Annotated in this window: 49 protein-coding genes and 2 pseudogenes (2 of these 51 only partly in view); 14 read left to right on the forward strand and 37 right to left on the reverse strand. The window is 42.9% G+C overall.

Features of this window, described 5'->3' with window-relative positions:
- The 7 genes from DDV21_RS08230 to yycF form a co-directional block, all read right to left on the reverse strand.
- Window positions 1–152 carry the 5' portion of a Cof-type HAD-IIB family hydrolase gene (locus DDV21_RS08230; RefSeq protein WP_116878193.1) on the reverse strand. 670 nt of this gene lie to the left of the window's left edge, so 152 of the gene's 822 nt are visible here — the first part of the coding sequence; its start codon is at window positions 150–152; the stop codon falls past the left edge of the window.
- Window positions 153–155: 3 nt separating this feature from the next.
- Window positions 156–953 (reverse strand): HAD family hydrolase, encoded by a 798-nt coding sequence (locus DDV21_RS08235; protein WP_116878192.1) that lies wholly within the window; start codon window positions 951–953, stop codon window positions 156–158.
- A 155-nt stretch (window positions 954–1,108) separates the two neighbouring features.
- Entirely contained in the window at window positions 1,109–4,648 is a 3,540-nt protein-coding gene (smc, locus tag DDV21_RS08240) for a chromosome segregation protein SMC (RefSeq protein ID WP_116878191.1), read from the reverse strand.
- Window positions 4,649–4,655: 7 nt separating this feature from the next.
- Window positions 4,656–5,342, reverse strand: a complete 687-nt coding sequence (rnc, locus tag DDV21_RS08245; protein ID WP_116878190.1) for a ribonuclease III — start codon at window positions 5,340–5,342, stop codon at window positions 4,656–4,658.
- Between the two features lie 623 nt (window positions 5,343–5,965).
- Window positions 5,966–6,775 carry an MBL fold metallo-hydrolase gene (locus DDV21_RS08250; protein ID WP_116879123.1) on the reverse strand — a complete coding sequence of 270 codons (810 nt, stop codon included), beginning with the start codon at window positions 6,773–6,775 and terminating at the stop codon, window positions 5,966–5,968.
- Window positions 6,776–6,777: 2 nt separating this feature from the next.
- A complete protein-coding gene (gene vicK / locus DDV21_RS08255) occupies window positions 6,778–8,136 on the reverse strand; it encodes a cell wall metabolism sensor histidine kinase VicK (RefSeq protein ID WP_116879124.1) in 1,359 nt (452 codons plus the stop codon).
- Window positions 8,129–8,839, reverse strand: a complete 711-nt coding sequence (gene yycF, locus DDV21_RS08260; protein WP_116879125.1) for a response regulator YycF — start codon at window positions 8,837–8,839, stop codon at window positions 8,129–8,131. The genes vicK and yycF overlap by 8 nt, the downstream gene beginning before the upstream one ends.
- Window positions 8,840–9,219: 380 nt before the next feature.
- Here yycF and DDV21_RS08265 point away from each other — a divergent pair, with 380 nt between their 5' ends.
- From DDV21_RS08265 to DDV21_RS08280, 4 genes are all read left to right on the forward strand, one after another.
- Entirely contained in the window at window positions 9,220–9,984 is a 765-nt protein-coding gene (locus DDV21_RS08265) for an amino acid ABC transporter ATP-binding protein (RefSeq protein ID WP_116879126.1), read from the forward strand.
- Between the two features lie 10 nt (window positions 9,985–9,994).
- Complete coding sequence (locus DDV21_RS08270) at window positions 9,995–10,816, forward strand: transporter substrate-binding domain-containing protein (protein ID WP_116879127.1); 822 nt, start codon at window positions 9,995–9,997, stop codon at window positions 10,814–10,816.
- A gap of 559 nt (window positions 10,817–11,375) precedes the next feature.
- Window positions 11,376–12,080, forward strand: coding sequence for an amino acid ABC transporter permease (locus DDV21_RS08275; RefSeq protein WP_116878996.1), 705 nt, complete (start codon window positions 11,376–11,378; stop codon window positions 12,078–12,080).
- A 192-nt stretch (window positions 12,081–12,272) separates the two neighbouring features.
- Entirely contained in the window at window positions 12,273–12,923 is a 651-nt protein-coding gene (locus DDV21_RS08280; protein WP_116878997.1) for an amino acid ABC transporter permease, read from the forward strand.
- Between the two features lie 171 nt (window positions 12,924–13,094).
- Here the strand turns inward: DDV21_RS08280 and DDV21_RS08285 are convergent, their stop codons facing one another.
- The 8 genes from DDV21_RS08285 to ccpA all read right to left on the reverse strand — a co-directional run bounded on the left by DDV21_RS08285 (window position 13,095) and on the right by ccpA (window position 24,408).
- A complete protein-coding gene (locus DDV21_RS08285) occupies window positions 13,095–13,691 on the reverse strand; it encodes a PepSY domain-containing protein (protein WP_116878998.1) in 597 nt (198 codons plus the stop codon).
- Between the two features lie 417 nt (window positions 13,692–14,108).
- Window positions 14,109–14,795, reverse strand: a complete 687-nt coding sequence (locus DDV21_RS08290; RefSeq protein WP_116878999.1) for a response regulator transcription factor — start codon at window positions 14,793–14,795, stop codon at window positions 14,109–14,111.
- A gap of 140 nt (window positions 14,796–14,935) precedes the next feature.
- Entirely contained in the window at window positions 14,936–15,808 is an 873-nt protein-coding gene (locus DDV21_RS08295) for a DUF3114 domain-containing protein (RefSeq protein WP_116879000.1), read from the reverse strand.
- A 654-nt stretch (window positions 15,809–16,462) separates the two neighbouring features.
- Window positions 16,463–18,412, reverse strand: a complete 1,950-nt coding sequence (thrS, locus tag DDV21_RS08300) for a threonine--tRNA ligase (protein WP_116879007.1) — start codon at window positions 18,410–18,412, stop codon at window positions 16,463–16,465.
- A gap of 573 nt (window positions 18,413–18,985) precedes the next feature.
- Window positions 18,986–20,326, reverse strand: a complete 1,341-nt coding sequence (locus DDV21_RS08305; protein WP_116879001.1) for a glycosyltransferase family 4 protein — start codon at window positions 20,324–20,326, stop codon at window positions 18,986–18,988.
- Window position 20,327: 1 nt separating this feature from the next.
- Window positions 20,328–21,326, reverse strand: coding sequence for an LTA glycolipid anchor biosynthesis glycosyltransferase, IagA/BgsA family (locus DDV21_RS08310; protein ID WP_116879002.1), 999 nt, complete (start codon window positions 21,324–21,326; stop codon window positions 20,328–20,330).
- Window positions 21,327–21,665: 339 nt separating this feature from the next.
- Window positions 21,666–23,132, reverse strand: a complete 1,467-nt coding sequence (locus DDV21_RS08315; protein WP_116879003.1) for an alpha-amylase — start codon at window positions 23,130–23,132, stop codon at window positions 21,666–21,668.
- 274 nt (window positions 23,133–23,406) lie between these two features.
- The gene (gene ccpA / locus DDV21_RS08320) at window positions 23,407–24,408 is read right to left on the reverse strand and encodes a catabolite control protein A (protein WP_116879004.1); all 1,002 of its coding nucleotides are present in this window, start codon (window positions 24,406–24,408) and stop codon (window positions 23,407–23,409) included.
- A gap of 221 nt (window positions 24,409–24,629) precedes the next feature.
- On the opposite strand from ccpA, the gene DDV21_RS08325 reads away from it, so the two are divergent.
- The gene (locus tag DDV21_RS08325; RefSeq protein ID WP_116879005.1) at window positions 24,630–25,715 is read left to right on the forward strand and encodes a M24 family metallopeptidase; all 1,086 of its coding nucleotides are present in this window, start codon (window positions 24,630–24,632) and stop codon (window positions 25,713–25,715) included.
- A 193-nt stretch (window positions 25,716–25,908) separates the two neighbouring features.
- Here the strand turns inward: DDV21_RS08325 and DDV21_RS08330 are convergent, their stop codons facing one another.
- Entirely contained in the window at window positions 25,909–26,658 is a 750-nt protein-coding gene (locus DDV21_RS08330; protein WP_116879006.1) for a ChbG/HpnK family deacetylase, read from the reverse strand.
- A gap of 359 nt (window positions 26,659–27,017) precedes the next feature.
- Between DDV21_RS08330 and DDV21_RS08335 the strand changes: the two are divergent.
- A pseudogene (locus DDV21_RS08335) lies at window positions 27,018–28,270 on the forward strand (IS110 family RNA-guided transposase).
- Window positions 28,271–28,392: 122 nt separating this feature from the next.
- Here the strand turns inward: DDV21_RS08335 and DDV21_RS08340 are convergent.
- Together DDV21_RS08340 and DDV21_RS08345 are read right to left on the reverse strand one after the other, a co-directional pair.
- Entirely contained in the window at window positions 28,393–29,799 is a 1,407-nt protein-coding gene (locus tag DDV21_RS08340) for a PTS transporter subunit EIIC (RefSeq protein ID WP_116879149.1), read from the reverse strand.
- A 29-nt stretch (window positions 29,800–29,828) separates the two neighbouring features.
- A complete protein-coding gene (locus DDV21_RS08345) occupies window positions 29,829–30,668 on the reverse strand; it encodes a PRD domain-containing protein (protein WP_116879150.1) in 840 nt (279 codons plus the stop codon).
- 315 nt (window positions 30,669–30,983) lie between these two features.
- Between DDV21_RS08345 and DDV21_RS08350 the strand changes: the two genes are divergently transcribed.
- The 4 genes from DDV21_RS08350 to gloA all read left to right on the forward strand — a co-directional run bounded on the left by DDV21_RS08350 (window position 30,984) and on the right by gloA (window position 34,597).
- A complete protein-coding gene (locus DDV21_RS08350) occupies window positions 30,984–31,934 on the forward strand; it encodes an IS30 family transposase (protein ID WP_117287770.1) in 951 nt (316 codons plus the stop codon).
- 191 nt (window positions 31,935–32,125) lie between these two features.
- Window positions 32,126–32,854, forward strand: a complete 729-nt coding sequence (locus DDV21_RS08355; RefSeq protein WP_116877947.1) for a DUF554 domain-containing protein — start codon at window positions 32,126–32,128, stop codon at window positions 32,852–32,854.
- A gap of 69 nt (window positions 32,855–32,923) precedes the next feature.
- Window positions 32,924–33,601: an NAD(P)H-dependent oxidoreductase gene (locus DDV21_RS08360; protein ID WP_116877948.1), complete on the forward strand. Its 678-nt coding sequence runs from the start codon at window positions 32,924–32,926 to the stop codon at window positions 33,599–33,601.
- Window positions 33,602–34,204: 603 nt separating this feature from the next.
- Window positions 34,205–34,597 carry a lactoylglutathione lyase gene (gene gloA / locus DDV21_RS08365; RefSeq protein ID WP_116877949.1) on the forward strand — a complete coding sequence of 131 codons (393 nt, stop codon included), beginning with the start codon at window positions 34,205–34,207 and terminating at the stop codon, window positions 34,595–34,597.
- A gap of 62 nt (window positions 34,598–34,659) precedes the next feature.
- Here the strand turns inward: gloA and DDV21_RS08370 are convergent, their stop codons facing one another.
- Together DDV21_RS08370 and DDV21_RS08375 are read right to left on the reverse strand one after the other, a co-directional pair.
- Window positions 34,660–36,129: a glycoside hydrolase family 1 protein gene (locus DDV21_RS08370; protein WP_116877950.1), complete on the reverse strand. Its 1,470-nt coding sequence runs from the start codon at window positions 36,127–36,129 to the stop codon at window positions 34,660–34,662.
- Window positions 36,126–37,997, reverse strand: coding sequence for a glucose PTS transporter subunit IIA (locus DDV21_RS08375; RefSeq protein ID WP_116877951.1), 1,872 nt, complete (start codon window positions 37,995–37,997; stop codon window positions 36,126–36,128). Before DDV21_RS08375 ends, DDV21_RS08370 begins: the two co-directional genes overlap by 4 nt.
- A gap of 160 nt (window positions 37,998–38,157) precedes the next feature.
- Between DDV21_RS08375 and DDV21_RS08380 the strand changes: the two genes are divergently transcribed.
- Window positions 38,158–38,910, forward strand: coding sequence for a MurR/RpiR family transcriptional regulator (locus DDV21_RS08380; protein WP_116877952.1), 753 nt, complete (start codon window positions 38,158–38,160; stop codon window positions 38,908–38,910).
- A gap of 519 nt (window positions 38,911–39,429) precedes the next feature.
- Here DDV21_RS08380 and DDV21_RS08385 read toward each other — a convergent pair.
- The 5 genes and pseudogenes from DDV21_RS08385 to DDV21_RS08405 form a co-directional block, all read right to left on the reverse strand.
- Complete coding sequence (locus tag DDV21_RS08385; RefSeq protein ID WP_241964659.1) at window positions 39,430–41,160, reverse strand: hypothetical protein; 1,731 nt, start codon at window positions 41,158–41,160, stop codon at window positions 39,430–39,432.
- Window positions 41,161–41,704: 544 nt separating this feature from the next.
- Window positions 41,705–42,196 (reverse strand): annotated as a pseudogene (msrA, locus tag DDV21_RS08390) (peptide-methionine (S)-S-oxide reductase MsrA); the annotation flags it as partial.
- Window positions 42,197–42,216: 20 nt separating this feature from the next.
- Window positions 42,217–43,566, reverse strand: coding sequence for a dihydrolipoyl dehydrogenase family protein (locus DDV21_RS08395; RefSeq protein WP_116877954.1), 1,350 nt, complete (start codon window positions 43,564–43,566; stop codon window positions 42,217–42,219).
- Window positions 43,567–43,687: 121 nt separating this feature from the next.
- The gene (msrB, locus tag DDV21_RS08400; protein ID WP_116877955.1) at window positions 43,688–44,128 is read right to left on the reverse strand and encodes a peptide-methionine (R)-S-oxide reductase MsrB; all 441 of its coding nucleotides are present in this window, start codon (window positions 44,126–44,128) and stop codon (window positions 43,688–43,690) included.
- A 10-nt stretch (window positions 44,129–44,138) separates the two neighbouring features.
- Window positions 44,139–44,597 (reverse strand): ferritin-like domain-containing protein, encoded by a 459-nt coding sequence (locus DDV21_RS08405; RefSeq protein ID WP_241964660.1) that lies wholly within the window; start codon window positions 44,595–44,597, stop codon window positions 44,139–44,141.
- A gap of 122 nt (window positions 44,598–44,719) precedes the next feature.
- Here DDV21_RS08405 and DDV21_RS08410 point away from each other — a divergent pair, with 122 nt between their 5' ends.
- The 3 genes from DDV21_RS08410 to DDV21_RS08420 all read left to right on the forward strand — a co-directional run bounded on the left by DDV21_RS08410 (window position 44,720) and on the right by DDV21_RS08420 (window position 47,695).
- Complete coding sequence (locus DDV21_RS08410) at window positions 44,720–45,160, forward strand: MarR family winged helix-turn-helix transcriptional regulator (protein ID WP_116877956.1); 441 nt, start codon at window positions 44,720–44,722, stop codon at window positions 45,158–45,160.
- Window positions 45,161–45,313: 153 nt separating this feature from the next.
- Window positions 45,314–46,309, forward strand: a complete 996-nt coding sequence (locus DDV21_RS08415; protein WP_116877957.1) for a PLP-dependent cysteine synthase family protein — start codon at window positions 45,314–45,316, stop codon at window positions 46,307–46,309.
- Entirely contained in the window at window positions 46,310–47,695 is a 1,386-nt protein-coding gene (locus tag DDV21_RS08420) for a lanthionine synthetase LanC family protein (RefSeq protein WP_116877958.1), read from the forward strand.
- Window positions 47,696–47,928: 233 nt separating this feature from the next.
- Here DDV21_RS08420 and smpB read toward each other — a convergent pair whose 3' ends face one another.
- From smpB to ybeY, 12 genes are all read right to left on the reverse strand, one after another.
- Window positions 47,929–48,390 (reverse strand): SsrA-binding protein SmpB, encoded by a 462-nt coding sequence (smpB, locus tag DDV21_RS08425; protein ID WP_116877959.1) that lies wholly within the window; start codon window positions 48,388–48,390, stop codon window positions 47,929–47,931.
- Window positions 48,390–50,711 (reverse strand): ribonuclease R, encoded by a 2,322-nt coding sequence (rnr, locus tag DDV21_RS08430; RefSeq protein WP_116877960.1) that lies wholly within the window; start codon window positions 50,709–50,711, stop codon window positions 48,390–48,392. Before rnr ends, smpB begins: the two co-directional genes overlap by 1 nt.
- A gap of 307 nt (window positions 50,712–51,018) precedes the next feature.
- Window positions 51,019–51,255, reverse strand: a complete 237-nt coding sequence (gene secG / locus DDV21_RS08435; protein WP_116877961.1) for a preprotein translocase subunit SecG — start codon at window positions 51,253–51,255, stop codon at window positions 51,019–51,021.
- 45 nt (window positions 51,256–51,300) lie between these two features.
- Complete coding sequence (gene rpmG, locus DDV21_RS08440) at window positions 51,301–51,447, reverse strand: 50S ribosomal protein L33 (protein WP_116877962.1); 147 nt, start codon at window positions 51,445–51,447, stop codon at window positions 51,301–51,303.
- Window positions 51,444–52,646, reverse strand: coding sequence for a multidrug efflux MFS transporter (locus DDV21_RS08445; protein ID WP_259293367.1), 1,203 nt, complete (start codon window positions 52,644–52,646; stop codon window positions 51,444–51,446). The genes rpmG and DDV21_RS08445 overlap by 4 nt, the downstream gene beginning before the upstream one ends.
- 232 nt (window positions 52,647–52,878) lie before the next feature.
- Entirely contained in the window at window positions 52,879–53,478 is a 600-nt protein-coding gene (coaE, locus tag DDV21_RS08450) for a dephospho-CoA kinase (protein ID WP_116878029.1), read from the reverse strand.
- Window positions 53,475–54,296, reverse strand: a complete 822-nt coding sequence (mutM, locus tag DDV21_RS08455; protein ID WP_116877964.1) for a DNA-formamidopyrimidine glycosylase — start codon at window positions 54,294–54,296, stop codon at window positions 53,475–53,477. Before mutM ends, coaE begins: the two co-directional genes overlap by 4 nt.
- Window positions 54,297–54,308: 12 nt before the next feature.
- On the reverse strand, window positions 54,309–54,833 hold the full coding sequence (locus DDV21_RS08460) for a mycothiol transferase (protein ID WP_116877965.1): 525 nt from the start codon (window positions 54,831–54,833) through the stop codon (window positions 54,309–54,311).
- Window positions 54,834–55,063: 230 nt separating this feature from the next.
- Complete coding sequence (locus tag DDV21_RS08465; RefSeq protein ID WP_116877966.1) at window positions 55,064–55,849, reverse strand: alpha/beta fold hydrolase; 786 nt, start codon at window positions 55,847–55,849, stop codon at window positions 55,064–55,066.
- A 92-nt stretch (window positions 55,850–55,941) separates the two neighbouring features.
- A complete protein-coding gene (gene era, locus DDV21_RS08470; RefSeq protein ID WP_116877967.1) occupies window positions 55,942–56,841 on the reverse strand; it encodes a GTPase Era in 900 nt (299 codons plus the stop codon).
- Window positions 56,842–57,003: 162 nt separating this feature from the next.
- Window positions 57,004–57,411, reverse strand: coding sequence for a diacylglycerol kinase family protein (locus tag DDV21_RS08475; protein WP_116877968.1), 408 nt, complete (start codon window positions 57,409–57,411; stop codon window positions 57,004–57,006).
- Window positions 57,395–57,671 carry the 3' portion of an rRNA maturation RNase YbeY gene (ybeY, locus tag DDV21_RS08480; protein WP_116877969.1) on the reverse strand. Its footprint extends 218 nt past the window's final position, so 277 of the gene's 495 nt are visible here — the last part of the coding sequence; its start codon lies off the right edge, out of view — the gene reads right to left on this strand; it ends in the stop codon at window positions 57,395–57,397. The genes DDV21_RS08475 and ybeY overlap by 17 nt, the downstream gene beginning before the upstream one ends.

Consider the following 57,671-nt stretch of genomic DNA (forward strand, 5'->3'; position numbering starts at 1 on the left):
ATAGCTTTTAAGGGACGGCCGGTAGTAATAACCACTTTGACGCCTTTAGCCTGAGCAGCCTTTAAAGCGGCTTTGTTTTCATCTGAAACCCGTTTCTTTTTATTGTAAAGAGTCCCATCTAAATCAAGAGCCAATAATTTTATTTCTGTCATTATTTATGTAACCATTCTTTCCATATAAGCTAAGACGGCGCCATCAGCACAAGAACCGATAACGCGGTCTGCAAGAGCTTTAATTTCAGGCTGTGCATTGCCTGTTGCAACAGCAGTTCCCGCAAAAGACAGCATCTCAAAATCATTCAAATTATCGCCGAAAGCCAGAACTTCCGAAGATTTTATCCCATATTTGCTGCAGAGCTGCTCAAGCCCAATTTGCTTATTGATATTTTTTAGAATAATATCGACTGAATTAAAGCCAGTAGTCACAGCACGGGCATAGTCCACCCGCTCATTGAACCAGGATTCACCCTGCTTAAGTGTCTGTTCTGAAAAATTAGCCGTTAACTTTAAAATAGTGTCTGAAACAGCTGCAAAATCGGAGACATACTGAATATTATCATAGTACTGACTGATAAAAGAGTAATAGGTGCTGCTGGCCTTAGTATGCAGATAAGCTCCCTGACGGCCCGAAAGAAGAAAATCGTAAGCTGACATATAGGGACTCGCTGACAAAAGTGCCGCTATATCCTGATATTGCTCAGGACTGATACTGGCCTCAAAAATGAGCTCTCCGTCTGCTTTTACCAAACTGCCGTTATCAGCAATAAAAGCGATTCTGTCTCTGTAGGCCGCAAACAGCTTTTCTAAAGTTAAAAGCGACCGGCCGCTGGCAGCAACAAACAGTATGTCCCGCTCCTTAAATTTATGCAGCAGATTATCTAATCTCTGCTGATCATAGGTTCCATCAGGAGCTAAAAAGGTTCCATCAAGGTCTGTCGCAACTAATTTTATCATATTAACCTCATTATATAACTTTATTGTAGCAAAAAACAATCTGCTTTGCTGTATCCAACAGTATTATTAATATATAAGCAAAGGAAAAGAGACGGGAGCCCCGTCTTCTCATTACCACTTTGCTCTGCACATCGGACAAGCTCCTTTCAGTCCGTCTAATTAAGCAGTTCTTCCGCTTCTTTGAGTTTGACAGAAACAATTTTTGACACACCTGATTCCTGCATAGTGACCCCATAAATACTGTCAGCTGCAGCCATTGTCCCTTTACGGTGAGTCACCACGATAAACTGGCTGGATTTGTCAAAACGGTTGAGATAATCTCCGAATCGTTTAACATTTGCCTCATCAAGGGCAGCCTCCACTTCATCAAGTATAACAAAAGGAATCGTTCTGACGCGAATAATCGCAAATAATAGCGCTAAGGCAGACAAAGCTTTTTCGCCACCGCTCATCAAATTGAGCGATTGAATTTTCTTACCTGGCGGCTGTACGGAAATCTCGATACCAGCTGTTAAAAGATCGCCTTCGGTTAAGAAGAGATCGCTGGAACCGCCGCCAAACATTTGCTTAAAGGTTTCTTTGAAGCTGTCACGGATAGCTGCAAAAGTGACTTTAAAACGGTTTTTAACTTCATCATCCATCTCATGAATGGTTTCAAGCAGCAGATTTTTAGCCCGAACCAAATCGTCCTTTTGGCTGTTTAGAAAAAGAAGACGCTCGTTAACTTCATCATATTGCTCGATCGCATCGACATTAATCGGCCCCAAAGCTTTGATCTGACGCCGCAGCGTCTGCAGCTTTTGCCTTGCTAGTTTACTGTCTTCAATGGTTTGGGCCCTAGTTTTAGCTTCATCCAAGGTCATCTGGTAATCCTCTGCCAGACTGCGGGCAGAAATCCTCAGTCTTTCTGAAATCTGTTCAATCTCCGCTTCATATTGAGCTTGCTTGCGGATAAAAACTTCGTTTTGCTGGTTAGCCTCCTGAACAGCCAGTGATAGTTCCTCAAGCTGAGCTTCGCAATCCTCCAGTTCAATACGGAGCTGGACTAAACGTTTTTCATCCTCTTCTTTCCTTGCTTTGGCTTCTGACAGCTGTGTCTGCAGTTTCGGCAGCTCTTGATCAGCTGAAAGACTAAGCCGGTCTCTTAAAAGGACTTCCAGCTCTTTAATATTCGTTTCTGTCTCCGTCAGATTGTTTTTTAAACGGTTTTTATTAGCTTCTTCGAATTTCTTTTCGCTGAGCAGCTCACGCTCATCAAGCCTTGCCTTGGCTAATTCCTGAGCCAGATTATCCGCTTTTTGACTGAGGACACCCTTATTCTCCTTGATTTGCTCAATTTCAGCTGTCAATGCTTCTTTTTTCTCAGCTAAACCAGCTAAAAGCTGCTCAAATTTTTCCTTTTCTTCGTTTAAGTGCTCTTTTGCCTGATCAGCACTGCCGGCTTTCAGCCCCTGATAAACTTCCTGCAAGTCGCCGAGCCGCTCTGACAGCCGATTATATTCCAGTTCAGCCCTTTGTTCAGCTAAACGGGCTGTTTCTCCTTCCGTTTTTATTTCTTCCAGAGACGCTTTCTTTTCTGTCAGAACCTGTTTCAGTCTGCCAACCAGCTGTTCCTGTTTATGCTGATTGATCTTTTCGGCATCGATCTCAGCTGTCAAATGTTCCAGTTCAGGCTTAACAAAGCTTGTGCTGTTTTGACGACTGCTGCCGCCAGAAAAAGAACCACCCGGGCGGATTTCTGTCCCGTCAAGTGTCACCAGACGAACCTGATATCTGAGGAGGCGGGCAGCGCGATTAGCATTGTCAACGGTATCAAAGAGGGCAGTTAGACCTAAAAGGTTTTTAAATATCTTTTCTAAATCAGGCGAAAAAACTGCCAGTTCGCTGGCTGCACCCAGAAAGCCTTGACAAGATGCCAGCTTAGAGAGATTCTGCGATGACAGCTCTCTGGGTTTAATCGTCGTCAAAGGCAGAAAAGTAGCTCGTCCCTGTCTGTTCTTTTTCAGGTAAGCGATAGCCCGCTTTGCGGCAGCTTCATCAGCTACAATAATATGCTGGCTGCTCGCCCCCAGAACAATTTCAAATGCGGTCTGGTAATCATGCGGAAAGCTTAAATGTTCACTGACTGCGCCAATAATACCACCGAGCTTTGCTGAGTTTTGCAGCACTGCTCTGACCCCAGCATAAAAGTTACTATGATTTTTTATTATAGCCGACAAGCTGTCCCGTCTAGCTTCCTTTGCCCTAAGCGAATCGGCCAGAGCAAACATTTTTGCGCGTTCATCTTCATACTTCTTTTCATCTGTTTGAAGCTGCTGAGAAAGATTTTGATATTGGTCCAGCAGTTCTTTCAGTACGTTCTTAGCCTTTGCAACATTGGCCGAGGCATTTTCAGTCTCCTGACCGGCTGTTTCCAGTTCCTGCTGAAGCTGTTCAATTTCCTCAGCCTGCGATTCTGACAGCTGTTTCTGATTGTCTATCTCTGTCAAAACAGCCGTTAAATTATTGGAAGCATCAGCTTCTTTCTGCATTATTTGCACAAAGTTTTCACGCAGCTTTTCCAACATCTGATCCGGATCGGATGAAATGCGTTCTGATTCGGCTTCCAGTTCCTTTATTTCAGCAGACAGACGGGTCAGCTTCTCCGATAATTGCCGCAGGTATTCTTCTTTATCCGCTAAATCACTTTTTAAAGAAGCAGCCTCTGCATTAAGGGCAGTCAAACGCTGATCTGCTTCCTGTTGGCGCTCTTGTTTTTGGCTGGATTCCAAATTAATCAAATCAATTCGCCGTTCAGTGTCAGCAAGCAGCCGCGTAAGTTCGACCAGACCAGTCTGTTTCTGGTTCATTTCTTCCGAAATGGTATGCCGGCGTTTTTTCAACGTTTGATTCTTAGTTTCTAAATTCTGACGCTCCTTATAATAGACCGATAATTGTTTCTTGACCTCTTCAAGTTCTTGGGTACTGCGGTCCAGCTTCAATTTATCATTATCAATATCTTCTACCAGGATATCCAACTGGAGCTGTTTACGCTGCTCTTCCAGCGCTAAAAATTCTTTTGCCGTCTGTGCTTGTTTTTCGAGCGGCTTTATCTGAGTTTCTAATTCATAAATAATATCTGCCAAACGATCTAAATTATCTTGAGTCTGACCGAGTTTACTCTGAGTTTCTTTTTTACGGGTTTTATATTTTAAAACACCGGCAGCCTCCTCAAAGATAGCACGCCGTTCCTCAGGTTTACTGTTAAAAATAGCTTCAACACGTCCTTGAGAAATAATAGAAAAAGAATCCCGCCCCAGTCCGGTATCCATGAATAAATCATGGACATCACGCAGACGTACCTTACGCCCGTCAATCAGATAATCACTGTCACCGCTGCGGTAAATATGGCGCTCAACACGGATTTCGTCTTTGGCCTCTTTAATAAAACCATCACTGTTATCCAAAACAACCGTAACTTGAGCATAATTAAGCGCCTTACGATTCTCAGTTCCGGCAAAGATGACATCGGGCATCTTGCCGCCGCGCAAGCTTTTGGCACTGGATTCTCCCAGTGCCCAGCGCAGACTTTCAGTAATATTGCTCTTGCCAGAACCATTAGGACCGACAACAGCTGTCACTCCTTTATCAAAGGTAATCTTCGTTTTATCCGCAAAGGATTTGAAGCCCTGCATTTCAATTTCTTTTAAAAACATTTCTTCCTCACTGGAATTGATCTAAAGCTTTTTTGGCAGCTGTCTGCTCAGCTAATTTTTTCGACCTGCCGGTTCCGCGGCTGAGTTCTCTTTCATTGACAAAAACAGCTACTTCAAATACTTTGTCATGTGCCGGTCCGGACTCAGCAACAACTCGGTAATCAATAAAAACATCCCCTTGAGTCTGAAGCAGCTCCTGCAGCCCCGTTTTATAATCCTTAACACGTTCAAAATTGCCTTTTTCAACTTGGGGAATCATCACCTGATCTAAAAATACTTTAACAGTCTCCAATCCCTGATCCAAAAAAAGCGCCCCTAAAAATGCTTCAAAAAGGTCTCCTAAAATAGTATCACGGCTGCGGCCGCCAGACTTTTCTTCTCCTTTCCCCAGTTTGACAAACTGGTCAAAACCGCATTGGCGTGAAAAACCAGCCAAACTTTCTTCACGCACAATCACTGATCGCCGCTTAGACAGTTCCCCTTCAGCTTTTTGCGGGTACCTTTTAAATAAATACTGAGAAATCAACAGCTGCAGAACCGCGTCTCCTAAAAATTCCAAACGTTCATTGTGTGAAATGTTTAGGAGACGATGTTCATTTGCATATGACGTATGCGTAAAAGCCGTATCCAATAAACTCGCATCGCTAAAGCGAATCTTAAAATCAGTTAACAATTTATGTTCTAAATTCTTCATAACCCCTCCAACAAGATACAAAGGCCGTGTAAAAATCCGTATGAAAATAGGGGATGGCAAGTGATGCCTAAGCATCACGATGACAGCCATCTTTTTCACTAGGATTTTAGGCCGTGTTCAATTCCACAAGATACAAAGGCCGTTAAGAACGCAAAGAGAAAATAGGCGTCCGACCGCTGAGTCACTAAAGACTCAAGGGAGGGCGATCTTTTTCTCATAGCGTTTAGGCCGTGTTCAGTTCCAACAAGATACAAAGGCCGTTAAGAACGCAAAGAGAAAATAGGCGTCCGACCGCTGAGTCACTAAAGACTCAAGGGAGGGCGATCTTTTTCTCATAGCGTTTAGGCCGTGTTCAGTTCCAACAAGATACAAAGGCCGTGTAAAAATCCGTATGAAAAGGCGGCAAGTCCGAAATCTGTGATTTCGCAGCCGCACCCCTGTCAGGACGGCAAAGCTTTCAGACGTCTACGGCTGGCGGCAAGCAAGAGAGTGAGACAGACTCTCTAGTTCTGACAGATTTCCCTCAATCTTCATTTTTTAGACTGGCGCTGCCTTACCTGCTGAATAATCTCTCATTCACACTTCACACAGTTTGCTAACTCAAAAAGCTGTCGGTTTATTACCTAAATTTTGGTCAAAGGAGTTGCTGTATCAGGCGATGTATCAAAAACTTTAAAATCAGTTCCAGCTCCTAAATCTGCGGCTAAAAGACTGGTCTCCATCGTCATATGTGCAAGCTCTTTAATATTGTTTTCTTTACTAAGATGGCCTAAGTAGATCTTTCGTGTCCGATTGCCGATTGACCGAATCATAGCCTGCGCACCGTCATCATTGGACAGATGGCCTCTGTCCGACAGAATACGCTGCTTGAGCCGCCAAGGATACGAACCGGACCGAAGAATCTCAATATCATGATTCGATTCAATCAAGTAAGCATCTGCGTTTTCAATCAAGCCTGCTAAACGGTCACTGACATACCCGGTATCTGTCAGCATGACAAAACTTTTATTATCTTTCATAAACCGATAAAACTGCGGCTCGGCTGCATCATGACTGACACCGAAACTTTCAATGTCAAGGTCGCCAAAAGTCATCATGCTGCCGCGTTTAAAAATATGCTTTTGTTCTTGGCTGACCGAACCAATCATATGATGTTCGTCTATTACCTGCCACGTTTTTTCATTGGCGTAGAGGTCCAAATGATATTTACGCGCTAAAACACCGACTCCTTTTATATGATCTGAGTGCTCATGTGTAATTAAAATAGCATCAAGATCTTCCGGTTTGCGGTTGATTTCAGCTAAAAGACTGGTAATCTTCTTACCAGTCAGGCCAGCATCAACCAAGATCTTTTTTTGGTCAGTTTCAAGATAAAAACTGTTACCGCTGGAACCTGATGCTAAAACACTGTACTTAAATCCGCTTTCTGACATAATCAGTCGCTGTCTTCCTCCCACTCTTCATAAATACTAGTACTAGCAGACTTTTCATAAGGCAAAACAATGGTAAAGGTCGAACCTTTCCCGTATTCACTCTTGGCCCATATAAAGCCTTGATGCTGCTTAATGATTTCCTTAGCAATAGCCAGACCCAGCCCTGTTCCTCCTTGAGCCCTGCTTCTAGCCTTATCGACGCGGTAAAAACGGTCAAAAATTAAGGGCAGATCTTTTTTAGGGATACCCAGCCCTTCATCAGCAACTGCGATAATCAGCTGGGTGTCTGTTGTTTTCATACTGATTGTAATATTGGCCCCGTCCGGAGAATATTTTATAGCATTGTTGATAATATTATCCAGCACCTGAGTCATTTTATCTGTATCAATTTCAATCCAAACAGGTACATTGGGATAATCACGGACAATCTCATAATACTTCCCGCCAAAGCTCTCTTGATTTTTAATATGGTCAAAACGATCCAGCACCGATGTCATAAAGGCCGTGAAATTAATCATTTCGATATCCAACTGAGTAACTTGATTATCAATTCTGGACAAATTCAGCAAATCAGAAATCATCCGCATCATCCGGTTGGTCTCATCCAAAGAAACTTTGATGAAACTGGGAGCGATATCCTCTTTGAGTGCCCCCTCATCCAAAGCCTCCAGATAGGATTTTACAGATGTTAAAGGCGTCCGCAGCTCATGACTGACATTTGAAACAAACAAGCGCCGTTCGCGTTCTTCTTTTTCCTGCTCTGTGGTATCGTGCAAAACAGCTACCAGACCTGAGATAAAGCCGCTTTCTCTCCGATTGAGGGCAAAGCGGATACGCAAAGTAATAAATTCATCAAATTCATTGCGCTGATCCAAAACAAGCTCTGGCGTTTTTGCTACTAAATCGCTGTAGCTGTAGGGACTGTCTTGACCTAAAATATCCACAATATTCAGCTGTAATGCCTCTTCACGCTTTAAATTCAGCTGTTTTTGTGCCATCTCGTTGATCATAGTAATCTGCCCGGTTCGGTCAGTAGCCAGCACTCCGTCAGTCATATAAGCAAGAATACTTGCCAGCCGGTTTTTTTCCTGAGCCAGATTTTCATGGGTGAGCTGAAAAACTTTAGACAGATCATTGAGGTGTTCGGCCAGTTCCCGCATATCGGCATCACCTGTGACTTTGATATCCCCCGTGTAATTGCCAGTAATTAAATTCCTGACTTTATCACTGAGCATACGTATATTCTTAGAAAAACGAAAGTCGCGAATAGCCAGATGGATAAAGTAAAAGGCCACAAAAACAAGCAGGATTAGAATAGCAAGTTCAAAAGTGTTTAGATTGCCTATAATATCATTATTCATAAGATTTCATATAATATCCGACACCGCGTCTGGTCAAAATATATTCCGGCCGACTGGGAGTATCCTCAATTTTCTCACGTAAACGTCTGACAGTGACATCAACGGTTCTGACATCACCAAAATAATCATAGCCCCAGACAGTTTCAAGCAAATGCTCCCTTGTCATCACTTGACCGATATGTGTTGCCAAATGGTGCAGCAGTTCAAATTCACGGTGAGTCAGTTCAACCTCTGAGCCGCGTTTCAAAGCAACAAAAGCATCCGGCAAAATCTGCAGCTCGCCGATAGTGATTTCCGGTGTTTCAGCTGACGCATTCTCCTCTGCGACTGCAGTTTCAATATTTTCTGTCCGACGCAAATGGGCTTTGACCCGTGCCAACAGTTCACGATTTGAAAAAGGTTTTGTTACATAATCATCTGCTCCGATTTCAAGACCGATTACCTTATCAAATTCACTGTCTTTTGCAGAAAGCATAATAATAGGAATATGACTGGTTTTCCGTACTTCCTTGGCAACTTCAAGTCCATCTAGTTCAGGCAACATTAAATCGAGAATAATTAAATCTGGATGTTCTTCTTCGTATTTTATCAGTGCTTCACGGCCGTCAAAGGCTGTCACTGTATCATAACCTTCTTTAGCTAAATTAAATTTGATAATATCAGAGATTGGTTTCTCGTCATCTACGATAAGAATTTTCTTCATTTTTTCACCTCTTCAGGTTTATTTTGCCATCCCAAACAAATAGTGCCTGATGATGGCCTGAGTATATTTTTCAGTAAAAACTATACACTTTTTAATTATAGCAAAAAAACCTATTATTTTAAAACATTCGGCATATCAAACCAGTTCAGAGAACCAGACAGAGACTTACCGAAATCCCAGGATGGCTGTCAAACGGAAAATAATGACAACTGATAAATCCCTCATGATTTTAGCGTGACCTCTTTCTGAATTCAGCTTTATTATTGCATAAAAACCAAAATATTTTTATTCAAATCTTCTGATAATTGACACGAAAGCCTATCTGTGGTAAACTATTTCTATATGTGAGAAAAGCTAACAAGAACAAAAAGGAGAATGCTATGGCTCTTATTGAATATAAAAATGTTGAAAAATATTACGGAGAATATCATGCTCTGCGCAATATCAATCTGACCATTGAAGCAGGACAGGTTGTTGTTCTGCTCGGGCCCTCTGGCTCAGGCAAATCAACGCTCATTCGAACGATGAACGCTCTGGAATCTATTGACAGCGGGAGACTGATTGTTAACGGACATGAGCTTGGCAGCGCTTCTGCTAAGGATTTGGTACAGCTCCGTAAAGAAGTCGGTATGGTTTTTCAGCATTTTAATCTCTACCCTCACAAGACGGTGTTAGAAAATGTTACTTTAGCTTTAACTAAAGTTTTAGGGAAATCCCAAAAAGAGGCTGATGCCATTGCTGAACAATATTTGACTTATGTTAACATGTGGGATCGCAAAGATTCCTTCCCAGGAATGCTTTCCGGAGGCCAAAAACAGCGGATTGCCATCGCCCGCGGCTTAGCTATGAATCCGGAACTGCTGCTTTTTGATGAGCCGACTTCAGCTCTTGACCCTGAAACAATCGGTGATGTGCTTGCAGTCATGCAGAATCTGGCTAAGGAAGGAATGAACATGATTGTTGTGACACATGAAATGGGCTTTGCTAGAGAGGTTGCCGATCGTATTATCTTTATGGCTGATGGCGAAATTTTAGTCGACACAACCGATGTTCAGAATTTCTTTGACAATCCTACGGAACCGCGTGCTAAACAGTTCTTAAGCAAAATTATCAACCATACCAGTGAACGCGTATCAGTCAAATAGGAGGAATGTTATGAAATTAAAACCATTTCTGACAAGTCTAGCTGCTGTTTTTCTGATTCTTACTTTCTTATTCACAGGTCAGAAAAGGGTTGCTGCCGCTGATTCGGAACAGATTCAAAAGATTAAAGATGCCGGTGTTCTGAAAGTAGGTGTCAAACAGGATGTCCCCAACTTCGGTTATTACAGTGCTGATACTGGGAAATATGAAGGTATGGAAATCGATATCGCCCAAAGAATCGCTGCAGATCTGGGAGTTAAAGTCGAATACGTGGCTGTGACCACTCAAACCCGAGAGCCGCTCATGGATAACGGCCAGATTGATATTTTGATTGCTACCTACACGATTACTGAAGAACGCCAAGCGAATTACAGTATTTCCAACCCATATTACTATGATGAAATCGGTTTTCTGGTCAGAAAATCCAGCCATATTAAAACGATAGCTGATTTAGACGGCATGACCATCGGCGTGTCGCAAGGGGCTACAACAAAAGCAAATTTGGAAGCTTACGCTAAAGAGCATGATTTATCCTTTAAATATGTTCAGCTGGGAAGCTTCCCCGAATTAGCCATCTCGCTTTACGCAACCCGTATTGATGCCTTTTCTGTAGACAAGTCCATTCTCACAGGTTATGTCAGCAAGAAAACTGAAATTCTTAAAGAAGGATTCAATACACAAGAATACGGCATTGCCACTAAGAAGTCTAATACTGATATTACAGACTACATTAATAATCTGCTCAGCCAGTGGAGTAAAGACGGCAGCCTTCAGCAAATCTACGATAAATATGACTTGACACCTGCTGCTGCAGAATCAGTAACAACTAAATAATTAATAAACTACAGACTTTACCAAAAAGATACCGATCCTCTCCTCTTAAACCGTATTGTAAAGCTTGATCAGCTGTAAAGTTAAAATGTTGTAAGTACAGATTTGTGGAAATCGATGAGTTGATCAGTCAGTTTGGCAATATTCTGTATCTTGTGGAATTGAACACGGCCTAAACGCTGTGAGAAAAAGTCCGCCCTCCCTTGAGTCTTTAGTGACTCAGCGGTCGGACGCCTATTTTCTCTTTGCGTTCTTAACGGCCTTTGTATCTTGTAGAATTGAACACGGCCTAAAATCCTAGTGAAAAAGAGACGCACTCGTAGGAAGTCGCAGGCTGACTACGAGTGTGGCTGCTCTGTGCAGTATATCTGCTAGTGTGATGCAAGCATATTGCTAAACAGCCTTAGCCGTAGACGTCTGAATGCTTTGCAGTCAAGACAGCTTGCCGCAGCATTCTAGCCGTCTTGACATGGATGCGTCTGCGAAATCACAGATTTCGGACTTACCGCCATTTTCATACGGATTTTTAGACGGCCTTTGTATCTTGTTAAAGGAGAATCTCGTGATTATATTAGTAACAACAAGCAGTCCTTTCGCTTTGTCGCGCTGGGGTGAGTTCTTCGCTAACTTTGGAGAATTTATAAAAGGTTTTTTCTATACACTGGGAATGTCTGCTGCCGCTCTGCTTTTGGCTTTAGCTTTAGGAATCGTTTTCGGTGCCATGAGTTCAGCGAAAAATAAAGTGTTTAAAGCAATTGCCCGTGTTTATGTTGAAGTTTTCCAAAACACGCCGCTTTTAGTTCAGTTTGTGTTTGTCTATTACGGCCTTGCCATCATCAGTAACGGCGCGATAATGATTTCAACGTTTTTTACGGCTGTTCTCTGCGTTGGCATTTACCACGGCGCTTACATTGCCGAAGTTATTCGTTCCGGTATTGAAGCTGTCCCTCGAGGGCAGACCGAAGCAGCGCTTTCCCAAGGTTTTACATACAGTCAGACTATGAGTTTGATTATCTTGCCACAGGCTGTTCGAACTATTCTGCCGCCGATGACCAACCAAGTCGTTAACTTAATCAAAAACACATCAACTGTCGCTATTATTTCCGGTGCTGACATTATGTTTGTTTCTAAAGCTTGGGCTTACGACACGACTAATTATGTCCCTGCTTTTGCCGGTGCTGCCTTTCTGTATTTTATTATGTGCTTTCCTTTGGCAACTTGGGCACGACGGATGGAAGAAGAAAATAAAAAATCCTATTCGCTGTAATTGGTTAAAAAAATCAGAAACAAACTTACTCTATCCTATCTCAGAACCGTATAAGCGGTTCAAACTAAGACAGGAATCCTTAGTCAGCTGGCTCCTATCAGTCACGGTTAAAATAAATGAATCTATTTTTCTGAGATTTCGTTTCCAGCTGTTTTAGTGTAAGTCCCATCCCTATCATAAGGAGAACTATTTATGTCATCAGTTTTAACACAGACCAACTTAAACTTTATTCTCCAAGGTTTAGGATTGACTCTTTATATTTCCTTTATTTCTATTGTTCTCTCGACTGTTATTGGAACGCTTCTAGCAGTTATACGCAATGGAAAAAACAGGCTGCTGCGTCTTATTTCCAGCGTTTATATTGAGTTTGTCCGCAATGTTCCTAACCTTCTTTGGATCTTTATCATCTTCTTGGTTTTTCAAATGAAATCAACCCCTGCCGGTATCACGGCTTTTACAGTCTTCACTTCAGTAGCATTGGCCGAAATTATCCGAGGCGGGCTAAATGGAGTTGATGGCGGTCAGACCGAAGCCGGACTATCACAGGGCATGACTAATTTCCAAGTGTTCATTTATATTGTTTTCCCTCAGGCTTTTCGCAAAATGCTGCCGGCAATCATCTCTCAGTTTGTAACGGTTATCAAGGATACTTCTCTGCTTTATTCTGTTATTGCTATTCAGGAGCTTTTCGGCAAAAGTCAAATCTTGATGGGACGCTATTTTGAAGCCAGTCAAGTATTTACGCTTTATGCTTTAATAGCAGGTATCTACTTTATCATTAACTTTACCATCTCGGCCTTTTCCAGACGCTTAGCTAAAAGGTGGGAACAAGCTGCAGAATAATCATCATCTGTTTAATTAATGGTTAGAAAAAGCGAATTATATATATAAAAAGTCATAAAACCAGCGAGAGTGAAACTCTTTCGCTGGTTTTTTTAATCAAAGATACTAATACTCTATTGTCGCTTGACGCAACGCAACAGCATGTGTTCAGCAAGCAGAATCAAGGCAAGCTCAGTCAATAAGAGTGTCCTGACTGCGTTCAAGAATATCACCGCTTACAGAATCAATAGCATAGTCATACTCCAATCCGGCAGCCGGATCGTCGAAGTCGACTTCATAATAGCTCACACCATGTTCAAAATCTTTTTCAACCTTGAGGTTGATAACAGCTGATTCATCCAGTCCTGCATCTGCAAGTGCAATAGCCTTAGCTTGTTCAGCAGTTATTTCCTGATCTGTATCGCCTGAAGTCGTTTCAGAACTTGGTGCAGAGCTTGAACTTGTGCTGGCTGAACTTGAAGTTGAGGTTTGTTTTTTTTCTAAATCATAACCCAGCACACTCCCATCTGTAGCGTCAATCGTATAATCATATTCACTGTCTGCTGTATAAAATTCAATTTCATAAGTAGCTTTAAAATTGTCTCTATCTTTCTTTGTAGAGCTAAAAGTAACATCGGAAGCAGTCAGTCCTGCATGCTTTAAAGCAATTGCCTGTGCCTGCTGTTCAGAAAGTTTATAACGAGGCCATGCGTAGGCGAAAACAACACCGCCAATCACAGCAATTAATACCAGAAGAGGAAGACCAATTTTCAGTACCCGCTTTTTCATGAGAACCCCCCTTTCATTAAGATACAAAGGCCGTGAAGAACGCAAAGAGAAAATAGGCGTCCAACCGCTGAGTTACTAAAGACTCAAGGGAGGGCGGTCTTTTTCTCACAGCGTTTAGGCCGTGTTCAATTCCACCAAGATACAAAAGGCCGTGAAGGAATCTAAAGGAAACTAAGAACAGCAAAAATTATCTGTGAGCTGAAGCAGCATTCTTTAAAAAATTTAGTGAAATTTTAAGATTCCTAACAGCCCGTCAACTGCGACAAAACTGATTATAAAATGAGTTCTTTCCTTCACTATTAGTATAACAAAAACCAAGCCTGAAAGCTTGGTTTTTCGACGAAGAAAGTGTGGCAAAAGTGTGGCATATTTCTATTTAATTGAGCAAAAGATAATTGGACAGTCTTTGTAATCTTCCTAATCTAAATCTGCCTTAATCAGTTTGAAACCATATCCCCAAACCGTTTCAATAAGGATATTCCCTCCGGCTTCTCTCAGCTTTTTACGTAAACGTTTAATAGCATCATCTGCTGCACGGGTTTCAACGGCATCTGCATAGCCCCAAATTTCAGTTAAAAGAGCAGTTCGTGCTACGGCTTCTTCCTTATGCTCTAAAAGATATTTCAACAATTTAAATTCAAGCTGGGTCAGCTTAATCATCTTTCCCTGATAAAAAGCGGATCGGTCTTTGAGAGACAGGGTCAGTCCACCGTACACAAGCGGATCTGACTGTCTAGATAGTTGATATTGACGGGATAAAATGGCTTTAACCCGCAACGTTAATTTAAGCGGTGAAAAAGGTTTAGTAAAGTAATCATCTGCACCAGCAGCAAAAGCCGCAATAAAATCATTATCACTGTCACGCGCTGTCAGCAAAATAATCGGCAAATCCCACTGTTGGCGGATAGTCTTTATAAGATTAAAACCTGCGGCATCAGACATCGCGACATCTAAAATAAGAAGATCAGCTTCGGCTTCCGTAAGGCGCTCAATAAGCTGTTTCCCAGTGGTAAACGTTTCTACTTCCATCCCTTCCTCACGCAGAAAAGAGGCCAGAAGCTCCCGAACATTTTTTTCATCATCTGCCACATAAATTTTAGTCATTGCTGCCTCTTTTCATTTTTTTCTTTTACTTAAAAATAGTTATTTATAATTTTTGCACTTGGAATACCTTGTTTGAAATAAAAGTTCAGAATGCACCTGTTTTTTTTTAAATTTTTGCTTAAGGTATAAGGCTTAAAAACTTATTTTTTAAGCTTTAAACTTTTTACAAAGGTTCGTCTAAAAGAAGCCACTTCTTGCTTGAGGGATCTCCCGTTTCTGGCATAATAGCCTTTTTTATTAAGGTAACTCATATTCCAAAGACGGTGCCCGCGTCTGTAAATCATTTTGGGAGCATAAAAAGGATTGCCGGCATTAGCAAGGGCCTGCCGGCGAAACAAAGGGTCATGGATTTTAACCGGCATAATATCCAATTCTCTGTGCCGCCGGTTATTGCGATTAGCATAATTAAAACTAGCGCCATTAATCAGGCCATTAAGCTTTCTTCCTCGAGGGTCCAGTTCATTAGCAAAGCAATCTTGGCTGTCAAGGATAAATTCTGTATGGAATCCCATAACAATCTTAATATTAATGGGAAATGAAATGTCATTGCCGCTTTGCGGCAGTTTGTTATGCAGACGGGAAGATTCTCCCAAATTGAAGTCAAAGCGACGGCGCCAAAAACGTTTCCTCTTCTTTGTCCGCAGATAATGCAGAAGTGATTCTCTATCTGTATCCCCAGGAAAACATCTGCGCACCCATTCAGCCTGATAGGCGGAAATCACATAGCGAAACTGATGAATTTGATGAGCAAGTTTATCTGCAGTACTCAGTGTCTCTTTAGGAAAAGCCAGCTGAACTGCAAGAGCTAATTCATGCCAAAACTTGTGATCAGGCACCAAACTGTCTGAAAAACTTTCCAGAAGCTTTTGGATTTCTCCTGCTTCTCCGCTGAGTTCTGCAGGCATAGCAGCTAACTGCATCAGCTTCTCCAGTAAAGAACGGGCAGATTTTTCGGTCAAACCGACACTGCTCTTCTGCCAAAAATCTAAGAACTCTTGATCACCAATTAACATATCCCCTCCCCTAAACAAGATACAAAGGACGTGAAGAACACAAAGAGAAAATAGGCGGTAAGTCCGAAATCTTCGATTTCGCAGACGCCCCCCTGCCAGGACGACTAGAAGGGTGCAGTCGGCTGTCAAGACGACAAAGCCTTCAGACGGCTACGGCTGGCGGTAAGTCCGAAATCTGTGATTTCGCAGACGCCCCCCTGCCAGGACGACTAGAAGGGTGCAGTCGGCTGTCAAGACGACAAAGCCTTCAGACGGCTACGGCTGGCGGTAAGTCCGAAATCTGTGATTTCGCAGACGCACCCCTGACAGGACATCTAGGGAGCGAGGCAGAACCCCAGACCATAACGTTCAACATCTCGCCCCGCAAAGCCTAGCAGACATTTAAAGCTTTGAAAAAGCGACTAAAATGACACTAGGCTACTGCGTCTCGTGCATAATACTGACAAAATTAAGGGCTAGTTTTTAAATCAGCCTTCAGACGGCTAGAAAGCTGCGTCTGACAAAAAGTTGAACAGAACCGCCGTGCATAAGTTTCCCCTCTTCAGATCAACACTCATCCACCGGATGATGTCAGTCCACACGTCTTTCAGTTTGTTATTATACCAAAAACTGCAGAAAATACTGAAACAGTGCTTATTCCCTGCAGTTTGTTCTTTAATTATCTTCAAGGGGACGGGAGTAACGCGCAATATCCTCTAAAATAGTGTTTGTAAATTCAGCGACTGTCTCAGTATGTGTCTGTTTGCTGCCATAGCGGCGAACATTAACGGACTGTTCAGCCATCTCTCTGTCACCAACAATCAGCTGGTAAGGAATCTTTCTGGTTTGACTCTGACGGATTTTATACTGCATTTTTTCATTGCGATCATCAACATCTGCCCGTACACCGCAGTCTCGCAGTCCCTTAGCCACTTCCCAGGCATAGTCAGCATGAACTTCATTTGAAATCGGAATAACCGTAACCTGATGCGGAGCCAGCCAAGTGGGAAAGGCACCTTTATAGGTTTCAATGAGAATGGCCGTGAAGCGTTCCATCGTAGAAATAACGCCGCGGTGAATCATTACAGGACGGTGTTCTTCACCATCGGCTCCGATATAGCTGAGTTCAAAGCGTTCAGGCAGCAGGAAGTCCAGCTGAATCGTTGACAGTGTTTCTTCATTGCCCAGTGCTGTCTTCACCTGAATATCAAGCTTAGGACCGTAAAAAGCCGCTTCTCCTTCTGCTTCATAATAATCAAGCTCCATATCATCCATAGCTGCTTTGAGCATGATTTGGGCATTTTCCCACATTTCATCATTATCATAATATTTATGCTTATCGTTAGGGTCACGGTAGGATAAGCGGAAACGATAATCGGTCAGATTAAAGTCTTCATAGACATCAATAATCAGCTGCAGAGTCCGCTTAAATTCTTCGCGAATCTGCTCTGGTGTGACAAAAATATGGCCGTCATTAAGGGTCATCTCACGAACACGCTGCAAGCCGGATAAAGCCCCCGACTTTTCATAGCGGTGCATCATTCCCAGCTCAGCGATACGGATTGGCAGTTCACGGTAAGAATGAACCTGATTTTTATACACTTGAATATGATGGGGACAGTTCATCGGGCGCAGCACAAACTCCTCGCCGTCTCCCATATCCATGGTTGGGAACATATCTTCTTGATAGTGTTCCCAGTGACCGGACTGCTTGTAAAGTTCTACCGAAGCCAGAGGCGGTGTATAAACATGCTGATAGCCTGATGCCAGTTCTTTATCAATAATATAGCGCTCCAAAATACGCCGGACTGTCGCACCGTCAGGCAGCCAGAACGGCAAGCCCTGACCGACCTCTTGGCTAATCATAAACAGATCAAGCTCTTTGCCCAACTTACGGTGATCACGTTCTTTAGCTTCTTCGAGACGTTTCAGATAAGCTTTTAAATCTTTTTTATCAAACCAAGCTGTTCCGTATACCCGCTGCATCATTGCGTTATCACTGTTCCCCCGCCAATAGGCACCGGCAACATTTAAGAGACTGAACACCTGGATTCGGCCAGTTGACGGTACATGCGGGCCGCGGCATAAATCAACGTATTCCCCTTGGCGGTAAATCGTTAGACCGCCAGCATCTTCCGAATGTTCTTCAATGAGTTCTAATTTATAAGGATCATTTTTAAAGATTGCCCGCGCCTGTTCTTTAGTAACTTCTTCCCGTTCACTTGGGAAATTTTCTTTAACAATCTTGCGCATCTCTGCTTCGATACGCGGCAGATCCTCATCTCTGATTTGACCTGACTGATTATCAGTGTCATAGTAGAAGCCATCCTCAATCGCCGGCCCTACACCTAAATGGATATCTGGGAAAAGGCGTTTTGCCGCCTGAGCAAAGAGATGGGCAGCTGAGTGACGCAGGATTGGCAGAGCATCTTTATGGTCAGGTGTGATAATTTCAATACTGCCGTCTTCTGTAATAGCACGTGTTGTATCGATAAGCTTTCCATTAAATTTACCAGCCAGAGCTTTCTTGGCCAGCGAATTACTGATAGACTGTGCAACAGCAAAGGTGGTAATCCCAGTTTCAAATTCACGGACAGCACCATCAGGAAAAGTTATTTTAATCATATTGAGAATCCAAAAACCGTTCTGCTGCTCAAAAGACAGCGGAAGTGGATAGGTAAAACCGCCACAGCAAAAACAAGACAGACAGCTCTGCTGCAAATTTTGGAGGCAGGCAGAAAACCTTAATAGTTGCTTTTGCTCGGATATTATTCCTTTCTTTAAATATTGACTGACACACAAAGGCTCGTATTCTTCTTTAAGAGCTGCTCCACAAGCTTCCTTTCCCTTACACCGTTTCAGAGTAAACAGACCGCAGCCAAACACTGAGACAGATCTCTGGCAGCAGCTTCTTGTAAAATAAAAAACAACGCCCGCAAAAGGACGTCGCAACGTGGTTCCACCTTTGTTTATCTGGCTTTCTGTCTGCGGCTCGCGAGCTGCAGACAGAAAACAGACCTCATTTCGGCTCTAAGGTGGCCACCCTTTTATGTTTGCATAAAATCCGGGGAAGGAGTATCAAGCAATTCTCTTTGCACTTCTCTCACCATCAAGCGCTCGCTGCTATAATAAAGAGGGGAAACTGCCTAACATGTCTTCGTTTGTTATTATAGCACGTTTTACAAATTTTTCAAGCTTCTAATCTAAAAACTCTCGGATAGAGCTGACCAATTTCCCGGGAGCTTTGACAACCTTGACAGATGTTTTGGCGATCACCTTAACAGCCTTGCTCGGTAAACTTATAGCACGCTTAGCCAAACGGATTGTCCGTCTGGTCTGAGTTTTTTGTTCGCTCTTTACCGTTAAAGAGAACTTCTCCTGTTTTTTAGCCTCTTCTGAGATAAGGACATCCAGATAAAAAGCATAAACGGATCGGGCAAAATTCTTAGCTGATAGCTCATACATTTTAACTTCATAAGCTTCTTCAGTCATTTTCGGTGTGCTGACAATCGCATCAATAACCGCATCAGCCAGGTCCTCCTTATAATAAAGGGTGCCAAACATTTTATCTGTAATCAAATCGTCCAGATAAGGATTGCCGTGGGCAATTACAGGCCGGCCACTGGCTAAACTTTCTGCATAAGTCAAACCTTGTGTTTCGCTGGTTGAAGCACTGATAAAAAAGTCTGCAGCTTTATAGTACAGTGCAACCTGTTCATGGGGAATCATACCCGTAAACAGCACAGACTGACTGATCTGAAGCCCTTCTGCCAAAGTCTCCAGTTCCTCTAAATAAGGACCGTCTCCTACAATGACCAGTTTTACTTTGGGATTGACTGCCAAAATAGCGGGGAACTGCTGCAGAACCGCCTGAATATTTTTTTCATAGGAAACACGTGACAAACTGAGAAGCATCGTCTCTTCTTCAGAAATCCCTAATTCTTCCCGCAGTTCAGCAATCTCGCGATCAGTAATATCAGGCCGTCTGTACTCTTCAACGTTAATGCCTGTAGGGATAATCCGCTTAGGAATCTTAACACTGTAGCTTTCTAACAGATTATAAACAATTCGTGAAGGGCAGATGACACCATCTAAATCACTGAGATAACCGCGAACAATGTATTTGACCATACCGGGTTTGACCAGTCTTCCTTTCGCGATATAACCAACATAGTCTTCGTATTGGGTATGGTAAGTATGGACAACAGGAATATGCAGAGCCGCAGCTACCAGTTTTCCAAGCAGCCCCAGACTAAACTCTGTCTGGGTGTGGATCACATCTAATTGGTAAGCTTTAGCAATCTTATAAGAAGAAATTAATCCTCTATAGACAACACGGCGGTCTGTAAATGAAATAAAAGGAACACTGGGCAGACGGATAATGGTAGGATCCTCATAACGCTTGACATTACGGTCGGTGGAGGTAAAAATATAAACCTCGTGTCCTTCTTTTTCCAACTCTTCCTTTAGTGTCCGGATACTGGTTGCCACACCTGAAACCTGCGGAAAATACGTATCCGTAAAAAGACCTACTCGCATCTTATAACTCCATTACTTTTTCATAAACCTCAACAAGCTGCCGGCCGATTCTGTCCATACCGCGGCTTTCAGCAACAGCGTAACCTTTTTCTTGTTTATGGCTGCCGCCGTTTAAAACTAAACGCAGAGCAGCTACAAAACCGGGAATATCGCTGGCAAACTCTGCGCCGCTGCTATCCAGCCAGCCTTGATAAACCGGGATATCACGCAAAACCAGCTGCTGCTTGCTGGCCAAAGCCTCAAGCACAACAATTCCTTCTGTTTCTTCACGGCTGGGGAAAAAGAAGGCATCGCTCCCACTCATAGCTCCCTCAAAAACATCTCCTTTGATATATCCGGCAAAAGTGACATTAGCAGGATGATTTTTAGTGACAATCTGCCGAACTCGATGCGGGATAACCAATTTATTCGTCTCACCGAACCAAATGAAACGGACGTCCGGCATCGCTTCGGCTACCTGCACAAACTCATCAATTCCTTTACGTATAAAATAAAGTCCGGCACACATGACAACCTTTTGCTTATCCGACAGTCCAAAATAATTTCTAAATGCCTGCTCCTTGCTTTTATCACCTGCATAGCGTGATAAATCAATCCCATTAGAAACGGCATAGATAGGACGTCTAATCCCATAACCTTCAATCAATGTCTTGGAATATTCTGTAGGGGTGATAATCGCATCTGCCTTGCGGTAAAAATGGCAGAGATAAGATCTAAATAAGGGAGCAAGCATATTAGAGCCAATAAAAGAATCACGAAAATCTTCCTCTGTTGAATGACCGTGCATGATAACTTTTTTACCCGCTTTTTTGGCCTTACTCATCAGGCGCCAGCTTTTAAATCCATAAGTATTAATATGAACCAGATCATAATCATCATCAGGATTAGTTGTATAAGCCTGACCCACCAAATCAAGAGCCCGCTTTTGATGCTTAATCGCGCGGCCGATCCCTGATTTGCGCAAATAGTTTTCTGCTTCCAGATATAGTAAAACCTTCATAGTCCTTATTATATCTCATTTTTCGTAAATTTTCAGCAAGAAGCAAAAAAATCAGCCCAAAGACTGATTCCAACAACAAGATACAAAGGCCGTGAAAAAATCCGTATGAAAAGACGGTAAGCCAGAAATCTGTGATTTCGTCGGCGCACCCCTGCCAGGACGACTAGAATGCTGCAGCAGGCTATCTAGACTGCAAAGCATTCAGACGTCTACGGCTAGGGCTGTTTAGCAATATGCTTGCATCATGTTAGCTGGCATACTCACAGAGCAGCCACACTCGTATGTCAGCCTGCGGCTTCCTACGATTGCGTCTTTTTTCACTAGGATTTTAGGCCGTGTTCAGTTCACCAGACTGTCTCTGTCCACCCAGGCTGAAACAGAGCCGGCTTCAACAGGAAATTCGGCCCAGCCATCCTGACCGATGGTCACTTCATCTGTACTGTTGCCTAAATAATCAATGAAGACCTTCCCTTGATTTAGAGTTCCCATATTGATTTTTTTCCAGCCTTTATCACCATTGCTGAGCAGCACAGCCAACCCATCCGGATGCTCTTCATTTCCCAGACAAGTCCAAGCAATACAATTGGGATGGTCAAAATAGTCATTCTGCTCCCCATAAACATAATGCTGTCTCAGAAACGTTAATTTATCCAAGAGCTCCCTGAAATCCTGCTGGGCAAAATCACCTGAGATACCATAATAATCGCCGTAAAAAATGCAGGGCAGGCCTTGCTGCCGCAAAAGTATCAAAGCATAAGCCAAAGGCTTAAACCATTCTTCTACTGTTGACTCAAGAGCCTGTCCTCTCTGAGAATCATGGTTATCAACAAAGGTCACAGCTAAATCAGGACTTGCCTGCATAAGACTGCCGTCCAAAACAGCAGAAAGGTTAAACTGACTGCCCTTTTGGCCTGCATCATAAAAATTCATATGCAGCACAACATCAACCAAACTGAAGGACTGATCGATTTGCTCAAGATAATCCTGTGTCATAGCCGCATCATTTTTCCAGTATTCCCCAAAAACATAAAAATCAGGGTTTATATCCGAACGAATATAGCGGATAAACTCTGCCATAAATTCTGAATCAATATGCTTGACGGCATCTAAGCGAAAGCCGGCTGCCTGACTGGTGTCTAAAAACCACTTAGCCCAGTCTTTCAGATGGCTGACCACTTCCGGATGTTTGAAATCAAGATCATCATACATCAGATAGTCAAAATTGCCGTTCTCATTGTCAATCCGTTCCTGATCCGCCCAGCCTTTATTATCCCCCAAAATCAGATAAATACCTGATTCATCATGTTTAGCATCATAGTCAACACCTGTAAAATGGTACCAGTGCCATTTAAAATCGTTATAGGTATCGCGGCGTCCGGGGAAAGTAAACGCCGTCCAAGCCTCGATTTCAAAAGGCTCTGACAGAGGGGACTGACGGTTGGCAGGATCCATCCTAAGAACAGAGAAGCTTTCTTTACTATCTCCGCTGGCCTTATGGTTGAGTACAACATCTGCCAGCGGCATTATACCAGCTTCTTTCAGAGACTGAATGAGAGACAGATAGTCTTCTTTACTGCCATATTTCGTCAGAACGGTACCGTTCTGATCGAATTCACCTAAATCAAATAAATCATAAACACCGTAACCGACATCATTAGGACCTGTCCCTTTAAAAGCCGGCGGCAGCCATACTTTCGTCAGTCCAAGTTTTTGGAAAATTGGGATTTCTTCCTGCAAGCGGCGCCAATGATGTCCGTCAGCAGGCAGATACCACTCAAAGGCCTGCAGCATTGTTTCATTTGCCATTTCTTTCTGCTTCTTTCATTTGTATTGGGACTTTATTGTATCATACTTTCCCAGCTAATGCTTTATTGAGATAATGCTGGGCAAGAAGAGGGCAGACATGCTAAGATTTCCAGCACTCAAAATCCTGTGGCTTACTGTGCTCATTGAACGTTAAAAAGAGGACAAGACAGTGATGGCTTTATGACTTTTTGACAGTTACTGACAGACGGTATACTGCTTTGCTGCAGCAAAAAGAGAGCGGCATATTGTGCCGCTCTCTCCTTCCAGTATGCTGTTATCGAGTTGTTCCGCGTTCAGTTATACCGTGGTTAAGCAGAATCTCTTTTTCCTCCAACTCTTCCTTATTCATGATTTTTGTCAGCATCCGCATACTGACAGCACCTAAGTCATAAACCGGCTGGCTGATTGAGCTGAGGTTAGGGCGAGTATACTGGGTGATTGGCGAATCATTGCTGGTCATAATTTCAAAATCTTCGGGAACTTTTCGGCCTGCAGCAAATAATCCATTCAGCAGACCTGCAGCCAATTCATCCTCAGCCACTACTGCAGCCGTAGCTCCAGAATTGATAACACGCTGAGCCAAATCATAGCCTTCTTTATAGCTGTATTTAGCTTCAAAGACCAGACCTTCTTTAAAGTCCAGCTGATTTTTCTTAAGCCCTTCTCTATAGCCAGCCAAACGGATTTTCCCATTGATATCATCAATCAAAGGTCCGGAAACAAAAGCAATGTTGCTGTGCCTCTTAGCCAAGATATCGACAAGATCAGTTGTGGCCTGTTTGTAATCAATATTGACACTAGGCAGCTGGTGTTCCAAGTCAACAGTTCCCGCAAGGACTATCGGTGTCCGTGAACGAGAAAATTCTGCCCGGATTTTTTCTGTTAAATGATGCCCCATAAAAATAATACCATCTACCTGCTTGGCAAAAAGTGTATTGACAACATTGACTTCCTTATCATCATCTTCATCGCTGGAAGCTAAAACGATGTTATATTTATACATTGCAGCGATATCATCAATTCCCTTAGCGAGAATAGAGAAGTAGCTATTAGAGATATTAGGAATGACAACACCGACAGTGGTTGTCTTCTTGCTGGCCAAACCTCGTGCAACAGCATTGGGGCGGTAATCCAGACGGTCAATAACTTCAAGAACTTTTTTCCGCGTATTCTCTTTAACGTTCTTGTTTCCGTTAACAACCCGGCTGACTGTTGCCATCGACACACCGGCTTCTCTGGCAACATCATAAATTGTAATTGTGTCATCTGTGTTCATTAGGCATCTTCCTTTCTATCTGAAAATTACGCTTTCAGTGTTATTTTAACACCTTTTGGAAACACTTTCAAGCACTAATAATTATTTTTTGAAAAAGTTTTCAAAAATCTCCCTAAACAAACTTGATTTTTCCTTTATTTTTTGGAAAAATAGATAAAAAGACATCTCCTTGCAGATAGTATGTCTCTTTTCGTTTATCCTATCAGAAGAAGGTTGTTTTAATGACAAAATTAGATCAAATCCGTTCTTATCTCAATGACAAAAAGGCTGATATTGCCGTTCTGTCTGATCCTGTAACCGTTAATTATTTAACAGGTTTTTACTGCGACCCGCATGAACGGCAAATGTTTCTTTTTGTGTACAGTGATCGTGAACCAGTGCTTTTCGTTCCTGCACTTGAAGTAGCACGCGCAAGTCAAGTTTTAGACTTTACTGTTTTTGGTTATGCTGACTTTGAAAATCCTTGGCAAACAATCAAATCTGGTCTGCCTTCAACTGATAGCGCGAAAGTTTTTGCTGAATTCGATAACCTCAATGTTACAAAATTCCAAGGACTGCAGACTGCTTTTGACGGACATTTTGAGAATTTAACACCATATATCCAAAAAATGCGGCTCATCAAATCACAAGATGAGATTGAAAAAATGCTGGTAGCCGGTCAGTTTGCGGACAAAGCGGTTCAAATAGGCTTTGAGCACATTTCACTGGAAGCTACAGAAACAGATATCATTGCTCAGATTGAATTTGAAATGAAAAAACAGGGCATCAGCAAAATGAGTTTTGACACAATGGTTTTGACCGGAAACAACGCTGCTAACCCGCATGGTATCCCTGGAAGAAATAAAATTGAAAACGATGCGCTTTTGCTTTTTGATTTGGGGGTTGAAACACTGGGTTATACCAGTGACATGACACGTACGGTTGCTGTCGGTAATCCTAGTCAATTTAAGAAAGATATTTACAAGCTTTGCTTAGAAGCCCAGCTGACCGCTCAGGATTTTATCAGACCTGGGGTTACTGCTGCTGAGGTTGATGCCGCAGCCCGCAACGTGATTGAAAAGGCCGGATACGGAGAATATTTTAACCACCGTCTGGGACACGGACTGGGAATGGAGGTTCACGAATTCCCATCGATCATGGAAGGAAATGATTTGGTTCTTGAAGAAGGCATGTGCTTCTCTGTTGAACCTGGCATTTACATTCCTGGAAAAGTCGGTGTCCGTATTGAAGACTGCGGGCATGTCACCAAAACAGGTTTTGAGGTCTTTACACAAACACCAAAAGAGCTGCTGTATTTTGAAGGGTAGGCAGGAAAACTGACTGTACACTCTTAATAAAACATCTGTAAAAATGGTTTAAAAGCTTAAAATTAGGTATAACAGTAACTTAGGCAGGGAAAATCCCTGCCTAAGTTACTGTTTAAGCCAAGTGATCGGCAAGCCTTAGACCCATTTTTCAGAAATAAGACAGCCCATCACTTCTTAAATATTATTGATACTTTTATAAATCACGGTAATCAATCAGTTCAACATCTTGTCTGCTGAGCCATTGTTTGACGTCAGGGTTTGTTAGCATAGCAACCTCCTTCGTTCGGGGAATCGTTAAACTGGAGTGAGTCAGAATATCGTCATCCAGATACCCTGGATGAAAAACGGCTAACTGTACTACTTTCTCATCAGCCTTTGCCACCATACGTTTTAGCATATCAAAAGGATTGTAATCTGGCGCCATTGATTCCATATTAAACTGAACTTGCGACTGACCGACAGTAAGAGGAGCACCGCCCATAGAAAAACCGGAATATTTCAAATGGTATTTGCCGGCCACATATTCTAACCCCCTAAAAAAATTTTCTGAAGCTACAGCATGTCCTTCAAAGTAGTCCGGCTGCCGGCCGAAAAGTTCCAGAAAACAATGGTACTGCGCTTCAATTTCCAAGACAGCTTCTTCAAAGACAACAAAGTCTTCCTTAGCAGAACGGTATACTTTCGATGATTTAAAGTCACCATTCTCATCAACCAAACTTGGAATAAGTTCGGGATTCGTTAGGGGCTTACCGGCACAAATATTGGTATGCTGGCCAAGCGCAATATCACAGTCCTTAATCAAATCGACACCGTGCTGGGTGGCTGGCATATTCACCATGACTCCCAAACTGCAGATAAGACCGTCTTTGATGGTTTTTTCGATCCCGTAATTAACCGCTTCAGAATAGCCGAGGTCATCTGCACGTAACAGTATTTTTTTCATGATTAATCTCCTCGTAAAATAAGTTTATGGGGATGTTTCAATCCCAAGTGTTGACAATTTTTATAACTTGACTATTGCAAGGTTTTCCAGAACAATAGAGTCATGGAATGGACTCATGGTTGTTTCTTTTTCTCCTTGTTGCTTAGACTTCAATGGAAAGTCTGTTACCCAAGCCTTGTCCCTACTTCCAACACACTAGCTGTTTCCACTAGGCTCACTTCTGTATCTAGTAGGCTACAGGCGGCAGGTGAGCCAGTGCTCAGAATTCTCTTAGGCGAGGCTGTTGGGTCAAGGTGTTTCTGGGGAACCTTACAGTCGTCAAGAAAACGTCCAAATCCAAATGAAAAGAGACCTTCCACATGAAATGTTTTGTCGGTTTAGACGTTAGCTCTACAAAACGTGATACCTGTATCATGCTCAGTGATACCTCAACGCCATTTACTGCTTCTCTGACTAACGACCTAGTTGGTGCTTCTGAAATCAAGAAACAGGTTCTTGAGCTCAATGAAACCCATGCCTTTGAACGCATCGTCATTGCATGGAAGCTACTAGTCTCTACAGTTTTCATCCTGCCATGTTCTTCCGCGAAGATAGCGACTTAAATGCTTTAAACGTTGAAGTCATGGTGGAACAACCCAATAAGATGAAGAAATATCGGGAAGCCTTTGAAGAAAGTAAAAATGATACCATTGATGCCTTCTACATTGCCGATTATTTCCGAGCTGAGCGCTTCTCACCAGCTTTTCTCAAAGAGGAGAAATATGTGGCGCTCCAACATCTAACCAGAACGAGGCTACAACTTATTGAACAGCTAACAAGAACCAAACAGCACTTTATTGAAAACATTTATTATAAGTGCAATACCTTGTCTACTGAAATCAAGAATGAGAGCCTGACGACCAATCTCTGGTCTAGCACTATCATCTCCCTGATGACCGAAGATTACACCCTAGACGAATTAGCCACTGTTCCTCTCAAAGACCTAGCGGACTTTATCCAGAAGCTAGGGAGAGGTCGCTTCAAAGCGCCTGAAAAGTTAGCTAAAGCTATTCAAGCAGCTATCAATGGTTCTTATCGTCTCTCTAAAATCCAACAAGATTCCGTCAATGTCGTTCTTGGTTTACTCGCTCGAGAAATCAGAAATCTTGAACAAATGATCAAGGAGATGGATAAAGCTATTGAAGAGATGGTCGAAGTCATTCCTGAATATCAGTGTTTAACGTCAGTACCTGGTCTTGGTAAGGTGTACGCTGCTGGCATTATCGCTGAAATTGGACAGATTGAGCGCTTTAAAGACCACCCTCAAGTCGCTAAATATGCGGGATTGAATTGGAAACAGAATCAATCTGGAAACGCTAACTCTCAACATACGGACCTTGTTAAAAGAGGCAATCGTTATCTCCGTTATGACTTAGTTGAAGCCGCCAACTCGGTGAGACGACATGATAGCGAATATCAAGCCTTTTACAAGAAGAAGTATCAAGAAGTACCTAAACACCAACACAAAAGAGCCATCGTCTTAACCGCTAGAAAATTTGTGCGTCTGGTGGATGTGCTACTACGCAACCACCAACTCTATACGCCACCAAGGAGGCCTATGGAAGATAAGTGATTATCGGCACAAGTCCTTGGTTAAGCTAGTGAAAAAAGCGATTTTCACTAGATGTTTTTTGTGCACCCTGTTTTCTAGAAAATCAACTAAACCTTATTCAACTTTTGCTTGACTTTTTACCACTAGACTTTCAAAGCCTCACTCTCTTTTTCAAAACCAATAAGATAAGTCAGCACAGCTGTGGCAAAAAAAGCAATGCCGGATCCGATACAGCCGTTAATAATATTCGCCGTACCGCCACCTACAAAACCAAGAACAGCTAAAAAATTGGTTGCTCCCATTAGGTAATTAGCTACACCTGTCAGACCGGCATATAGTCCGCCAAGACCGCCGCCAATGGCTAAAGCGATAAAGGGACGTTTGTAGCGCATTCCGATACCATATAAGGCCGGTTCTGTTACACCACCTAAAATACCTGATACAAAAGCACCAAAAGCTGTCGCTTTTTGTTCCTTATTACGGATTCTGAGAAAGGCACCGAAAGCCATGCCAAAAGCTGCCCAAGTGGCTGCAAAACCTGCAACTGTGACAAAATTATCATAACCGTTTTGTGCAATACCTGCAATGGCAAAGAGGATCAGCACTTGATGCATACCAGTCATAACTAAAAATTCCCAAAGTGCTGCAACGAGGGCTACCGCAATAAAGCCGCCAATGTCACCAAAACCAATCAGTCCCTGGCCGATAAAGTCACCCATAATATTCCCTAAGGGTGCCAAGGCGGCCAGTTCAACTGGAACGATAACTAACAGTGTCAGAAAAGGGACAAAAATCGTTGACAGAACATCTGGTATGATTTTTTTGAAAAAATGCTCAATATAGCTCATGACCCAGACCGTCAGGATAATAGGTAAAATGGACTGACCGTAATTATGAACCGTTGCAGGAAGAAAGCCATAAACATGGAAGGTCTGACCGTCCATAGCCACAAAATCCGGGACTAAAAGCAAAGCTCCCAGCATAGCTCCCAGCAACTGGCTGACGCCCAGCTTCTTTGCCGCTGTAAAACCTAAGAAAATCGGCAGAAAGTAGAAGAAAGCACTGTAAACAAAACCGCACAGCAAATACATATCGCTTTTAGCTGAAACTAAATGAAGCAAATCAGGTCCAATAACGACCTGAACTGTTTTAAACATAGCCGCACCAATCATAGCAGGAATCAGCGGTGTCATTGACCCAGACAGATAATTCATGATGGCAGAACCCGCACGTTTTGGAGTCCACTTCTCTTTAGGCCGCTGGCTGTCCAAATTTTCTGCAATGGCTTTTTCGGCAGCGATGCCGGCTAATTTAGTGAATTCTGGATAGACTTTAGCCACATTTTGCCCGATAACCACCTGATATTGGCCGCCCGATTCGACCACTGCTATAACGCCTTGAACAGCCATCAGCTCATCTTTTTTTGGAATCGAACTGTCTTTTAAATTCAAACGCAGGCGGGTCATGCAGTGTGCGGCACTGATAACATTTTCTTTACCGCCAACAGCTGCAAGAATGTCTTTGGCCATTTGTTGATTTGTATCTCCCATTATTATTCTCTCCTTTTTGCAGCGAAAAACTAGGATGAGCTTTCGCTGTTCTTTTCATAAAGCCTGTTGATATGAACCATCAGGTAAAGCAATTCATCATCAGATTGAACAAAACCCTGTGTTTGCTGGATATAGTTCATGATGGTGACAGCGGCTTGGTAGATAGCAGGCTGGCTTAGGCGTAAATTTTGCAGAATAGCGTCATTGCCGTCAATAAAATGCTCCTGCTCGCGTAAACGCTTAAGATAATAGCGTACATGAGCCTGAAAACGCTGGTAATTGAATTCATCACGCTCAATACATATCTGCAGCTGTCCTTCAATAATTTGTGTGATGATTTCGATGAGTTCCTCAATCTTTCGGCTGTCATCGTCAATACTAAAATCGGTCTGACTGTTAATAAAATGCATGGCGATATTAGTCACCTCACTGCGGGGGAGCTCTGTATTAAGCGCCTTATTGATACGGACAAGTGCTTCTTCAGCCAACTGCGTTTCAGCTGGATAAAGCTGAGCAATGTCCTGTGAAAATAGAATTCTCATCTCCTTAAATTCATTCTGACGGCGGACAGCAAACTGAATATGATCAGCTAAGCTGAAAACCAAAGTCGGATTGAGTTTGCCAGACAGTTTCTTCTGCGCTTCCTGAACAATTTCGACGCTCAGCAGCATTAAATCTTCTGGGATTTCAGTTAGCAATAATTCAAAATGCTCATTTAACTTATAGAATGTCATATCGATTTTGGATAAATCCGTCAGCTCATACGGGGTTTTTGGAAAACCGAGACCTCGGCCAAAAGCCACTAGGGAATTTCCCTTATTGTCAAGACATTCTGCCACATTATTATTAATCTTTTTAACAACCCTCATTTCCTATCTACCTTTAATTTATTTTTTGTTGGAGATTTTCTCTCCCAACTGCAAAAAAACTCTCCGAAGACACACCACACCCTTTCCTTGAAATGTTCTTGGTAATGCCTCTGCGAAGAGTTACAATCCATATTTAATTATACGTCTATTTTACACCAAAATGAAAGCGTTGTCAACAGTTTTTTTACCAGTTTCTAAAGGACAGCAGCAAATTTCAGATATGAAAGTTCTAAAATGAAGTTAGCCACTTAGATGCAAAAAAACACCTCTATGTTACACTTGTAGTTGACGAAAACACAAGTAAAGGACATAGAGATGCAAGACCATTATACACCAACAGGCAAGCACTTGACAATAGCTGATCGCCGCTTGATTGAACGCTGGAAGCAAGAAGGGAAATCTAATCGTGAGATTGCAGGTCTCTTAGGCAAAGCTCCTCAAACGATAAACAACGAGATGAAACGTGGACTGGTCCTCCAACAGGTGCGTAAGGGGAAGTTTGAGAAGCTTTATAGGGCGGATAGAGCTCAGGAAGTGTATGAGATTAATCGAAAAAATAGCCGTAAAGCTGTTAGTCTCACGAAGAAAGTCAAGGAAACCATTGTCCACTACATCAAGCTGAAGTGGTCACCTGAGATGATTTCAAAACGTAAAGTCAACGTCCCACAATCCACCATATACTACTGGATGGACAAGGGGTACCTGGGGCTGACTAAGGCAGATAGGCTGTATCCAAGAAAAGGCAAATCCCCTAAGAAAACAGCCAGTCCTAATTTCATGCCTGTTGGAAAGTCGATTGAGGAGCGGCCTGAAGCGATCACTCAACGACTGGAGGCTGGGCATTATGAGATTGATACGGTTGTTCAGACACGGGCTAAAGCGCCTTGCTTTCTGACATTAACAGATCGAAAAACCAGGTATGAAATCATTCGTTACTTGCCCAGTAAGACAGCACAAACCGTTAACGAAGCCTTGTCGAGCATTTTACAGGAATATCAGATCACGTCAATCACAGCTGATAATGGGGCAGAATTTGCTAGACTAAGCGAGATTTTTAGTGAAGAGAAGATCTACTATGCTCACCCTTATTGCTCTTGGGAAAGAGGCTCTAATGAGAATCACAACCGTCTTATTCGACGTTTCCTACCCAAGGGAAAAACAAGAGCGACCAGAAAACTGGCCACTCAGATTGAATGGTGGATAAACAATTATCCCAAACGAATATTAAACTACAAGACACCTAGAGAAATTGTATTCAGTGGCTAACTTCAACTTGAAATTTAGCCAAATTTCAGATAATTAAATAAAGTAAAACAAAGACCAATATCATATTTGTGTCTTACCGTTTAAATATTTATCCTATTTCAACCAGTACAGCAAAGTAAATTTATCTCTCTGTATTGTTTTTTTAATGTTTCGTGATAAAATAATTAACAAATATAATTAGGAGGTCATTAATGCCCATCGGAGTGATTATTAATTCTTTATCTATTTTTTTGGGCGGTCTGATCGGTGGTTCTATCGGTGATAAGCTATCTAGCCGATTCAAAGCACAGATCAATCTTATTTTTGGTGTTTGTTCTATGGGGATGGGGATCTCATCTATAGGATTGATGAAATATATGCCTGCAGTCATTTTTGCAATTGTTATCGGAACTGGAGTTGGATTGTTTTTTCATTTAGAAGACTGGATCAATAAAAGCGGTCTGCTGATGCAAAAGGCTGTTGATAAAGTAATGCCAAATGCTCAAACAGAATTATCGCATGATGATTTTTTGGCAGCCTTATTAACGATTATTGTTCTTTTCTGCGCAAGCGGAACTGGAATTTACGGCAGTCTGGACGCCGGAATGACTGGTGATTTTACGGTTTTGATTTCTAAATCTGTTCTTGACTTCTTCACTGCTGCCATCTTTGCCTGCAGCCTTGGCTATGTTGTCTCGTTCATTGCTATTCCGCAGTTTATCATTTTTGCTTGTCTTTTTTACCTTGCGGGGTTCATTGTACCGCTGACAACAGCTGATATGATTGCAGACTTCAAGGCTTGCGGAGGATTCTTGATGCTTGCAACGGGTTTCCGCATGGTCCAAATTAAGATGTTTCCAACCGCTGATATGATTCCAGCTATGATAATTGTGATGCCCTTGTCCCATCTTTGGGCCCAGTTTATATTACCGCTCCTGTAAATGCTAAACAATGTAAAGCTAGTAAGTTTTTCCTGAAAATGCTATCATAAGAGAGAAGGGAGGTTTTTTATGACTACAAAAGAAGATATCAAAAAGCAGGTCCGCGCGGCCTTTGATTTTCGCATGGCAGTACGTGTTTACAGTGACCAGAAAATTCCTCAGGAAGATCTAGATTATATTTTGGACACAGCTTGGCTCAGCCCTTCTTCTATAGGCCTTGAGGCTTGGCGTTTCATTGTTTTAGAAGATAAAAATATTAAAGAAGCGCTTAAGGATGCTGCGTGGGGAGCTGAATACCAGCTGGAAACAGCCAGCCATTTCATTTTGCTCATCGCTGAGAAAAATGCCCGCTATGATACCGAATCTGTTAAAAACAGCCTGGTACGGCGCGGCCTAGGTGAAGGCGAAGCACTTGCAAAACGCCTAGCCACCTATGAATCTTTTCAAAAAAATGATATGAAGACAGCCGATAATCCAAGGGCGCTTTTTGACTGGACCGCTAAACAAACTTATATCGCTCTGGGCAATATGATGACGGCGGCAGCAATGATTGGCATTGATTCTTGTCCTATCGAAGGCTTTAATTATGCTAAGGTTAATGATATACTAGCCCAGCACGGTCTGATTAATCAGGAAAAAGAAGGCATTGCTTCGATGCTTTCGCTCGGTTATCGCCTGCGGGATCCTAAACATCCGCGTTCACGGAAACCCCGGTCAGAGGTTATTTTTTATGATCATTCTGAATAAGCCTTTTTACAGAGCAACTGTAAAATGTGTCATTGCTAAGAAAGGTTGACCATTCATTTTTCACTTTATGGTCTGGAGAGAGACATCGAACGTTATGGTCTGGGAGTCTGTCTTGATTCCTAGTCATCTTGGCAAAGGTGCTGCCTGCGAAATCATAGATTTCGGGCTTACCGCCAGCCGTAGTCGTCTGAAGGCTTTGTCGTCTTGACAGCTGACCGCACCCTTCTAGCCGTCTTGACAGGGGTGCGTCTGCGAAATCATAGATTTCGGGCTTACCGCCAGCCGTAGTCGTTTGAAGGCTTTGTCGTCTTGACAGCTGACCGCACCCTTCTAGTCGTCCTGACAGGGGTGCGTCTGCGAAATCACAGATTTCGGACTTACCGCCTTTTCATACGAATTTTATACGGCCTTTGTATCTTGTGAACTGAACACGGCCTAAAAGCTCGGAAAAAAGAGACACAGTCGTAGGAAGCGCAAGCTGACTTACGAATGTGGCTGCTCTGTGAGTATGTCTCTCCCTCGTGTTTTGCAACACATCGGTTGGGCCCCTATTTTTCAGTCGCTTTTTAGACGGCCTTTGTATCTTAATTAAAGGAGTGTTTTATGAAATTTTTGCATACTTGTATTCGTGTTAAAGATTTGGAAAAGTCGTTGGCTTTTTATCAAGAAGCTCTTGGTTTTAAGGAGGCTCGCCGCAGTGATTTTCCTGATGCCAAATTTACTTTAGTTTACTTGGCCTTGCCGGATGATCCGGATTATGAATTAGAACTGACCTATAATTACGGTCATGATGCGTATAATCTCGGTGATGGGTATGGGCATATTGCTGTCGGTGTTGATGACCTTGAAGCCAGCCATGCTGCACATAAAAAAGCGGGCTATACTGTCACCGACCTTTCCGGTCTGCCCGGTAAGCCTAAGATGTACTACTTTATCACAGACCCGGATGGTTATAAAATCGAAGTTATCCGATTGAGTCAGTTTGTTGAAAAATAAAAAAATTTGGGACAGACAGCCCTGATTGCAAAGCAATTAGAGCCGTCTGTCCCTCTTGTTTTTTATTCTGCTAATTTTGCTCCATTGGAAGCAATCACTTCTTTCATCCAGTAATAAGATTTTTTAGGGGTTCGTTTAAGACTGCCTTGGCCTTTATCATCCATATCTACATAAACGAAGCCATAGCGCTTCTTCATTTCTCCGGTTGATAATGAGATCAAATCAATCGGTGCCCACATCGTGTAACCCAGACAGTCAACACCATCAATATTGATGGCATTTGCCATAGCCTGCAGGTGGTCACGCAGGTAATCAATACGGTAATCATCTTGGACAAGGCCGTTTGCATCCAGCTCGTCAACAGCTCCCAAGCCATTCTCTACAATAAAGATTGGTTTTTGAATCCTATCGTAAATCTCATTCATCACATGGCGCAAACCAAGCGGATCAACCGGCCAGCCCCAAGGCGTTTCCTCCAGATACGGATTAGGTGAACCGCCGACAGTAAACCAATCATCACCTGCCTTGGTCGTATTCGAGCGGTAATAGCTGAAAGAGATGAAATCCAGCTGACCCTCTGAGAGAATCTCTGTATCCCCAGCTTCCATTACAATCTCCTTGACTCCGCGCCGTTTCCAAATATCTTTAGCATACGGGTGGTAATAACCGCGGCCCATTGTATCAATAAAATACCAATTTTCCCGGCGTGCCTGCAGACGGTGGAAGACATCTTCAGGTTTACAGCTGGCCGGATAAAGTTCACTCATCGCATACATGGTGCCAAACTGACTGTCAGGCATGAGCTCATGTCCTAATTTTACCGCTTTGGCACTGGCTACAAACATGTGATGCACAGCCTGGTAATGTGTCTGGCCGCTTGATTCTCGGGTTCCGCAGGGGCCAAACCCGCGAACAGCATTGATTTCATTGAAAGTCAGCCAATAACGGCAGCGCCCCCCGTAGCGTTCAAACAGTACTCGACAGTAGTTTAAATAGCAGTCAATGACTTTGCGCGACGACCAGCCATCATATTTTAAGGCCAGATGCATGGGCATCTCATCGTGGCAAATAGTGATGAGCGGCTCCATACCGTACTTGAGCATCTCATCAATCACCCGGTCATAAAAAGCAAGTCCTGCTTCATTCGGTTCTGTCTCTTCGCCTGTTGGAAAAATACGGCTCCAGCAAATGGAGAAGCGAAAAACATTGAACCCCATACCCGCCATCAAAGCAATATCTTCTTTATAGTGATGATAAAAATCAACTGCCTGATGGCTGGGATAGTAAGCATTTTCCAAAAAGACAGGCTGTGCTTCTGCTGGCACCGGATCAGCATAGAAAAACGAACTTCTGGGCCTGATAAATTCACCATCCGGCATTTGCATAGTATGATGTCTGGGATTATCCTTTGAGCCATCTGTTTCATAATCGTGCGATGACAGACCGCGGTCGCCTTCAGAGAAACCGCCTTCATACTGAAAATCAGCCGTTGCACCGCCCCATAAAAAACCTTTGGGCAATTCATAAGTCATAAAGCCTGCACCTCCTCATTCAGGACTTGTCCCTGTTTCACCTTACCGGATGTCAGGAGTTTAATAGTTTTGTCTTTCGAATCCGTAATAATCAGCATAGTTGTCGCATCATAGCCTTGCTGGGAAATAACGTCCCGGTCAATCTTAACGATTGGCTGACCAGCCCGAACCTTGTCGCCGGCTTTAGCCAGAACATCAAACCCCTTGCCGTTCAATTCAACAGTGTTAATACCGATATGAACCAGCAGCTCAACGCCATCTGGACGAGTCAGACCAAAAGCATGTCCGGTTGGAAAAACTGTCGTCAGCTCGCCGTTCGCAGGGGCTGAAATAAAATCGCTTTCCAGTTTGAAAGCAACGCCATCCCCCATAAGCTTCTGAGCAAAAACTTCATCGTTAACCTGTTCAAGAGGCAGCAGCTCTGCATCAGCAACAGCCAAGACAGCTGAGTCTGCTACTGTTTGCTGGACAGGTTCTGTCACTGGTTTTGGTTCAGCTTCGGAATCAATTCCCAAGATAAAGCTGACAACTGCGGCTGCAATAATAGTCACAACAATACCGATAGCAGCAGCCATAGCGGTTTCTGCAAAGATCGGTAATGCCAGAACATTGGAATAGCCCATTTCATAAGCTCTGGCTCCCAAAAGACTGGTGACAACACCGCCAGCAAAACCACCAGCCATAACAGCATACATCGGTTTTTTGTATTTCAGATTGACCCCATAAATAGCCGGTTCTGTGACACCGGCAACTATACAGCCGATTGCAATCGAAATGTATTCACTGCGCTTGACTTTATCCTTTGTACGGGCGATAACGCCGATGACCGCTCCGCCTTCAGCCATATTGTGCATGAGGAAGGCAGGACGCAGCATGGCGTCGTAACCAGGTTTTACTAAGAGCTGCGGCATAAAAGGAGTCAGCGCTGTATGCATTCCGGCCATAACCAGCCATGGAAGCACTGCAGCCAGAAGACCGACAGCCAGTGGTCCAACGGTACTGTCCAAAAACATAAAGACTGCTGCAATTCCCTGACCGAGCATATTGCCTAAAGGTCCTAAAATCAGATAGCCTAAGGCTCCCGCCACAAAAATAGTCCCCATTCCCACAAAAATCGCTTTGAAAATATTAGGGATAAACTTATTTAGCACTTTTTCTGCATAATAAGCAACAATGGCAATCAGCAAAGCCGGAAGAAGAGAGGTGCCGTAAGAAAGCAGGCGAACATTCAGGCCGAAAAGACTGATCGGATCCCCTTGGGCAACCAGCTCTGTAAAATTACCATGCAGCAAAGAAGCTGCAGCAGCCATGGCATAGATAGGGGTACCGCCGAGCTTTGTTGCCGCACCGTAAGCGACGAAAACCGGCATAAAGTAAAAAGGCGCATCTGCAATGGCAGACAGCAAAGCATAGCTGGAAGAATTTTCAAAATCGGCACTGATAAACGTTATAACCAGTAAAAGCGCTACTTTTAACATACCGCCGGCAATCAGACCCGGAATCATAGGAGTCACAGAATTGGAAACAAAGCCAATAATTTTGTTGCCAGCATTGCGCCAGGTCCAAGGTTCTTTAGGTGCCAGATCGCCATCAAGATTTTCATCAACGACGCCGCCCGATTTAATGTCATAATCTTTCATCAAAACATCATAAGTCTGAACCAAATGTTGCCCCAGAATAACCATATACTGGCCGCCGGCATAGACAACACCGATAACCCCATCAAGGTTTTCTAGATTTTCTTTGCTGGCTTTAGAAACATCTTTTAAATTAAAACGCAGACGGGTCATACAATGCGAAAGGACTTCGATATTCTCAGGGCCACCGACATTTGTAACAATCCCTTGGGCTAATTTTTGATAATCCATAATTCACCTCTCTTAATGAAATTTTTGTCAAAAAAAACCGAAACTTTTTACAAAGTCATTATAAATCTAAATGCAAGCGCTGTCAACTTCTTTTGATAAAATTTTCTTCTTTTTTTGACATTTTTATCGTTTCTCTATAAAATAGTCACAGGAGGCAATTATGGATTTTCTTGAAAACATTAAACAGCATGAAGCGGATTATGCTAAAGCTGAGTTAAAGGTTTATCACTATGTTCTTAACAATCTGGAGACCCTGGAGACTTTTACCATCACTAAAATTGCGGAACTCTCTCTGACATCTACTGCTGCCGTTTTAAGATTTTGTCAGACTTTGGGTTACAAAGGTTTTAAGGATTTTCGCTACGATGCCATCCGTTACCTGCACCATCACCACCAAAGACCGTCTGCTGATATTCTGGACCAAATGACTGATGATTATAGTCAGCTGATGCGGCAGTTCCGAAATATGGACAGAGAATCGATTCGCACTCTCATTGCTGCTATTCTAAAACGGCGCCGTCTCCATATTTTTGGAGTTTATTATTCCTCTCTGCCGGCTCGATACCTGCATATGGGGCTGCAGGATTTAGGAATTACCAGCCATTTTGCCGGCGATTTAAACAGCGGAGCCCATTTAACCAATATTATCAATGAAGAAGACAGCCTAATTATGTTTTCGGTCAGCGGCAGCAGCGGGAACTTCAGGCAGGCCTTATCCGCCGTACAAAACAATATGCCCAAACATTCTTTTCTTATCACTTTAAACGCCACAGCCCCAGTTGCTAAACTTTTTACAACAACCATTATTCTGCCAGGCAACCTTTTTAATAAACAGTCTATTGTGGATACACAGTCCCTCCCTATGGTTTTTGTTGAAACATTGCTTAATTTAATACGTGAGGAATTAAACTGATTAGCATAAAATGGAATACACCTAAACCTAAACGCTGTGTAAAAAAGAGACGCAGTCGTAGGAAGCGCAAGCTGACGTACGAATGTGGCTGCACTGTGAGGATAGCCCTCCCTCCTTTGAGTCTTTAGTGACTCGGCGGTCAGGCTCCTATTTTTACTTTGCGTTTTAAACGGCCTTTGTAGCTTGATGAATTGAACACGGCCTAAAATCCTAGTGAAAAAGATGACGTCCGTCGCGATGCAGGTCATCGCTTGTCCTTCCCTATTTTCATACGGATTTTTTAACGGCCTTTGTAGCTTGATGATAAAAATGAGGCTAGGACAAAAGTCCTGCCTCGTTTGACTTTTTTAACAGATGAGCTTGGCGCAGCGGTTGATTGGAAGTTCTTATCCTTTGCTGCGCAAGGGACAGCGACCTCTCTAATCAACTATGCGGAGGTGGGGCGGCAAAATCGAAATCGTCATGTTATGCTAATTTACTAATTTTTGCCCCACCCTCATTTTTGGGGTTCTTATAATATCAGTCCGCTTTAGAAAATAGCGATTTTCTCAGCAGCCTGCAGAAATACCACAAGATTACCAGCAGCCACGAGCTTAGATTGCCAATAAGAACCCATTTAAACCACCAGGCCGCTTGGTAGCTGATTCTCAGACTGTTGCTGCCTTTTCTCTGTCTAACTTTAGGTGTCCCTATAGCTGTAAGACTGTAATCCTTGTCTGTCAGCACTTTGCCGTTAAGCACCAGCTGAGTATGGCCGTATTTGATAATAGGCAGACTGATGTCGTCTGCCTTATCGGCAGTCCATTTCAGAATGAGCTGGTTATCGTTCTGACTGCTGGTAAAGAGTCTGCTGTTTTCAAAGACATAACGTTCGTACAGAAGATATTTATTTTCTTTATTCGTTTTATCCGTTGGCAGGTAGTCCGGCGTTGACTTAATTGCCCGCAGCAGCAAATCATTCAAATCTGTCAGGTAAAAACTCCGCTTGACATCCTCGGCATTGCCGTAGACAAATTGGTGTTTTTGATTGATAATAGGGGTCTCAGACGTATGATAGTTAGTAATTTTTTCCAATGTGGTTACTGTATTCTGCAGCAATCCCCAAGCTAGAAAAACGCTGAGTATGCCCAGAGTCATTTTAGGCTGTTTCTTAAAGAAATAGCGGTCTGAAATCAGAGCAAAAGCCAGTAAAAGAAAAACAGTCGCAGGGACAAAAAAGCGGAAAGGAAACTGAATAAGGTTAACCAAAGAAAGATTGAGCTTACTGACCTTGTACCAAGGAAAAATACTGCTGGACAAAATTAAGAAAGCAAAAAAACTAAAGGTGACTGATTTTAAAAGTGTGTCATAATGCCGCCAATGTCTAAAAGAAAAATAATGCTGATAGAGCAGAATGAGCAGCAAAGGCAGAGGCGATGTCAGCCAATAAAGACTGCGCTGGTTGACCGTCATAATATAGAGCTTGGAGTTAATGAAGGGCTCCACCAAGCTGTTCGTACTGCCTACTTCAAAAATACCGGCCCAAATATTAGCTGATAGAACCAGACTCAGCAAAACAGCCAAGAGGCCTTGCTGCAAAATGGGCCATTTTTTCTTTGATAGGATAAAACCATAGCTGTAAATCGGAAGATAAGCCAAAATCAGCAAAAAAGCACTGAGCACATGAACCTGCAGCAGTAAAGCAACGGATACTGCCAGCCTTAGAATATCAACCCTCTCTTCTTTTATAAAATCAAGAGCAGGAATCAGGCACCAAGGCATAAAGGCAGCCCCCCAGCTGGAAAATCCCTGCCTGAATGTCCAATACTGAATAGAAAAAGTCGTCATATAAAAGAGGGCTGCCAGCAGAGCCAGAGGAAAACGCACCGCCCCCCGTCTGACCAGACGGTACATCGACAGGCCGGCGATACTGCCCAGCAAAAAACGCGATATTAGCTGATAGTTGTACCAATTTTTACATAAGAGAAGAATAAAGCCCTGAACGTAGGCAAAATAAGGACCATATAAGGCATTAATAATCCTGGCCGATCCATGAAAACCATAAAGAGAAATAAAGTAGCTGAAGTTTCCAGTCTTAATCTGCTGAGCTGTCTCATAAAAACGATTGTAATGGAAAAGGAAATCACTTCCCGTTATAACTCCCTTAGTCAGTATTTGCGGCAAAATCAGCAAAAAAGAAGAGAGCATAATAAGCAGAAAAGGCAGCAGATACTCCTTGGACAGTCCTCTGGGAAGTCTTTTTTTTAACATCTTATGTGTAAATCCTTCATACTATTAGATTCCTCTGCTAAGAAAACGATAAAAAGCTTCTCCCATAGTGTTTTTCCGCAGAGAGTCTTTTTTATAGTATACTTTTTTCAGAAAAAACTCAAATAAAAAGGAAGTCGCAGCCAACGGCTGCCAATAGTTCATTGAAATTTACTGCTGACCGGATATAAAGATGCCAGTCAGGAAAAAAGTGATATCAAAAAACAGTCCTGTCTCTGTTTTCTGTCTTGAACCGGGCAGAGAGCTGGCTATATACTGTAAAAAAAGAGTATGGGACAACAATCGGTAAATTGTCTAAAATGACGATTTCATTTTTGTCGCTCCGCCTCCGCACAGTTGATTAGGAAGAACACTGTCCCTTGCGCTGCAAAGGATAAGAACTTCCAAGCAACCGCTGCGCCAAACTCATCTGTTAAAAAAGTAAAAAGAGGTAAGACTTTTGTCCCACCCCCTCTATTTCTTTTACACTCTTAACGGTTTTATGTTTGATTAACACTGTGCTCAATTAATCTGCCGGACATCAAGAATCAGTCAAAGGGACTTTTGCCAAACTTTGGTCAATATGGCAGTAGCCATTCGGATTTTTCTTTAGATAGGCCTGATGGTAATCTTCAGCATCAATAAAATGCTGCAAAGGCTCCAGCTCAACTGCTAAAGCACGTCCCTCAAATTTCCGGCTAATCTGCTCCATAACTTGCTCTGCGATGGCCCTGTCAGCCTCATCCACATAGTAAATCCCTGTTCGGTACTGACGGCCGTAGTCGTTGCCCTGATGGTTGACTGCAAATGGATCGATGACGCGGAAGTAATAGAGCAGAATTTCTCGCAGGCTAATAATTTCAGGGTTATACTGTATATAAACGGTTTCAGCATGGTCAGTGTGTGCTATGAGGTCGTAAGATGTCACATCTGACTGCCCGTTAGCATAGCCGACACGCGTTTGTAAAACACCTTCAATTTGAGTAAAATAGGCTTCAACGCCCCAGAAGCAGCCGCCTGCCAGATAAATTTCTTTCATATTTTTAGTTTCCTTTCCAATTACGATAAGGCTGTCTTAACCGCATTAATCAAAGCATTGCTTGTCCCAGGAAAGGCAAAAATCATTTGACTGAGGTCAGCGGCCTTAAGTTTTTGATTGATCATTAAGGTGATGAGATTAATCATTTCACCGGCTTCATTGCTAAGAAGGCTGGCTCCCGCTAGTTCTTTGTTTTTATTGACAATTAAAGTAAAACGCGCTTCATCTTCCAGCTTGGTTTGGAATTTAATCTGCTGGCCAAAAGGCACTTCAACAATTTTGTAGTTATCGGGATCTGCCTTGGCCTCTGCCACTGTCACGCCGACTTGAGCAATACGGGGAAAAGTGAAGACCAGATTTGGCACAACCGGGTAGCTGATAGGTTTTTCATTGACACCCAAGATAAAGTCGGCAATATAATCCGACTCAAAACTTGCTGTCGGTGTCAGGCGGGGAATCGTTTTATCAACCACATCACCGCTGGCAAAGATGTGCGGCACAGCAGTCTGCAGATAATCATTAACCACAATACCTGAACGGTTATATTCAATACCTAAATCTTCCAAACCAAGATTTTCAACATTGGGAATTCGGCCTGTAGCATCCAGCACATAATCGGTCTCGATAACCAGTCCTTGAGCCGTAGTCAGGAGAAGACCGGCTTCCAGTGCTTCCACTTTTTCAACAGCTTGGCCAAAGTGGAACTGAACGCCTTCTGCTCTTAATTTGTCGACGACAGTTCTGACATCATTTTCCGGATAAGCAGCCAGAGCTTTATCAGCAAACTCGACAATATGAACTTCAGATCCCAGTTTAACGGCCATGGTAGCGAATTCCATTGAAATAATTCCTGCGCCGACAAAAGTGATACGGTTTGGCAGGCTGTCAAGTTCGAGGAATGCCCTGCTGTCGTGAAGCAGTTCCTTGCCTTCAATATTAAGACGAGCTGGACGCTGACCGGTCCCCAGAACGATATAATCTGCAGTAATCGCTTTATCATCAACGGCTACTGTATGTTCATCCCGCAGCTTTCCATAGCCTTTGAGAAGATCAATGTTCATTTGAGCAAACATCCCCTCCATAAACGGCGCATAAGTTGGAATCTCCCTCTTTTTAAAAGCCATGAGTTCTTCCCAACTAATCGTTCCCTTTGTGCCAATTCCTGCTCGTTCATAGCGGTCAAGACCATCTAAGAATTCAAAAGGACTGTCCAGCAAAAATTTAGCGTTGCAGCCATAGTTTGTACAAGTCCCTGCTGTCATATCTTTTTCAATAACAGCCACTTTCTTTCCGGATTGAGCCAGAGTCACCGCAGCATGCCAGCTAGCATGGCCTGAGCCGATAAAGACGATATCATAGTCATAAGTCATTAAAAGTCCTCCATCTTTTTAAAGTGCATCTGTTAAAACGAAAACAGCCGCTGGCAGTTCCAGTCTGACCCGCTATTTTTAACTGCTGGCAGTCACGAACCGGTCAGACAGCAGCAATCTGTCAGTCAAATAGCTTGATATATGCTTCATAGCCTTTTTCTGCCAGTTTGTCATAAGGGATAAACCGTAAAGCAGCAGAGTTAATGCAGTAGCGCAGACCGCCCGCCGCTGAAGGACCGTCATTAAAAACATGGCCAAGATGCGATTGGGCATTCTGACTGCGGACTTCAGTACGGTGCATTCCGTAAGAATTATCTTGATGGTTGGTCACCTTTTGATTGGCGATTGGTTTTGTGAAAGAAGGCCATCCGCAGCCTGCATCATATTTATCCAAGGATGAAAATAAAGGCTCGCCGCTGACGACATCAACATAGATGCCTTTTTCGTAAAAATCATCGTATTCGCCGGTAAAGGCGCGCTCTGTAGCAGCATTTTGAGTGACCTCATAGGCTAAATCGCCTATACGTTCGCGCAAAGCTTTATCTGTATCTGTATTAGTCATAAAATCTCCTTTAGAGCTGTTTAAGCAGCCAATTTTCATAGCCGATAGTGTCAATCAGTTCTAATTGTTGTTCTGTCCAGTACATATCTTCTTCCTCATCTTTGTAGTATTCCTTAAGAATATCATAAGTAGTGATATCGTCTGCTGCAGCTTGGACAAGAGGCAGGATATCTTTGAGGCCGCCATGTGAGAGGCTCAGTTCTTCTTTTAACAGTTCCAGAGGTGTCTCAGGCAGGTCAGTTGCTTCCTGCTTGGTCAAAAACAGCTTTCCGCCTAAATCCAGAACACGGTTAAACATTTGCTGAGCAAAACCGCGTTCTTCTTCGGCATGCTCTTCATATTTCCGGGCTAATTTTGAAAAACCCTGAGCAGCAAACTGCAAGGCAATAAGCTGATGCTTATCAGCCTGTACCAGCATAGCATTGCCAAGGTTTTGTAGCATTTGAATTTGATCATTATTCCCCATCATTTTATCGCCTCCTCTTTTCAATCGTACACGATTTATTATAGTTTACTGCTTTTTAGCAATCTTGTCAAACATTTAAATTTATGATATGATGATTTCAATCGCACACGAAGGAAATACCTATTATGTCAAAACAACAGCCTTATTTAGCCAATCAGCTTTGCTTTGCTATTTATAACAGCAATCGTCTGCTCAATCAATTCTACAAAAAAAGCCTCAGCCCTTTTGGACTGACTTACACACAGTATCTGGTTCTCCTAGCTCTCTGGGAAAAAGACGGGCAGTCTCTGCGGGAACTGGGTGAGAAACTTGATTTAGCCAGCAACACACTGACCCCATTGTTGAAACGTTTGGAAGACAAAAACTATCTGCTGCGTCTGCGCCCTGAAAAAGATCAGCGTCAGCTGATTGTTCAGCTGACAGAAAACGGGAAAGAACTGCAGATTCAAGTTGAAAAAGTGCTTGACAGCTGTTTAACAGAAGTGACTTTTTTTCCAGCTGATAAACTCCGGGAAATGATAAAAGACCATCAGGATTTAGCTGCAATGTTAAAAGAAAGAAACTAATAGGCATTCTGATATTCAATTTCTTCCTCATTGACTCTTTTTCTGTCGCAATACGGTATTATTTTTTCTTATACACTGCCATAACTAATTTATTCTATGCAAAAAAAGATGAAGTGTTACAATAGAAATAATATATCGAAAAGGGAGGGAGTTATGACGGCTAATATTAAAACATCTATCGCGGAATTGGTTGGAAAAACCCCTTTAGTAGAACTTCGCAATTTTCAAGAAAAACACGGTTTGCAGGCCAAATTACTGGCTAAGTTGGAATACCTCAATCCAAGCGGCAGTGTCAAGGACAGGGCAGCACTTAATATGATTATTGAGGCAGAAAAAGCCGGAAAACTGCAAAAAGGCGATACAATTGTTGATAACAGCAGCGGAAATACCGGTATTGCTTTAGCTGCCTTTGCGGCTGCTAAGGGATATCATTTTGAGTGTCTGCTGGAGCCTGGTGTATCTCCAGAACGTACCCAAATTTTAAAAGCTTACGGCGCCCGTCTCCGCAGTTTTTTAGATTTCCCTGAGATTGCAGCCATGTTGGACAAGGGTGCTTTTGAAACTGCTGAAATCAGTCGCGTTATTCAGGAATACGCTGACAGTAAAGGCTACTTTTATACTGATCAAGTAAGCAATCAAGCTAATCCTGATGCCCATTATCAGACGACTGGTCCTGAAATTTGGGAAGATACCGACGGCCAAGTTGATATCCTTATTATGGCTGCCGGTACCGGCGGAACAATCGCCGGTCTGACACACTATTTTCGGCAGAAAAATCCTGATATAAGAATTATTGCCATTGAACCTGACAAGGCATCCCGCCCCTCAGCAGAGCAGCCCGATGTCAACAGTATTGATGGTATTGTTGCCTTTGATGGTTTCGGACCGGAGAACCAGCCGACCTTCTTTTCAAAAAATCAGTTTTACTATGACAGCTGTATTGATGTTCTGGCAGAAGACGGTTACAAAACCGGTCTTGAACTGGCCCGTACTGACGGTATCTTCTTGGGTGAATCTGCCGGTGCTGTTTTGCATGCTGCCAAAACTGTCGCTCAAAAGGACGAAAACAAAGGAAAAAACATCGTTTTAATCTTTGCAGACAATGGCATGAAATATCTTTCCAGCCCAATGTACCAGGAGGTGAATTAAATGTGTCAGAACTGCCTCGAACACACTAATTCAGGTTCCCATGACAGTCAGGATTTTCCGCTTAGACAGGCTAAAAGTCCCAAAGACTATTTGAATCTGGCTATTCAGACCGCTGATTATATTGATCAGTTCAAAGTTGAAACGGAGGATAGCATCTGGTGGCGCAATACTAATAATGAAGCGCAGTCCAGTATCCCAGATTTCAGTAATCCTAATTTTTTCAGCGGTTCAGCAGGTATTTTATATTTTTATGACAAACTCTATCAAGTCACACATGATAAAGATTACCTTCCTATTATTACTAAAGCCAGCCATTACCTTACTGAACATTGGCAGATCTTAACGAAGCTGGATATTTTTGACATTAAAGGATCCGGTAAAGGTCTCTATGGAGGTATTGGCGGGATTGGACTCATTCTGCTTGAAATAGCAGAGAACTATAACAATGAAGAAGCTTTAAAATCCGCTCAAGAAATAGCTCATTACTATTTAGAAACAGCCAAGCCGTCTGACGAGGGAATTTACTGGACGGGTGACTCGCCGCTTTTTCATGACAGCGGCATCCTGCTCTTTCTCATCAAAGCTTACCAGCATTTTCCCAGCAGCAGACTTTTAGAAACAATTAAATCCGGTGTCCGCTATCTTATAGCTACTGGCCACCGGCATATTGATAATGGGCTGGAAATCAATACTGTTTCTGATTCAGACAAGCGTGATCTTCCTAACTGGGAATTTGGTTCAGCAGGGGCTGGCTATCTTTTCGGAAAAACATATGAGTTGACTCACGATCAATACTTTCTGCAGGCTGCAAAAGATGCAGCAACCTTTCTGGTTAATCTTGCTGTGCCCCAAGAACAGGGCTATTTGATTCCCTACCGAACAAACGGCCCTCAGCGCCAAATTTTTTATTTAGGGAATTGCCACGGAGCAATTGGGACATCACGCTTCTTCTATTATTTATATCAGCTGACAAAGGATAACTATTATTTAGAGCAAGTGGAGGCGTTAACCGCTGGTTTGCTCAGCCGGGGAGCTCCGGAACAGCAGTCTAACGGTTATTGGAACACAACGACTTTTTGCTGCGGCGCTGCCGGTTTTATCCACCATTTTTTAGGACTTTATGTCGACAAGAAAGAGACGCTTTATCTTGATTTAGCCAGACGATCTGCTGCTGTCGTCCTTGGGAATGCCAGTAAATCTGAAAACGGAGTCCGCTTTTCTATCGCCTTTAATCGGATTAGCCCTGATGAGCTGTCTGCGTTTACAGGCTTTTACGACGGTGCTGCCGGAATAGCAACAGCATTATTGGAACTTTATCAATTTGAAAGTCAGCAACGCTTAAAGTGGAAACGGCTAATTGATGATCCCTTTGCAGCTCGGATTTAAAAAAGAAAAATGAGGCAGACAGAGACCAGCCTCATTTTTCTTTTTTAAGGGTTTGGCGGCAGTGGTTGATTGGAAGAAAGTGGAACAAAATCGGTAAATTATTATAAAATAACGATTTCGATTTTTGTCACACTCTCTTTTTTATCCTTTGACCTGCAAACTAATAAGACAAGCGGCAGCAAAGCTAAGAACTCTATAACTTGTTACTTAACTACAAAAACTTATCCCTTTTCCTAACGATAATTTTTCAGCTGTCTTTTAATATCACGCTCCTGATCGCGCCGTTTGATGGTTTCGCGTTTATCATAGTCGTGCTTCCCTTTAGCAAGGCCAATAAGAACTTTAGCAAAACCGTTTTTAAGGTAGACTTTCAGCGGAACAAGGGTCATGCCGCTTCCTTTAAGGTCATTAGCCAACTTGGTTAGCTCATGTTTTTTTAGCAGAAGCTTTCGTGTCCGTGTCGGATCCTGATTCCAGATATTGCCTTGCTCAAAAGGAGCGATATGCACATTAATCAGCCAAGCTTCACCATTTTTTATCTGCGCATAGCCGTCCTTTAGCTGAATACGGCCGGCGCGGATACTTTTGATTTCTGTTCCTGTCAGGACAAGACCAGCTTCAATAGTATCCAGAACATGGTAGTCGTGCCTTGCTTTTTTATTTTGCGCCAGCAGCCGATCATCATTTTTGACCATTATTGTCTCCTCTTTTTCTTTCCTTTCTTAGCAGCAGACTTGTAGAAGGGCTGTTTCTTTTTAGAATGCTGTGAAAAAGCCGGCTGATTTGAATGTCTGCGACGGTTCTTGCTGCCGTCTCGGTCCTTGCGGCGGCTTTTACGGGACTTATCCTGTCTGAACGGCTGTTTCTTTTCTTTAGCAGCAGTCTCTGCGCCCGACAGATAAGCAAAATCAATATCACCGGTTTCCTTATCAGCTTTAAGCAGTTTTACCTTAAGAGACTGACCGACACGGAAAACCTGACCGGATTTTTCTCCTCGAAGCGATAAATCGCGTTCATTATAATGGTAAAACTCCGGCAGACTGCTGATGTGGATTAGGCCTTCAATCGTATTGGGCAGCTCCACAAAGAGGCCGAATTTGACCACACTGGAAACAATCCCTGTAAATTCCTCACCGATAAACTGTGCCATGTACTCAGCTTTTTTCATCGCTTCGACTGTTCTTTCGGCATCAACTGCCCGGCGTTCTAAACTAGAAGACTGCTGAGCAATTTCCGGAATGATTTGGCTGAAATGACCTGTTTTTTCAGTCTGGGACTGTCCGTAATCGCGCAAAAGACGGTGGACTATCAAATCAGGGTAACGGCGAATCGGGCTTGTAAAATGTGTATAGTAAGAAGCTGCCAAACCGTAATGTCCCTGATTATGCTCAGAATAACGTGCCTGCTGCATGGAACGCAGCAGCATTGCTGCCAGCACTTCCTGCCCAGGCTGCCCTTGTATTTTTGTCATAAAGTCTTGCAGAGCTTTTTGATCCATTTTATTAGCCGTGCCTCGGATCTGAATTCCAAAAATACTGGCATAATCAATAAACTGCTGCAGTTTTTCAGCTTTAGGCTCTTCGTGAATGCGGTAAATAAAAGGGAGTTTTAAGTTTGCAAAATGTTTAGCCACTGTTTCATTAGCTAGCAGCATAAACGATTCAATCAGCCGCTCACCCACTCCCCGCTCACGCAGAGCAATCTCTACAGGCAGTCCCTCACTGTTGACAAGAATTTTAGGCTCTTTAGTGTCAAAATTCAAAGCACCGCGTTTAAAGCGCATCTTTTCCAATATATGATGAAGTTTGACCATTTGTTTAAGCGTTTCAGCAATAGGAGCGTATTCTTTAGTTAGAGCAGCATCGCCGGCAATAATGGCATTAACCTTATCATAGGTCATCCTGAAGCTGGTCTTGATTACTGTCTGGCTCAGTTGGTAATGAAGCACCCGTCCTTGTTCGTCAACTTCCATAATACAGGATTGAGTCAAACGATCAAGCCGAGGATTAAGCGAACAAATCCCGTTTGACAGGCGTTCGGGCAGCATGGGTACAACCCGATCCGTCACATAAACAGACGTTCCCCGTCTGCGAGCTTCGCGGTCCAGATCTGAATCCTCTTTAACATAATAGGACACATCAGCAATATGAACTCCCAATTCAAAATGACCGTTAGGCAATATTTTCAGGTGCACTGCATCATCCAAATCTTTGGCATCTGCTCCGTCAATTGTGAAAGTCAGCTCATCACGCAGGTCAACCCGGCCAATCATATCCTTTTCACTGGGAGCATCCGGCACTGCTTCTGCTTCAGCTAAAACATTCTGAGGAAACTCTGAAACAATATCCATTGATTCCAGTACTTCTAAAACATCGATCCCAGTCTCTCCCTGATGCCCAATAATATCTCTGACTTGGGCAACAAAATAGTCATGTCTGCGGCTGGGGTACTTTTCAATATCAACTTTGATAATTTCAGTTCCGTCAAGGAGAATGGGTTCCTTTTTGATATAGATCTTCTGCTGAATCTTAGGGTTGCGGGATTTGATATAGCCGCAGTATCTGGGTTTCTCATCATCCAGTACAAACTGACCGACAGCCGTCTTAAGACGGCGTTCTAGAATATTGACTATCTTAGCCTCTGCAGCTGTCCCCTTAAAACGGTCGGCCACTTTTTGAATGACAGCTTCAACTCTGTCACCGTCGACAGCATAGCCAGTATCATTGCGGCCAATAAATAAATCTTCTTCTGTCCCATCAACCGTTAAAAAACCAAAACCAGCTTTATTGGCTCGAAAAATTCCTTCAATGGTTATTTGCGGTTTTCGATTTTGTTTTTTACGCAAGGCGAGATTGCCTGCATTGTCAAAACGCAGCCGGCCTTGGCTTTCTAATTTTGAAATCGCTTTGATAAGGGTTGGAAAAGCCTTAGCGCCAGTCATATCTAAAGCAGCTGCTAAGTCATTGACATTAGTCTTGCCCTGTTTTTCTAAATAATCTATAATTTTTTCTTTCATTCTTTTCGCTGTATTCCGATACTACTAATCGTGTTAACTAAACAAGATGATAAACATGCAATAAAAATGAGCTGAGTATTGCCTCAGCCCTGACTTTTAATACTGCATACGCCAAGAGACAAAGACTCAGCCGCCTGTTTAACAGTCAGTCCCAGAGCATAAAATAGTGCTGCTTATGCCTCTGCTCCCTGTTTCAGGCAAATTTCTCTTTAGCTTATCACTCTCTTTGCTAAAAACCAGCTGGCTTTCAGCAGCTTCAGCTCTGAAAGCTGAAAAATATACTTTCCCAATCTAAAAGATAGGCACTCTAACGGCTTGACAAAATAGCCAGAAGAAGCGCAATCAAGAGCCAGAAGAAAACCAAAACAGCGGTAAAACGCTGCATAAATGCCTCAAAGCCACGCGCCTTAGTCCGTTCAAACAGCGCTTCAGAACCGCTGCTGTCAAAAACATTGCTGCTGGGATTTTTTTGCGGCTGCATAAAGATAGCAATGACAATAATAACAGATAAGACAAGCAAGGCTGTAAGTAATAACTGATACATTTTTTTCCTCCATTAAAATTACACCCCATTCTACCATAAAAGCAGTTAAGATTCAATATGCAGGGTAACTTTTCTCTCTTTAGGGCAGTATTTAAGCACCTGTATCTTCTCAGGATGGGTCGTTTTATTTTTACTGGTCAGATAGTTTTCATGACCGCATTGGCTGCATTTTAAATGAATTTTAATTCTCACCTTATTTCTTTAACCTTTAAATATGTTCTAAAATTGAAGAGGCTCCACAAAAAATTAGCGAAAACGACTAGGCTGGTCACATAAAACACGGCACGGTAGCCCAAATGCACGGCTACAGTTGAACCGATAAAAGGACCCAGAACTTGACCGAAATTGCTAAACATTTGATTATAAGAAAAAATTCTGGAAATACCTTCTTTAGGAGTGATTCTCGTTAATAACGAATTGATACTAGGCATTAAAGCTCCTACACCGAAACCATATAAAAAACGAAAAATCCCCAGCTGCAGCACCGTCTGTGCAAGCGCACAGAGGAGATAGAGAGTGAAACTGTAGAAAAGCGCTGATAATAAAAGCCGATGATTGCCAATACGGTCCCCTAGCTTTCCCAGCCGCGAACTGCTGAGCAAACTGGAGAAACCTAAAGCAGAAACAATTACCCCTGAAACAAAAAGCAGATTGTCAGTCTGACCTAAATGGCGGATATAGAGCGCCAAAATCGGCGCAACCGACTGAGCTGAAATTTGGATAATCATACTGGTCACAAACAGTCCCAGCATGATTTGTATACTTTTACTCTGTTTAAACACTTCTTTTGTTGGCATGACATCAGCTTTTTCAATAGGCTCAAATTTTTCCTTAACAAAAAAGATTGTCAGCAGACTGCAGATGAACAAAATAAGGCCAACAAGCAAAAAGACCTGACGGATACCCAAAAACTCTGCTAAAACACCGCCAAGCAAAGGACCGATCAAAGTCCCAGCCGTAACACCGGTTGCTAAAGTTCCAAGAGCATAGCCTGAATGCTGCCTCGGAGCCTGTGCTGCTATCAGAGCGGTTGCATTAGGCACATAACCGGCAAATATCCCGTTTAAAAGCCGCAGCAAGAGCAAAAGTAAAACATTGGGGACAAAGGCCAATCCTCCCATAGTAAAAGTCATAACTAAACTAGCCCGAATCATCATGGGTTTCCGCCCATATCTATCCGCCAGACGCCCCCAGACAGGAGCCACTAAAGCAGAGGCCAGAGCGGAGAGTGATACAGCTAAACCCGTATACCACTCAACCTGATCTTTAGGAACACCTAAATTTTCAACATACAAAGCCATAAAAGGCATGACCAGTGAAAAGCTTGCCCCGGTAAAAAAATTACCCAGCCAGGCTATTCGTAAATTTTGCCGCCAGTCTACTTCGGCTATTAGTTCCTCTTCGATAAGTCCTCATCTTCTTTCTCATTTAACCACTCATTCATTGTCTTTTTACCCTGTCAAAGCGTCTGCTTCGCAGCAGCAGATCGAACACTGTTTAAAGCGCACAGATACCCACTGACCGATCTGTTTAGCTGCTAAACCATTACAAGAAAACTTAGAGTTTTCGGCAGACCGTTCTGCTGTACAGACAAATGGCAAACCGCAAATCAGGCATTTGGTTCTAACTGACGTTTGCGCAACGCTTTAAGAGTTGAGCTACCTGTTTCTGCAGATTTTCTAAACGGCCGTTATTGTCAATCACTGCATCAGCATAGGCTACTTTTTCTATTAAAGGCATCTGCGAAGCAAGACGTTTGTTTGCTTCTTCTTGGCTGTAGCCATTTCGCGCCATCAGCCGCTGAATTTGGGTACCTTTTTCAACATAAACCAGCCAAATTTCATCAAACCAGTCTATGTAATCCTGCTCAATCAAAAGCGGAATATCCATAAAAAAAATATTTTCTGTCTGAGCCATCTGCTCACATCGTCTGGATAATTCCTGACGGATAACCGGGTTCTGCAGCTGAGCGGATTTTTTTAAATAATGCGGACTGGAAAAAATCAACTCGGCAAGCTTCAACCGGTCAAGTTCTCCATTATCATTCAAGATTCCTTCCCCCAGCCAGTCCACTAAAATCTTATAGAGCCGGCCGCCTTTAGCCTGTAAATCATGCACGACTTGATCGGCATCGATGACCTTGTAGCCGGCCCTGCGAATCTCTTCAACAACAGTTGTTTTTCCTGAAGCAATCCCGCCTGTAATCCCAATAACTTTGCTCATCGCTTTTGACATTGGGGACAGAAATGACTGCCCCGTCCTCCCACTTTTATCTTTTCAATCGGCTGCCCGCAGCGCATACAAGGCTCACCGGTTCTGCCGTAGACCTGTAAATATTCCTGCATGGTACCGTCTTCCCCCAGAGCGTTCCGGTAGGTTCTAATCGTTGAGCCGCCCTTATCGATACCCAGCTGTAAAATACGAATAATTTCGTCATGCAGCCGCTTGATTTCGGTTTTTTTCAGCTTAACAGCCGGCCTCTCAGGGTGAATTTGAGCTGCCCAGAGCACCTCATCTGCATAGATATTTCCCAGCCCTGCCACCAGCTTTTGCTCTAAAAGGAGCGGCTTAACAAACTTTTTGGAAATCTTCAGCCCTCGTTCAAAAGGCAGAAGTTTAAAATCGGATTCAGTCGGCTCAGGGCCTATTCTTTTCTGTTCAAAATAGGCATTCTCCCCAGACCTAGGCAGCAGTTCAAAAGTCCCAAACTTCCTTACATCTTGATAAACCAAGGTTGAACCGTCATCTAGGCCAAAGAAAATATGAAAATGTTTATTGTCAGGAATGTCCTCAGAAAAAAGAAGATATTTCCCTTCCATTCTCAGATGAGAAATCAGAATCTGCTTATCAAAATCAAAGATGAGATACTTCCCGCGCCGTCTCACCCTACGGACAGTTTCTCCTAATAAAGCCAGTTTAAAAATATCCAAATTTGTTTTAACCATCTTTGGAACGCTGACTTCAACACTGGAAATAGAGCGGCCGGCAACCAGCCGCTCTAAGCCGCGTCTAACTGTTTCTACTTCCGGTAATTCAGGCATCATTGCTCCTTATCAATCCTTTAAACCAAGGAGACGTCTGGCGTAAATGACCTGACCTGAATGCATAGCAGCATCGTCAATAATGGAAACCAGCCGGGCTCCTCTAGTAACAGCCGGTGTCCAGCTTTCATCAATCACATCATCCAGGCTGTCTTCATTGAGCGATTTGAGGTAATCTTTGGTAAATTCAGCTGCTGCCTTTAAGTAATCAAGCACAAGACCTAAATCGTCTACCTGGACCCTTTGAGCCTCCTCAAGTGTATGCTTCCAGTCCGGCGTATCATCCGGCAAATCCAGACTGAACTTTTCTTTCCAAGCCTGACTAAACCAAATCGGCTCAAGGTGGGCTAAGTCTGCAATCTGCAAATCCATCTCACGGGCTGTATGCCAAGCCAGCCAAGTCATTGACTTTAATTGAGCCGAGACTTCCTGAGCCGGAAAAGCATTAGCCTGATCAGTGTCCACCCCCTCAAATAAGCGTTCAAAACGCTCTACAGCACGATCAACACTCTCTATCAACATATCTAAATAAGACATTTAACCCTCCTCACATAAGATACAAAGGCCGTGAAGAAAGCGACTGAAAAATAGGAGCCTGACCGAAGAGTCACTAAAGACTCTAGGGAGGGCTATCTTTTTTCCGAGCTTTCAGGCCGTGTTCAATTCCACCAAGATACAAAGGCCGTGAAAAAATCCGCATGAAAATGGCGGTAAGCCTGACATCTCCGATTTCACAGGCAGCACCCCTGCCAAAATAAGACGGACATTCAAAAGGTTTGCAAACTAGCCGGAAAGATACCCCCTTGCAAAAAATAAGAGACAGCCTGAATATGGGTATCCGGGTCGCTGAACAGCCAAGCATGCCCCTTACCGGGATAATAAGCACATTGGCTCAGCGGATGCTGTACGGCCAGCAGCTGATGCGATGCCTGTATAGTTTCAGATTCTTTGCTGCCCGAAAGGAAGAGAACGGGATTATCAAAGGCCAAGTTTAATTTCAAGCGATTGGCCTGAGTCATAGCCCGCCGAAATGACTTTCGCGAAGCCCTTTGTAAATCTTCAACAAAAATGCGGCAGCTTTGTTCTGATGCACCGTCTTTCTGCATCATACCTGTCATAAGACGAGCAATAAATTTAGTATTTTTCAGCAGTGACATAACAAAGACACCAGCGATCACTTTGCGGTAACCTTTAATCGGTTCATGCGCAGCACCGTCGATAATAGCTTTGTCAATCAGCCAGGCATGACTTTCCAGCAGTTTCAAAGCAAGGCAGGCTCCTAATGACAAACCAACAAGATGTACTCTGCCGTGCGCCTTACTTTTAATAATGCCCGCAAGAATCTCTGTTGTATCATCAAAAGTAGTCCAGTCCCTATTTCGGCTCATACCGTGCCCCGGCAAATCAACAGCAAGGCAATGAAAGTCTCTTGCTAATGCAGCCATATGCTGCTGCCACATTCGGCTGCTTGAGCCTGAAGCATGCAGAAAAAGAATGGTCTGTGCATTGTGCTGCCCCTTTTCTTTGATAAACAGTTCAGCCCTATTCACCATTATCTCCTCCTGTTCCAAAACCACATACTTATAAGAAACGTTTAGATCGGCCTAACGTGTGCATTCAGCACAGTGTGCTTTTTAAAAATCAATCAATAGTCTTTCTTATTATAACCAAAGTCAGCTAAATCAAGCTTCTTATCCCGCCAGTTTTTCTTAACTTTGACCCAGGTCTCTAAATAAACCTTTTCACCCAGCATTATTTCAATATCCCGGCGGGCCATTTGCCCGATTTTCTTAAGCATTCCGCCTTTTTTCCCGATAATAATGCCTTTTTGGCTGTCCCGTTCAACCATAATCGTTGCACGAATATGAATCTTATCTGTGTCATTGTCTCTTTGTATTGATTCAATAACAACTGCTACTGAATGCGGTACTTCTTCGCGGGTCAGGTGAAGAACCTTCTCGCGAATCATTTCGGAAACTAAAAAACGTTCTGGATGATCGGTAATCTGATCTGCAGGAAAATACTGAACCCCCTCTTCGAGCCGTCCTTTCAGCAAATCTAACAGTGTTTCAACATTATTCCCTTGAAGAGCTGAAATCGGCACAATCTCCTGAAAATCCATCTGACCTTTGAAATCATCAATTTTTTCCAGCAGCTGATCCGGATGGACCTTATCAATTTTATTGATGACTAAGATAACAGGAATGTCAGCTGCTTTCAGACGTTCTATGATCATATTGTCGCCCTTGCCGCGCTGCTCATCTGCAGGAACCATAAACAGAACCGTCTCTACTTCTCTCAAGGTACTGTAAGCTGCCTCCACCATAAAATTCCCCAAAGCCGTTTTGGGTTTGTGGATGCCCGGGGTATCGATGAAAACAATCTGCTCGTCTGCAGTCGTATAGATTCCCATAATTTTGTTGCGGGTTGTTTGCGCTTTATCGCTCATAATCGCAACTTTCTGACCCAAAACATGATTCAAAAAAGTTGACTTTCCAACATTTGGGCGGCCTAAAATAGCTACAAATCCTGATTTAAAACTCATATATCACTTATTAAACATAAAAATAAAGCAAGACACCGGATTACCCAGCCTTATACGGCAAATCCGGTCTCTTTTAACTGACAGACTTTAGTTTTCCTGTGTTTGGTATTACACAGTGTTTTTTCCTTTCATAAAATAATAAATATCACATACTGCCGACAGCTACTGCCCTAAAATCAAACTAAAAATTTTAGGTAAAAAAATGATTAATCCCGTTAGAACAGCATAGCCAGAAACAATCAATACAGCACCTGCTGCCATATCTTTAGCATTTTTAGCCAGCATAGAAAAGTGATAGTCACTGGCTAAATCGACCACATTTTCAATCGCCGAATTGACAATTTCAAAAGCGATAACCAAAAAAATAGCCAAGAAGAGAAACAGCCACTCCAATCCTGAAATTCTGAAAATAAGGCCCGCAAGAGCCGCTAAAACAGCAGATACCAGATGCTTGCGCAGATTGCGCTCCTCTTTAAAAGCTGTCAAAACCCCCGTAATGGCAAACTCCATACTCGCCATTAAGGTCATATTTTTCCACTTTCTTTGTGAATTATTATCGCGTAAGTCCATAAGCAGTCAATATCTCTTCCTGTAAAGTAAACATTTCTTTTTCTTCTTCGGGAGTATAGTGGTCATACCCATTGATATGCAAAAAACCATGCACTGCTAAAAAACCCATTTCCCGCTCAAAAGAATGGCCGAATTCTGCCGCCTGTTCATGCGCTTTATCAACAGAAATAAACAGCTCACCGATATAGGCATCAAATTCTTCTAACAGTTCAGCAAGATCAGAATGTTCTTCAACAGCCTCATGACCAAAAGCCAAAGGC

The sequence above is a fragment of the Streptococcus chenjunshii genome (genome assembly GCF_003086355.1).
In the GTDB taxonomy this organism is placed as follows: domain Bacteria; phylum Bacillota; class Bacilli; order Lactobacillales; family Streptococcaceae; genus Streptococcus; species Streptococcus chenjunshii.

Excerpts from the sequence above, each read along its gene's own strand:
- DDV21_RS08265 (WP_116879126.1), top strand. The coding sequence starts at position 9,220 with ATGGCTCTTATTGAATATAAAAATGTTGAAAAATATTACGGAGAATAT.
- DDV21_RS08330 (WP_116879006.1), bottom strand. The coding sequence starts at position 26,658 with ATGAAAAAAATACTGTTACGTGCAGATGACCTCGGCTATTCTGAAGCG.
- DDV21_RS08325 (WP_116879005.1), top strand. The coding sequence starts at position 24,630 with ATGACAAAATTAGATCAAATCCGTTCTTATCTCAATGACAAAAAGGCT.
- era (WP_116877967.1), bottom strand. The coding sequence starts at position 56,841 with ATGAGTTTTAAATCAGGATTTGTAGCTATTTTAGGCCGCCCAAATGTT.
- mutM (WP_116877964.1), bottom strand. The coding sequence starts at position 54,296 with ATGCCTGAATTACCGGAAGTAGAAACAGTTAGACGCGGCTTAGAGCGG.
- DDV21_RS08370 (WP_116877950.1), bottom strand. The coding sequence starts at position 36,129 with ATGACTTATGAATTGCCCAAAGGTTTTTTATGGGGCGGTGCAACGGCT.
- DDV21_RS08270 (WP_116879127.1), top strand. The coding sequence starts at position 9,995 with ATGAAATTAAAACCATTTCTGACAAGTCTAGCTGCTGTTTTTCTGATT.
- DDV21_RS08350 (WP_117287770.1), top strand. The coding sequence starts at position 30,984 with ATGCAAGACCATTATACACCAACAGGCAAGCACTTGACAATAGCTGAT.
- DDV21_RS08310 (WP_116879002.1), bottom strand. The coding sequence starts at position 21,326 with ATGAAGGTTTTACTATATCTGGAAGCAGAAAACTATTTGCGCAAATCA.
- DDV21_RS08235 (WP_116878192.1), bottom strand. The coding sequence starts at position 953 with ATGATAAAATTAGTTGCGACAGACCTTGATGGAACCTTTTTAGCTCCT.
- DDV21_RS08460 (WP_116877965.1), bottom strand. The coding sequence starts at position 54,833 with ATGTCTTATTTAGATATGTTGATAGAGAGTGTTGATCGTGCTGTAGAG.
- coaE (WP_116878029.1), bottom strand. The coding sequence starts at position 53,478 with ATGAGCAAAGTTATTGGGATTACAGGCGGGATTGCTTCAGGAAAAACA.
- rnc (WP_116878190.1), bottom strand. The coding sequence starts at position 5,342 with ATGAAGAATTTAGAACATAAATTGTTAACTGATTTTAAGATTCGCTTT.
- smpB (WP_116877959.1), bottom strand. The coding sequence starts at position 48,390 with ATGGTCAAAAATGATGATCGGCTGCTGGCGCAAAATAAAAAAGCAAGG.
- DDV21_RS08315 (WP_116879003.1), bottom strand. The coding sequence starts at position 23,132 with ATGGCAAATGAAACAATGCTGCAGGCCTTTGAGTGGTATCTGCCTGCT.
- smc (WP_116878191.1), bottom strand. The coding sequence starts at position 4,648 with ATGTTTTTAAAAGAAATTGAAATGCAGGGCTTCAAATCCTTTGCGGAT.
- DDV21_RS08305 (WP_116879001.1), bottom strand. The coding sequence starts at position 20,326 with ATGCGAGTAGGTCTTTTTACGGATACGTATTTTCCGCAGGTTTCAGGT.
- DDV21_RS08385 (WP_241964659.1), bottom strand. The coding sequence starts at position 41,160 with ATGTTAAAAAAAAGACTTCCCAGAGGACTGTCCAAGGAGTATCTGCTG.
- DDV21_RS08250 (WP_116879123.1), bottom strand. The coding sequence starts at position 6,775 with ATGTCAGAAAGCGGATTTAAGTACAGTGTTTTAGCATCAGGTTCCAGC.
- DDV21_RS08415 (WP_116877957.1), top strand. The coding sequence starts at position 45,314 with ATGACGGCTAATATTAAAACATCTATCGCGGAATTGGTTGGAAAAACC.
- rnr (WP_116877960.1), bottom strand. The coding sequence starts at position 50,711 with ATGAAAGAAAAAATTATAGATTATTTAGAAAAACAGGGCAAGACTAAT.
- DDV21_RS08280 (WP_116878997.1), top strand. The coding sequence starts at position 12,273 with ATGTCATCAGTTTTAACACAGACCAACTTAAACTTTATTCTCCAAGGT.
- DDV21_RS08360 (WP_116877948.1), top strand. The coding sequence starts at position 32,924 with ATGACTACAAAAGAAGATATCAAAAAGCAGGTCCGCGCGGCCTTTGAT.
- DDV21_RS08295 (WP_116879000.1), bottom strand. The coding sequence starts at position 15,808 with ATGTTAATTGGTGATCAAGAGTTCTTAGATTTTTGGCAGAAGAGCAGT.
- secG (WP_116877961.1), bottom strand. The coding sequence starts at position 51,255 with ATGTATCAGTTATTACTTACAGCCTTGCTTGTCTTATCTGTTATTATT.
- DDV21_RS08340 (WP_116879149.1), bottom strand. The coding sequence starts at position 29,799 with ATGGGAGATACAAATCAACAAATGGCCAAAGACATTCTTGCAGCTGTT.
- DDV21_RS08375 (WP_116877951.1), bottom strand. The coding sequence starts at position 37,997 with ATGGATTATCAAAAATTAGCCCAAGGGATTGTTACAAATGTCGGTGGC.
- ccpA (WP_116879004.1), bottom strand. The coding sequence starts at position 24,408 with ATGAACACAGATGACACAATTACAATTTATGATGTTGCCAGAGAAGCC.
- DDV21_RS08475 (WP_116877968.1), bottom strand. The coding sequence starts at position 57,411 with ATGGACTTACGCGATAATAATTCACAAAGAAAGTGGAAAAATATGACC.
- yycF (WP_116879125.1), bottom strand. The coding sequence starts at position 8,839 with ATGAAGAAAATTCTTATCGTAGATGACGAGAAACCAATCTCTGATATT.
- thrS (WP_116879007.1), bottom strand. The coding sequence starts at position 18,412 with ATGATTAAAATAACTTTTCCTGATGGTGCTGTCCGTGAATTTGAAACT.
- gloA (WP_116877949.1), top strand. The coding sequence starts at position 34,205 with ATGAAATTTTTGCATACTTGTATTCGTGTTAAAGATTTGGAAAAGTCG.
- msrB (WP_116877955.1), bottom strand. The coding sequence starts at position 44,128 with ATGACTAATACAGATACAGATAAAGCTTTGCGCGAACGTATAGGCGAT.
- DDV21_RS08380 (WP_116877952.1), top strand. The coding sequence starts at position 38,158 with ATGGATTTTCTTGAAAACATTAAACAGCATGAAGCGGATTATGCTAAA.
- DDV21_RS08290 (WP_116878999.1), bottom strand. The coding sequence starts at position 14,795 with ATGACTAAAATTTATGTGGCAGATGATGAAAAAAATGTTCGGGAGCTT.
- DDV21_RS08465 (WP_116877966.1), bottom strand. The coding sequence starts at position 55,849 with ATGGTGAATAGGGCTGAACTGTTTATCAAAGAAAAGGGGCAGCACAAT.
- vicK (WP_116879124.1), bottom strand. The coding sequence starts at position 8,136 with ATGAATAATGATATTATAGGCAATCTAAACACTTTTGAACTTGCTATT.
- DDV21_RS08420 (WP_116877958.1), top strand. The coding sequence starts at position 46,310 with ATGTGTCAGAACTGCCTCGAACACACTAATTCAGGTTCCCATGACAGT.
- DDV21_RS08410 (WP_116877956.1), top strand. The coding sequence starts at position 44,720 with ATGTCAAAACAACAGCCTTATTTAGCCAATCAGCTTTGCTTTGCTATT.
- DDV21_RS08355 (WP_116877947.1), top strand. The coding sequence starts at position 32,126 with ATGCCCATCGGAGTGATTATTAATTCTTTATCTATTTTTTTGGGCGGT.
- DDV21_RS08285 (WP_116878998.1), bottom strand. The coding sequence starts at position 13,691 with ATGAAAAAGCGGGTACTGAAAATTGGTCTTCCTCTTCTGGTATTAATT.
- DDV21_RS08395 (WP_116877954.1), bottom strand. The coding sequence starts at position 43,566 with ATGACTTATGACTATGATATCGTCTTTATCGGCTCAGGCCATGCTAGC.
- DDV21_RS08345 (WP_116879150.1), bottom strand. The coding sequence starts at position 30,668 with ATGAGGGTTGTTAAAAAGATTAATAATAATGTGGCAGAATGTCTTGAC.
- DDV21_RS08405 (WP_241964660.1), bottom strand. The coding sequence starts at position 44,597 with ATGATGGGGAATAATGATCAAATTCAAATGCTACAAAACCTTGGCAAT.